Below are 56,837 nucleotides of genomic sequence, written 5' to 3' on the forward strand. Positions count from 1 at the left end.
AACGGGCGGGCCGCGCATGGCGCACGGCCCGCCCGTTTTGCATGTCAGGTATCGGCCGCGTGCGGGGCGGGCTGCTTCCCGCGCCGCATGCCGGTGTTGCGTACGACGATGGTCAATTCAACGTCGTTTCGATGCGCGTGCCGCGCTTGATGAACTGCGTGACCGGCGTCTTCTCGCAGATCTCCGCGAGACGCTGGCGTTGCGCGTCGTCGAGCGGGCCGTCGAGCGTCACGACGCGGCGCACGTATTGCAGCCCTTCGCGATCGGCATGCAGCTCGGTGCGCACGTCGATGCGCGCGTCCGGCCACGACTTGCGCTGCATGTACATGCGCAGCGTCGCGGCCGTGCATTGCGCGAGGCCGGCGAGCACGAACTCGTACGGCGCCGGGCCGAGATCCTGCCCGCCTTCGCGCGGCGCTTCGTCGCCGGTCAGCGCGTGCGTGCCGGCCTGGAGCTGGACGACGTAGTTCGGCGCGTCGGCGGCGAGGGTGGCGGCAGCGTGGATGAGCGGCATGGCAAGACTCCGGTGAGCGGGAAAGAGAGGGCCGCGACGGCGCGCGGCGTACGAGCCGCCAGCATACCGGTTCGGCCGGAATCGCGGGCGCTGGCGCGGGCTCGCAAGCCTGCGTCATTGGCGTGAAGGGCGATCCTGGGCCGCGACGCCGGCGCTGCGCCGCACCAGCGCCGCGACGTGTTCCCGCACCCACTGGTGCGCGCGATCGGTTTCGCGCGATTCGTGCCAGTAAGCGAGCAGCGGAAACGGCTTGAGCCGAAGCGGCAGCGGCTGCACGGCGATCGGCAGCATCGACGTCATGCGCAGCGCATACGTGCGCGGCAGCGTGAGCAGCAGGTCGCCCGACGCGGCGATCTGGCATGCGGCGAAATAGTGCTGGCAGACCATCTGGATGTGACGGAAGCGCCCGTCGTTGCCGAGCAGCACGTCGAGCGACTGCGGCTCGCCGAGCAGCGACACCGCGATATGCCGCGCGGCGAAATAGTCGCCGCGCCGAAGCGTGCCGCTCATCAGCGGATGATCGTGGCGCATCGCGACGACGAGCGAATCGTCGAGCAGGTGCTCGGTCGCGATGCGCGGGCCGGTCTGCACGCGGCGGTCGACGACGAGGTCGAGATTGCCGGATGCGAGTTCGCGTTCGATGTCGTGCACCGCGACGCGGCGACTCACGAACCGCAGGCCCGGCGCTTCGTCGGCGAACGCGGCGACGATCTGCGGCAGCGCGATCGATTCGAGCACGTCGCGAATGCCGACCGCGACGCTCAGGTCGAGAGTTGCCGGATCGAATGCCGACGGGGCGCGCGCGGTGCGCTGCAGGCCGGCCAGATGAAGCTGTACGTCCGCGATGATCGCGCGCGTGCGCTCGGTCGGCACGACGCGGTTGCCCTGGCGCACGAACAGCGGATCGTCGAAATGCGCGCGCAGCCGGTTGAGCGCGTGCGTGACGGCCGGCTGCGTCAGATGCAGGGCGCGGGCGGCCGCGCCGATGCCGCCGTGCACGTAGACGGCGTCGAGCACGCGAAACAGGTTCAGGTCGAGACGATGATCGGTGGCCACGGATGCAGTCGAGGAGGGGCGTGCGCCGATTCTAAAGGATGCGCGAACAACGGACGCGCAGGCGCGCGCTGGCCTGAATCGGCATTGCCGAAAATGCCGTTTCTATCGCACTCGTTCACGACGATCGACGCGATTCGATGCATGTGGATGACGTTCGTCCCGATACGCAACATTGGCCGCATTCGATGCCGGCGCGCCGCATCGGCATGCATACTTCGGCGCGGCCATGTCTTCAGCCGGCGACAGCCTGTAGTAATCCGCCATCATGCTGTCCCGCTCGGCCATTTCGCGCCAAAGACATGACCCGTTCGGCTAAGATGCCGTCGCTTCATATTTCGAGATAGCCGTCCTGTCGCACGAGATCAAACCAAATATAAGCCCGACAGTTCGACGGTATTAGAAGAAGTCGAAACAGTCGGGGGCTTGGCCAGTGGAAGCAGCAGATCAGAGGTGGGTCGTTGTCTATTTGAGTACGGGGTTTTCTTTGGCCCAGGCCGCGCGTCTCGGCGAGGCTTTCAATCTGGCGAATCGCCTGCATGCGTTCAGTGCGGATTACCAGCTGAAGTACGTATCCGAAAGCGGCGGGTTGTTGCAGTCGTCGTCCGGCGTGAAGATCGCTGCCGAGGCGCTCGGCGACGAGCACGGCCGCCGCGCATTCGCGTTCTTTCACCTTCACGGCGATCGCGTGTCGGTCAACTGGGACGATGCGTTGCGGCGTCGGCTGACCGACATTCGCCGGCATGCGCGATGGATCGTCGACGGGATGGATTTGTCGACGCTCGCGGCGGCGCAGCGGCCGCAGGATGCCGGCGCGACGACGACGGGGCGCGCCCGCCGGGCGGCGGCAACGATCGAACGGCAGGGCGACGAAGCCGACGTGCTCGGCACCGTACTCGACATGTTCCGCGCCGATCTCGGCGACAGCGCCGCGCAGGAGATTGCCAGCAACCTGCTGCGGCCGGTCGAACAGCGCTGTACGCAGTCGATGTGGGCGTTTCGCGAGTTGAGCGCGAGCCCGTCGATCCGGATGTCGGTGCAGCAGTTGCGTGCGCAGAGTGCGAACCGCATCTCGATTGCCGACATCGCGCAGGCGGTCGCGATGAGCGAGCGCAATTTCCTGCGGCGCTTCAAGAAGGAAATCGGCGTGACGCCGACCGAGTTCGTGCGGCACGTGCGGCTCGAGCGCGCATGTCACATGCTGATCCACACGACGCTGCCGGCCGACAAGGTCGCGCGGCGCACGGGCTTCGGCAGCGGCGAGCGTCTGGCGAAGCTGTTTCGCCAGCGGCTGCTGATATCGCCGACCGAGTTTCGCGTCGCCGAACGCGAGCGGCTGCTGTCAAACGGTGCCGGGGCGCCCGACGGGATGCCCGACACGCAGCCCGCGCCGCGGCCCGACCGCGCCGACGGCGAGCGGCCGAGCCGGGGCCCGCGCGCCGATGCGCGCGAGAAAACGGGGCGGATGACCGTAAAATCACCGTGTCGCGATCACGATCCCCGGTTCCCATGCCCTTGCTTCCCACTACCGCCACAGCCCCCTTCTGCCCGTCAGAAGTAAAGGGCAGCATCACGATCGACGTCGGCGCGTCGCGCTGGGTGAAGCTCAAGCGCTTCTTCGGCCCGGGCCTGCTGGTCGCGATCGGCTACATGGATCCCGGCAACTGGGCGACCGACATCCAGGCCGGCTCGCAATTCGGTTACTCGTTGCTGTGGGTCGTCGCGTTTTCCAGCCTCGCCGCGATCTTCCTGCAGATGCTGGCGGCGCGGCTCGGCCTCGTCGCGGGCAAGGATCTCGCGCAGGCGAGCTACGACCGATACGGCCGCTTCGGCCGTATCGTGCAATGGGTGACGGCCGAGGTGTCGATCATCGCGTGCGACATCGCCGAAGTGCTCGGCTGCGCGCTGGCGTTCAAGCTGCTGCTGGGCGTGCCGCTCGCGTGGGGGATCGTGCTGACCGCGCTCGACACGGTGATCGTCCTCGGGCTGCAAGGCAAGGGCTTCCGGCAGATCGAGGCGATCGTGCTCGGGCTGATCGCGACGATGGCGTTTTGCTTCGTCGCGCAGGTCGCGATCACGCCGCCCGACTGGCATGCGGTCGCGCTGGGGCTCGTGCCGGGCGATCCGGGCCACGACCGCAAGGATGCGGTCGTGCTCGCGCTCGGCATCGTCGGCGCGACGATCATGCCGCACAACCTGTATCTGCATTCGTCGGTCGTGCAGACGCGGCACGTGGTCGGCGGCGCGCGCGGCCTGGTTCGCGACACGCTCGCGCTGGTGCGCATCGACACGTGCGTGTCGCTGTTCGTCGCGATGCTCGTCAATGCGGCGATCCTGGTCGTCGCGGGCGCCGCGTTTCATGCGACCGGCCAGCACAACGTCACCGACATCGAACAGGCGTACCGGCTCATCACGCCGATCGCGGGCGGCGCGGCCGCGCTGCTGTTCGGCATCGCGCTGCTCGCGTCGGGGCAAAGCTCGACGCTGACCGGCACGATCGCCGGCCAGGTGATCATGGACGGCTTCCTGCATACGAAAATTCCGTGCTACCAGCGCCGGCTGATCACGCGCGGGCTCGCGCTGGTGCCGGCGCTGATCGGCGTGCTGTGGCTCGGCGACGGCTCGGTCGGGCAGTTGCTGGTGTGGAGCCAGGTGCTGCTGAGCCTGCAGTTGCCGTTCGCGATGTGGCCGCTGATCCGCTCGGTCAGCGATCGCAACACGATGGGCGAGCATGCGATCGGCCGCAGGATGCAGGCGGCCGCGTGGGCGCTGTTCGCCGTCATCACCGGCACGAACCTGTTGCTGATTACGGGTGTCGCGGGCTGATACAGCCTGTCACAGGCTGACACAGACGCACGGCGCGCTTGCGTTAAACTGCGGCCTTTCGCTTGTCGTTCGAAGTCCGTCATGTGGAGTGAAATCAGCAACATCGGCGATGCCGCGTTGACCCTGCCGGTCGCGCTGACGTGCGCCGTCTGGCTCGCGCTGTCCAACTGGCGGCTCGCGGTGCGCTGGGTCGCGCTGCTCGCGCTCGGGATGAGCGTCGTCGGGGCCACCAAGATTCTCTACGCAGGGTGCGGAATCGAGCTTCCGCAGTTCGATTTCCGCGTGATCAGCGGGCATACGATGCTGTCGACGTCGGTGTGGACCGTCGCGCTGTCGATGCTGTGGCAGGCGTGTCGTCCGGGGAAGCTGCCGGGTGTGGCGGCGGGCCTCGCGGTCGGCGCGGTGACGGCGGTTGCGCGCGTGTTCGATCATTCGCACACGATTCCCGAAGTCATCGCCGGCTGGCTGCTCGGCGCCCTGGTCGCGCTGGTGTTCCTGCACGCGTACGACCGGGCGCTCAAGCGCGCGTTCTCGCCGCGCATCGCGGCCGTCTGCCTGCTGCTCGTGTCCGGCATCGCATACGGACATCGCGCGCCGTTCCAGCAGATGATCGATACCCACTCTCCGCAGCTCTGCGCATTCGTGCGCGCGTCAGGCGACGGATTCTGACGACGGTTCCCGCCGGGGCACGGGATGCCCCGGTGCCGCATGCGGTTCTCGCACGGCGGCGCTCTTCCTATACTTCAGTCCATTCGTTTCATCGTGTTGCCGGCTTGTGCCGGCGTCCGGTTTCCGTCGAGCCGAGATCCCGGTCGCGCCGCACCGCCGGATCGGCACGGACGCGAGCAGGTCATGAGTTGTGTCTATGACCGGGCATTACGAATATTCATTTCATCGATTGGCGGCATTCGCGTACGCTGACGGTCGTTCGATCGGGGGCCGGCCGCGACGGGCCGCCCGATCCGCCGGTGCGCGTGTCGCTGCCGGCTCGCTATACTCGCGCAACACCGCGCGGCCGCCGGCCGGCGCACGGCAACTGCCGTCGCGGCAGCGGCTCGCAACGACGATTCACGATAGGAGCAGGTCACATGACAGTCGTTTCTTCGCGCCTCGCAGGCAAGTGCGCGTACATCACGGGCGCCGCCGGCGGCCTCGGCCGCGCGATCGCGCGCCGGATGGTCGAGCAGGGCGCGCGCGTGTTCCTGACCGACATCGCCGAAGCAGCGGCGCTCGATGCGTTCGCGCAGGAACTCAACGCGGGGCGCGCGGCGCCGGTCGCGTTCGCGGCGACGCAGGACGTGCGCGATGAAGCGCGCTGGCAGGCGCTGCTGGTGCAGGCGGTCGACGCGCTGGGCGGGCTGTCGGTGCTCGTCAACAACGCGGGCGTCGGGTCGATCGGCTCGCCCGCGCAGATCGAGCTCGACGAGTGGCGGCGCGTGATGGCGATCAACGTCGAGAGCATCGTGCTCGGCTGCAAGCATGCGCTGTCGTATCTGGCCGAGAGCAGCCCCGCTTCGATCATCAACATCTCGTCGGTGGCCGCGTTCAAGGTCGAACCGGACTTCACCGCATACAACGCGTCGAAAGCGGCGGTCGCGTCGCTGACGAAGTCGGTCGCGATCGATTGCGCGCGCCGCGAACTCGACGTGCGCTGCAACTCGATTCACCCGGCGTTCATCCGCACGGGGATCGTCGAGCCGCTGTTCCAGTCGCTCGGCGAACGCGATGCGACGCGCAAGCTCGCACGCGGCATTCCGCTGCGCCGGCTCGGCGACCCGGACGACGTCGCGCATGCGGCCGTGTATCTGGCGTCCGACGAGAGCCGCTTCGTGACGGCCGCCGAACTCGTGATCGACGGCGGCATGTGCGCGGTCTGACGCGCATCGACAACCACAACCGGAGGAGAACATCGTGTCGACACAAGTGAACCGCCAACTGCTGCTGAAGGCGCGCCCGGAAGGGCGCGTCGGCCGCGAACATTTTTCGCTGGTCGATACGCCGGTGCCGGCGCTCGCCGACGGCGACGTGCTCGTGCGCGTGCTGTATCTGTCGATGGACCCGACCAACCGCGTGTGGATGAGCGACGTGCCGCAATACCTGCCGCCCGTCGCGATCGGCGAGGTGATGCGCGCGCTCGGCATCGGGCGCGTGGTCGCGTCGCGCAACGCGGGTTTCGCGGAAGGCGATCTCGTGCAGGGGCTCGTCGGCTGGCAGGACTACGCGGTCGTACCGGCCGACCAGGCCGCGCAGTTCGTGAAACTGCCCGCGCAGTCGGGGCTGCCGCTGCCGACGCTGCTCGGCGCGTGCGGGATGAGCGGCCTGACCGCGTACTACGGGCTGACCGACATCGCGCCGGTGCAGCCCGGCGAGACGCTCGTGGTGTCGGCGGCGGCAGGATCGGTCGGGTCGATCGCCGGCCAGATCGGCAAGATCCACGGCGCGCGCGTCGTGGGCATCGCGGGCGGAGCGGACAAGTGCCGCTACCTGACCGAAACGCTCGGCTTCGACGCGGCCGTCGACTACAAGGCCGACGATTTCCGTCAGCAGCTCAAGGCGGCGACGCCGGACGGCGTGCACGTGAACTTCGAGAACGTCGGCGGCGAAGTGATGCGCGCGGTGCTGTCGCGAATGGTGATCGGCGGGCGCGTCGCGCTGTGCGGCGTGATCTCGAACTACAACAGCGGACGTGCGGCGGACGACGTCGGCGTGCTGATCTCGAAGCGGATCACGATGCGCGGCTTCCTGATCCTCGACTATCGCAAGAGCCGCGAAGCGGTGCAGACGCTCGCGGGGTGGCTGCGCGACGGCCGGCTCAAGGCCGAGGAAACGGTGGCCGACGGCCTCGAAAACGCCCCCGACGTGCTGAACCGCCTGTTCGACGGCGACCATCGCGGCAAGCTCGTGCTGCGCGTCGATCCACACGCGTGAACGGTTGCGGTCGGGTCGCGCGACCTGCGATCGATCGTCGGGAAGGGATGGATTCCGGGCGCGTTTCGCCCGGTGCGGTTTCGGCAAACGGCGGTGTGACGGATGCGTCACGCCGCCGTTTTTTCGTGTGGATCGGGGCGATCGTGCCGGCGCGCGGCGCGGCGTGACGAGCGATGGCCGGGGCGGTGCCGGAAAATGCGACGGGCGCCGTGGCGCCCGTCGTGAACCGCATGCGTCATCCGTGACGGGCCGTGCCCGTTCGTCGCGTCATTCGCCCTGTTCGGAGCGCGCGTAGATGTCCCAGCTCGCCATGAACAGCGCGGCGACGAGCGGCCCGATCACGAAGCCGTTGATCCCGAACAGCGCCATCCCGCCGAGCGTCGAGATCAGCACGACCCAGTCGGGCATCTTGGTGTCCTTGCCGACGAGGATCGGGCGCAGCAGGTTGTCGACGAGGCCGATCACGCCGACGCAGAACGCGACGAGGATCACGCATTTCCAGATCGCGCCGATCGCGAGGAAGTAGAGCGCGGCGGGCACCCACACGAGGCTTGCGCCGATTGCCGGCAGCAGCGACAGGAACGCCATCAGCGCGCCCCACAGCACGACGCCCTCGATTCCGAGGATCCAGAAGATCAGGCCGCCGAGCGCGCCCTGCACGAGCGCGACCGCGATGTTGCCCTTCACGGTCGCGCGCACGACGGTCGTGAACTTCGCGAGCAGCAGGTTCTTGTGCTCTTCGTCGAGCGGCATCGCGCGGCGCACGCGCCGGCCGATCTCGCCGCCGTCGCGCAGCAGGAAGAACACCATGTACAGCATCACGCCGAAGCTCACGACGAACTGGAACGTGTTCTGGCCGATGCTGAGCGCCTGGGTTGCCGCGAACTGGCTGATCTGCGCGGCGCCGTCGGTCAGCTTCTTCTGGATGCCGGGGATGTTGGTCAGCCCGTACTTCTGCAGCAGGTGCTGGATCGACGTCGGCAGCGCGTGAATGATGTCCTGGAAATACTGCGAATAGTTCGGTTGCGCGCTCTTCAGTTCCTGGTACACGTACGCGATTTCCTGTACGAGCGTGGCCGTGACGAACACGAGCGGCAGGATCACGATCAGGATGATCAGCGACATCGTGACGAGCGCGGCGAGGTTGCGCCGCTTGCCGAGGCGCGCGGCGAGCCAGCGCTGCACCGGCTGGAACAGGATCGCGAGAATGGTGCCCCAGAAGACGGCGCCGGAGAACGGCGCGAGAATCCAGCACAGTCCGACGGTGACCGCGAACAGCAGGAAATAGAAGAATTTTTGGTGATCGTGTCCGCTATCCATGGATGGTTCGCGCAGATTGATGCCTAGTTTGATTGAATCTCGTTGCCCCGGGCGCGATCGGCTCGCGAACGTCAACGAGTTCGCGGCGACGCGCGCGGCGGGGCGGCCCGATCGCAGTATGCCCGCAAAGGTGTCGCCATCATAGCCGGGGCGCGCGGCGCACATGAAAACGCCGCGGCCGGAGCCGCGGCGCTGCCGGGAAGCGGACGCGGCGATGCCGCGCCGGATCGTCAGATGTTGAGCTTGGTGACCTTGGTGCCGTTCACCGACAGGTCGCCCATCAGGCCCCCGTTGGTCAGCACCAGTACCTCGACCGGTGCGGTGGCCGTGTTGGAGTCGACCGCGCCGTTCGCGCCGACCTTCACGACCGCGACGGACGCGTCGGCGCCGGCCGACCAGCCTTCGGACTTGCGGAACGAGTCGAGCGCATCCTGCGTCATGAACAGGAACACGATCGCTTTCGATTGCGCGCCGGCCTGCAGGCCGACCGACAGCGACGACGTGTTGTAGTACCCGACGGTGCTGCCGCCGACGCGCAGCGCGCCGTTGCCGGACTGGCCGCCGACGATGAAGCCGGCCTGCAGCACGTTCGGGAACACGAGCACGCCGCGCGATTTCGCGACGAGCTCGCGCGAGCCCGGCACCGTCGAATAGAGGCGCGACAGCGTCGCGTTCACGCTCGCGTCGATCGACTCGCGTTTCGACGCGCTGGCGGATGCGCTCTCGGGTTTGTCAGGTGTGGTGGTGCAGCCGGCAAGTGCAAGGCTGCCGAGCATGACGGCGGCGGCGGCTTTCAGGGCGAGGGACTTCTGCATGGCGATTCTCCTTCGTTGTCGGGTTGATGACGGGCGGGGCGGGCGTGGTGCGGGCGGCCCCGCTCAACGGCGGGAAAGGAGCAGGCCGGCGACGAACGCGAGGCCCGCGACGACGCCCGCGGTCTGCCACGGATTGTCGTGCACGGCTTGTGACACGCGTTCGGCCGAGTCGCGCAGCCGGGCGGCTGCGGAGCCCGATGCGTAATCGAGCGTGCTGCGCGCTTCATCGAGCCGCGCCTGCACGCGCTTGCGCAGCGCAGCGATGTCGCCGTCGCCATCGTTTTTCAGCAGATCTTCGAGTTCGTCGACGAGCCCGCGCAGATCGTCGGTCACGTCCGCATGCAGGTCGCGGGCGGCCGAGCGCGTCGTGCGTCCCACGCGCCGGCCGGTGCGGCGGATGTCGGACAGGCCGCGGTCCAGCTTGTGCTCGATCGAGTCGGTGAGCGCCATGGTGGTTATCCTCCTTCGATTTGATTTACAGGCCAATTTGAAGATAAGACGAATCCCAACAACCAGTGTGATTCACATCATCCAATTGAGTTTCGAGACAAATTTTCAATTCGTCGGCGGGATGCCGTGAAAGCCCCGCCGCACGGGGCGGGGCGGCGGTTGAAAAAATTTCGCGCGTCTGGCGAAGTGGCGCCGGGTCGCATTTGCACGAAGTGAAAGTACGGTAAATATGGCGTCGCCCGAGTGGTCAGGTAAATAGTGCCATTGCACGCGTCGGCTTGATGCAATTGCACTAATCGCCGTGTTCCCGGGCAGCACGGTTCGTGCCCGCGCGGCTCACGCGCCGTCTTCCGCCAGCGCAAGGTCGATGACGATCGGATCGTGATCCGACGAGCGGTATGCATCGGGTGCGTAATACGCGGCCCGTTGCGCCGGCGTTTTGTAATCGGGCACGGCTTGCAACGCAGTCGGCTCATCGGCATTGATGTGCCATGCATGCACGGCCTTCACGCGCGCGGCGAGCGGCGCGGTGGCGAGCGCGTGGTCGAGGTTGCCGGCCTCGCCGCGGAAGACGTAGCTGTACCCGGCATTGCCGAGAAAGCGGGCGACGAGGTTCGCGTAGCCGCGCGACTCGAGCGCGCGCAGCGGATCTTCCTTCGCGTAGCTGTTCAGGTCGCCGATCAACAGGACACCGTCGGCCGCGACGCCGGTCGGCGACGTGGCGAGCCAGTCGGCGACGCGTGCGGCCGCGCGCGTGCGCGTCGCGTTCCAGCAGCCCTGGCCGTCCTGCTGGTCGAGATCCGGGCCGGTCGCGTGCGGACAATTCTTCGATTTCAGGTGGTTGACCGCGACCGTGAACGCGCGTGTTCCGCCGATGCGCCGGAACGTCTGCGCGAGCGGCGGCCGGCTGCGGCCATCGAGCGCGACGGTGGCGGCGCGTCCGACGGGTTCGATCGTCCGGCTGTCGTACAGCAACGCGACCGCGATCGCGTCGCGACCGAGCCGCGCGGTGCCGGGGTCGACCGCGCGCCAGCCGTCGCCGAGCCGGGCCGCGAGCCGCCGCACGGCGCTCGCGGGGCCATGACCGTTGTTCGCGATTTCCATCAGGCCGATCACGTCGGCGCGCAGCGCCCGCAACGCGGCGACGATCTTCGCTTCCTGGCGCGCGAACGCGGCGGGCGTCTTCGCGCCCCGATTGGCCGGATCGCGGAAGCCGCCGTCGCCGCCGCCGTTGAAATAGTTGAATACGTTGAACGATACGACGCGTACGTCGGCCCGCGCATGCCGTGCCGGCGCATCGGCCCGCGGGTTCGACGCGGCGTCGAAGACCGGTGCCGCCGCCGGCACCGGCTGCAGCCGCCACGACCCGTAGCGCTGCTCGAGCACGCCTTCGACACCGCGCACCGTGTAGCCCGAGCGCAGCGTATTGGCGGCGCTCAGCGCGGGCGGCGGATAGCGGACGGTCGCCGGCGTCACGCGACTCGCGCCGTCGTCGAGCACGATGCGGTTGCGGGCATTGGCCGCCGCCTGCGCCGCGGCGTCGGCCGGCGAGGCCACCTGGGTCGGGATTTGCAGGCGGCCGTTGCTGAGCACGATGCTGCCGTAGCGGCCGAGCGCGTAAGTGTCGCTGACCGTCAGCGCTTGCGCGAACCTCACCCGCATGCCTTCGTGCGCGGCAAACACCGACAGCGCGTCGACCGGCAGCGCGAGCGCTGCCGGGGTGACGGTCTGCCCGCGCGCGCAGACGGCCATGTGGCCCGACAGCGCGAACTGCGTGCGGCCGTATTTCTGTTCGACTCTTCCCGTCAGATGCACGAGATCGCCGGGATTCGCTTGCGCGTCCGGTGCATAGACGAACAGGCCTTCGGGCACGCCCGGCCGCTGCCGCCGCTGCGCGTCGGCTTGCTGGACGAAGAATCCGCCGAAGCCGTCGGCGCCGCCGAATGCCGCGGTGACGACCGCTTCGATCGACGTGGTGCGTCCGGCCAGCGGCGAACGGCCGCTGCGATGCCGGAGGTCGGCGATCGCCGTGGTTGCGCCGCCGCAGCCGGCGCTGACCGGCAGTGCGGCGGCGGCGGGCGGGGCGGCACAGACGAGCGATGCGGCGGGCACGAGCGACGGCAGCAGGCGTGACATGGAGCGGTCCACAGGAAGAAAATTCGAAGGTTCGGGAAAGCATGTTGACGGCAAAATCGCGTGCCGCGATCGAAATGGCCGTTCGGCCAGTGCCGGATGGCCAACGATGCCGGCGGGGCCGGCCGCGGCTGTTACGCTCTGCACCTGACCTGCCGTTGCGCATCGTTTTTGCATGCATTCCGAACGCTTCCGCGCACGGCTTCACCAGGAGATCTTCATGGCCTACATGCTGTTGATTGTCGAACCGGCCGGCCAGCGCGCCGAACGCACGCTCGAGGACGGGCAGGCGCTGTATGCGCGGATGGTCGATTTCGCCGAGACGCTGAAAGCGCGCGGCGTGCTGCGCGGCGTCGAGTCGCTGGAGCGCTCCGAGCGCGCGACCCGTGTGCAGGTTCGCGACGGCGAGACGCGCGTCGTCGACGGCCCGTTTGCCGAGGCGAAGGAGATGGTCGGCGGCTTCTTCCTCGTCGACGTCGATACGCGCGACGAAGCGATCGAGATCGCGCGCCAGTGCCCGGCCGCGCAATGGTGCACGGTCGAAGTGCGCGCGGTTGGTCCGTGCTTCCTGTGACGGCCGCTTCTCGGTGTTTACCCTGGTTCGTCGTGCGGAAGGTCGATCCGTCGGCCTGCCGCCCGTCGTCAGGACAAGGCGCCGATGAATGAACGGACGCCCCTTTCCACCGACGACAGGGAGTGAACGATGCGATTCATGATCATGATCCGGGCGAACGCCGTCAGCGAATCCGACGCATTGCCGGACAACCGGCTGGTCGAGGCCATGACCGTCTATCACGAGGAGCTCGCCAGGGCCGGCGTGCTGCTCGATGCGAACGGCCTGCGGCCGAGCGCGCGCGGCTGGCGCGTGCGGTACGCCGGCGGCAAGGGTACGGTAGTCGATGGTCCGTTCGCGGAGACGAAGGAACTGATCGCCGGCTATACGCTGATACAGGTGCGTTCACGCGACGAGGCGCTCGAATGGACGCGGCGCTTTCCCGCGCCGTTCGGCGCGGAGATGGACTGCGAGATCGAGGTGCGCCCGTTGTTCGAACTCGACGACCTCGCGCCCGGCGACGCGGTCGAGCGGTTCCGCGAACTCCATGTCGGCCGCCCCGGCGCCTGATGTCCACCTGAGCACAACCTCACCGGGAGCACCCGACATGCACAAGATGGTCTTCATCAACCTGCCCGTGGCCGACCTGCCGCGCTCGAAGGCGTTTTATCAGGCGCTCGGCTTCGAGATCGTGCCGGCCTATACCAACGATCAGGCCGCCTGCCTGAAGATCAGCGACGCGATCTTCGCGATGCTGCTCGTGCGGCCGTTCTTCCAGACCTTCACCGACAAGACGATCGTCGATCCGGCGACGCACGTGCAGGTGTTGTCGTGCCTGTCGTGCGACAGCCCCGCCGAAGTCGACGAAGTCGTCGCGAAGGCGCGTGCGGCCGGCGGCACCGCGCCGCGTCCGCCGATCGAATACCCGGGCATGTACGGCCACAGCTTCGCCGATCCGGACGGCCACGCATGGGAGCTGATGTACGTGGCGCAGGACGCGGCCGCACCGGGGCCGGCGGCGTGACGCGCGAGGCGACGCATCGTGCGATCGAAGCCGTGTGGCGAATCGAGGCGCCGAAGATCATCGCGCGCGCCGCGCGCGTGGTGCGCGATGTCGGCGTGGCCGAGGAGCTTGCGCAGGACACGCTCGTCGCGGCGCTCGAGCACTGGCCCGTCGACGGCGTGCCCGACAACCCGGCCGCATGGCTGATGACGGCCGTGAAGCGCCGTGCGCTCGACCGGGTCCGGCAGGAGTCGCTGCATGCGGCGAAGCGCGATCAGCTCGGCCATGAAATGGACGCGCTCGAAGCGCACGTCGTCCCCGACATCGCGGATGCGCTCGCCGATGCGCGCGACGACGACATCGGCGACGATCTGCTGCGGCTGATCTTCACGTCGTGCCATCCGGTGCTGTCGACCGACGCGCGCGTCGCGCTGACGTTGCGGCTGCTCGGCGGGCTGACCACGGGCGAGATCGCGCGCGCGTTCCTGTCGCCCGAGCCGACGATCGCGCAGCGCATCGTGCGCGCGAAGCGCACGCTCGCGGCGGCGCGCGTGCCGTTCGAGGTGCCGTCCGTCGACGCGCGGCCCGCACGGCTCGCGTCGGTGCTCGAGGTGATCTACCTGATATTCAACGAAGGCCATGCGGCGACCGCGGGCGACGACTGGACACGCCCGGCGCTGTGCGACGAGGCGTTGCGCCTCGGCCGCGTGCTGGCCGGGCTCGCGCCGGACGAAAGCGAAGTGTTCGGGCTCGTCGCGTTGATGGAACTGCAGGCGTCGCGCATGCATGCGCGCACCGATGCGCAGGGGCGGCCGGTGCTGCTGCTCGACCAGGATCGCGGCCGCTGGGATCCGTTGCTGATCCGGCGCGGCCTCGCGGCACTCGAGCAGGCGACGAAACTCGGAGGCGTGCGCGGGCCGTATGCGCTGCAGGCCGCGCTCGCGGCCTGCCATGCGCGTGCGCGGCACGCGTCGGATACCGACTGGGCGCAGATCGTCGCGCTGTACGACGCACTCGCCGAAGTCGCGCCTTCGCCGGTCGTCGAACTCAATCGCGCGGTGGCGGTAGGCATGGCGTTCGGGCCGGCCGCGGCGCTCGAACTCGTCGACGTGCTGCGCGACGATCCCGCACTCGCGCGCTATCACTGGCTGCCGAGCGTGCGCGGCGACCTGCTCGCGAAGCTCGGCCGCGCGGACGAGGCGAAGGTCGAATTCCGGCGTGCGGCGGAATTGACCCGTAACGAGCGCGAAAGGGAATTGCTGCTCAAGCGTGCGATGGATGCGTGATGCGTCACGTCGTCCCTGCCACGTTGCAGGCCGTGTCGCGCGGAGCCGGCCACCCATCGGCCACCCATCCGCCATTCGCCCGGCCAATCGCCGCGCCATTCCGGCCCACGGATGCCGTATCGTCCCCGGATTCCCGCCGGCCGCTCGCTATCGGCCGCATTGAAAAAGCCTATTGGGGGATGCGAACGCGAGCGCCTAGATTAAAGAGCACGATGCGTGCGCCTTTCGCAAGCGCATCGTTCCCCACATATATCATCGGCCCGGCTTGGCATGCGGCCGCGCCGACTCGAACGGAGGCGCAAATGGCTCAACTCAAGGGCAGCAAAACCGAAGAGAATCTGAAGGCCGCATTCGCGGGCGAGTCGCAGGCGAACCGGCGCTATCTGTATTTCGCTTCGAAGGCCGACGTCGAAGGCCAGAACGACGTCGCCGCGCTGTTCCGCTCGACCGCCGAAGGCGAAACGGGCCACGCGCATGGCCACCTCGAATATCTGGAAGCCGTCGGCGATCCGGCCACGGGTTTGCCGTTCGGCTCGTCGCGGCAGAATCTCGAATCGGCGATCGCCGGCGAAACGCACGAATACACCGACATGTATCCAGGCATGGCGAAGGCCGCGCGCGACGAAGGCTTCGACGAAATCGCGAACTGGTTCGAGACGCTCGCGAAAGCCGAGCGCAGCCACGCGAACCGCTATACGAAGGCGCTGGACGGTCTCGTCGACTGACGCGGGCCCACGCAAGGCCGCATGGCCCGCCGCGGCATGTCGCGCGGCCGGCCGTGCGTCGATCGCCGTCCGCATCGCGCGGGCGGCGCGCCCGCGCGCATGCGCGCCATGCTGGAGCGCCTCATGCCCCACAAGGAAGGCAGTCTCGAAGCCCCGACCCGGCATCCGCTCGACTGGCAGTCCGACGCGTTCTACGATCAGGCCGCGATCGATGCGGAAATGACGCGTGTGTTCGACATCTGCGCCGGATGCCGGCGCTGCGTGTCGCTGTGCGGCGCATTTCCCACGCTGTTCGATCTCGTCGACGACACGCCGATGGGCGACGTCGACGAGGTGTCGAAGGCGGCATTCGGCAAGGTCGTCGACCAGTGCTATCTGTGCGATCTCTGCTACATGACGAAGTGTCCGTACGTGCCGCCGCACGCATGGAACGTCGACTTCCCGCACCTGATGCTGCGCGCGAAGGCCGCGCGCTACCAGCGCGGCGAAGCGACGCTGCGCGACAAGGTGCTGTCGAATACCGATGCGCTCGGCCATCTCGCGGGCATTCCGGTCGTCACGCAGACTGTGAACGCGGTGAATCGCACGCCGCCCGCGCGCCACGCACTCGAAGCGGCGCTCGGCGTCGATCGCAACGCATGGCTGCCCGAGTTCGCGCCGCGCAAGTTCCGGCGCGCCGCGAAACGCTCGGACGGCCCGCCGGTGCGCGACGGCGAGCGCACGCCCGGCAAGGTGGCGATCTACGCGACGTGCTACGTGAACTTCAACGAGCCGGGCATCGGTCACGACCTGCTCGCGATCCTCGCGCACAACGAGATTCCGTACGAGCTCGTCACGCGCGAAGCGTGCTGCGGGATGCCGCTGCTCGAGCAGGGCAACCTCGCGGGCGTCGCCGCGAAGAAGGCCGTGAACCTGCCGGTGCTGGCGCGCTATGCGCGCGAAGGCTATGCGCTGATCGGCGCGATCCCGAGCTGCGTGCTGATGTACAAGAGCGAACTGCCGCTGATGTTCCCCGGCGACGAAGCCGTGCGCGCGGTGGCCGACGCATTCTGGGATCCGTTCGAATACATGATCGCGCGGCACCGCGACGGGCTGCTGAAGACCGATTTCAAGAACGGCCTCGGCACCGTGTCGTATCACGTGCCGTGTCACGCGCGCGTGCAGAACATCGGCCGCAAGACGGCCGACACGCTGTCGCTCGTGCCCGATACGCGCGTCAACGTCGTCGAGCGCTGTTCGGGGCACGCGGGCACGTTCGGCGTGAAGAAGGCATTCCATGCGGACGCGATGCGCATCGGCGCGCCCGTGTTCAAGGCGATGGCCGAGCCGAAACCGGATGTCGTGTCGTCGGACTGCGCGCTCGCCGGCCATCACATCGAGCAGGGCATCGGCGAACACGGGCTGCCGGCCGCGCCGCTCGCGCATCCGCTGACGCTGTTGCGCCGCGCGTACGGCATCTGAATCGATCGCGCCGTGAAGACATCGACGACATTCGAGGACATCCCATGACGCTGACCCGCGACTCGCTGCTGACGCTCGAAGCGTACGCGAAGATCCGCAAGGCCGAACACGCGCGGCTCGTCGCGTACAAGCGCCGCCGCGCGGTGGCGCTCGGCAACCATCTGCGCTTCCTGTTCGAGGACGAGACCACGATCCGCTATCAGATCCAGGAGATGCTGCACATCGAGAAGATCTTCGACGAAGCGGGCATCGACGGCGAACTGGAAGCCTATCTGCCGCTCGTGCCGGACGGCACCAACCTGAAGGCGACGCTGCAGATCGAATACGAGCACGAGGCCGAACGGCGCGCGGCGCTCGCGCGGCTGATCGGCGTCGAGGATCGCGTGTACCTGCGCGTCGACGGGCATCCGGATGGTTATGCGATCGCCGACGAGGATCTCGATCGCGACAACGCGGAGAAGACGTCGGCCGTTCACTTCGTGCGCTTCCAACTGAGCGGACCCGTGCGCGCGGCGCTCAAGGACGGCGCGGCGCTGTCGATCGGCTGCGACCATCCGGCCTATACGGTGCCGCCGCAGCGCATCGATGCGGACGTGCGTGCATCGCTCGTCGGCGATCTGCGCTGACGCGCGGCCGCCTGATCGCCCGCTTGCCCGCCGCTGCCGCCGAGGATGTAACAAACCTGCCCGGACTTGCCTGCCGGAGAACAATGTGCGCTGCCTGCCGCGGCGCTTTCATCATCCGCAGAGAAACAATAAAAAGATTGTGCACGGAGATAATTCAGTTGATCCGTATTCGAACGATTTACCGATCCGTGAATATCTTGTTACGAATTTTTCCCTGATTTACCGAATTCGGGAAGCAATTCGATCGAGTGTTTCAGGAGAGGGTCGGAACACCCGTTGAAGCCTGTTGTAAGGACTCCCGCCACCTCCCGCAAAGCCCCGCCAGACGGGGCTTCCCAGCGCCGGGCATAACGATCGCGTAAAAAAATTCAAGCGTAAATAGATTGCGCATCCATGGCAGGTTGTTTCAGTGAGTAACATTAAGTCATTGTCATATTGAGATAAACCCTGAGGGTGGTATGCTTCGTGCACAAAAATTCCCACATTGGAGTGAGACCGTGATTTGTGCGCCATTGCCGGGAATGGCGGCACCGTGAAAGTGCGGTGCCGCGCCGGCGTGCACAACATTCGGATAACCATAAATGTGCAACCGGGCCGCCCCGTGACGCGATGCGTGACGACGGCGCCGCCAATCGCAGCCCCGGCCTGGCTGCGTGGAGAGATCTACTATGTTCTTCGATGAGCTTAACGATGAAGAGTGGTTTCGTCTTTCAACGCTGATCGCCGATGAACCCATCCGGCTGAACCGTCGCGGCCGTCCACGAGCCGAGCCGCGCGTCGTCGCCAACGCGGTCCTCTGGATCCTGACGACCGGTGAAGCCTGGTCCAAACTGCCCGGACGTTATCCGTCCGGGCCGACGTGCCGCCGCCGCTACGAAGAGTGGCTCGCGAACGGCACGCTGCTGCAGATGATCGACGTGCTGACCCAGTTCAGCGGGCGCACGTTCGCGTACGTTCCGCCGCCGCCCGTGCCGGTCGCGCCGGTATGCCGCGCGGAGCCCGTGCCCGACAACGACCGGCTGCGCGGCGTGTTCTGGCAGAACCCCGAGTCGTGGCAACTGCCGGTCGCGCAGGCGAGCGCGTGGGGCGGCGAAGGGGCGACGCTTGCCGCGATGCCGAGCGACGACGCGGCTGAGTCGTCCGATGCGTCGTTTTCGGTGCCGGGCGCGGCGCCCGCCGGGCTGCGCCACGGGCGTCCGACCGCGGCGAGCTTCGCCGCGGCCGAACCGCAAGTCGACGAATATCGCGGCTATACGATCTGCGGTCTGGCGCAGCCGGTGCAGAACCTGATGTATCGCGCCTGGGCCGAGATCATGCAGGACGACCGGCGCGTCGAGCGCTCGGGCCTGATCGGCCCGCGCTTCACCGATGCCGACGAAGCGGAGCAGTACGCGCTCGACTGGGCGCGTCAGTGGATCGATCGCCATGGTGCGAGCGACGAGCCGGCGCACGCGCCGCAAAGCGAGGTGCTGGCCGGCTTGTCCGTGCTGGCGCGGGCGGAGTCGGACATCAAGCGCTTCATCGCCGAGCGTCACGCGGGTGCGCTGTCCGAGAGCCGCAACGATCCCGTGCAGTCGGATCGCCGCGAGTATGCGTACCGCGTAGGTTGATCGTCATCCGAACGAAAGCGCGCGGGCCGTCGTGTGCCGCGATGCCCGCGCGATCTCCTGGTTGTCTTCCCGTTTCTCCGTCATGCCGGGCGCGCCGTCGATGCGGCGTGCCCGGCATGCGTTGCCGCGTCATTCGCGGCCGTAGGTATCGTCGAAGCGAACGATATCGTCCTCGCCGAGATACGCGCCCGACTGCACCTCGATCAGTTCGAGCGGCATCTTGCCCGGGTTCTCGAGACGATGCGACACGCCGAGCGGGATGTACGTCGATTCGTTTTCGGACAGCAGGAACGTTTCTTCGCCGCGCGTGATGCGTGCGGTGCCGCGCACGACGATCCAGTGTTCGGCGCGGTGGTGGTGCATCTGCAGCGACAGGCGCGCGCCCGGCTTCACGACGATGCGTTTCACCTGGAAGCGTTCGCCCATGTCGACCGAATCGTAATGGCCCCACGGACGATGCACCTTGCGGTGATCGGTGGCTTCCGTGCCGCGTACGGCCTTGATGCGACCGACGATTTTCTTCACGTCCTGCACGCGGGACTTGTCGGCGACGAGCACGGCGTCCGGCGTTTCGACGACGACGAGGTTCTGCGTGCCGACGCACGCGACGAGCCGGCTTTCCGAATGCGCGAAGGTCGACTCGGCGTTTTCGAACAGCACGTTGCCGCGGCCGACGTTGTCGGCGTCGTCCTTTGGCAGGATTTGCCAGATCGCGTCCCACGAACCGACGTCCGACCAGCCGGCATCGAGCGGCACGACGACGCTTTCGCACAGCAGCGGCTGGTTCGCGAGCGGCTCCATCACCGCGTAGTCGATCGAGTTCGACGGCGATGCGGCGAAGGCGTCGCGATCGACGCGGAAGAAGTCGCCGTCCTGCTTGCCCTGCGCGACGGCGCGCTCGCAGGCTGCGTAGATGTCGGGTTCGAGCTGGCGGATCGCGTTCAGCCAGACCGATGCGCGCACGATGAAGATCCCGCTGTTCCACCAGTATTCGCCGGATGCGACGTACTGCTGAGCGAGTTCGAGATGCGGCTTCTCGACGAAGCGATCCAGGCGGCGCACGTCGAGGGCGCCCGTCGCGGCGTCGCGAAGCGGCGCGCCGACGCGGATATAGCCGTAGCCCGTTTCCGCACGGGCCGGCACGATGCCCATCGTCGCGATCTTGCCCTGGGCCGCGCAGTGCACGCCGGCCGCGACGGCCGCGTGAAAGCGCGGCAGGTCGGCCACCGCGTGGTCGGCCGGCATCACGGTCATCACGGCGTCGCCGCCGGTCGCGACGATCCGCAGCGCGGCGAGCGTCAGGGCGGGTGCGGTGTCGCGGCCGAGCGGTTCGAGCATGATCGACGCGGATTTACCGGCGACGCGCAGTTGTTCCGCGGTCGTGAAGCGGTGATCCTCGCCGCACACGATCAGCACGTCGTCGTTCAGCGGGTGGCCGGTCTCGAGATCGTCGAGGCGCAGCGCGGTGGATTGCAGCAGCGAATGATCGCCGAGCAGGCCGATCAGCTGTTTCGGATAGTGTTCGCGCGACATCGGCCACAGGCGCGTGCCCGAACCGCCGGCAAGGATCACCGGCTGCACCGCGACGCGCGTACCGGCGTCGCTTGCGGCGGAAGAAGATTGGCGCGTATCGGCTACCACGGCCGGAGCATTCATGATGACACTCTCCTCGATTGAAGTCAGGCCTGTTTGTAGCATGAAGTAAATCGACAATAAAACCGGGCTTGTTGCACGATATTCGCGGAATACGTATCCGGGAAAATTTTCCGCGATAGCATCGGATGCAAATAAAAAAATAAAAAATAATTCGGTGAGGCGCCCGGGATCGCCTTCCTGCAAAGGGTTGGCGGAATCCGTAAAAATTTCGAAAACTTCCCGATTCATGCTGGATTCGGGAAAACCTGCCGATTTAATTCCAGAATATCGCGGCAAGAATTTCCGATTATTTTTCGAAATACTTGTGCGCTTGAGAGTGGATTTTCTTACCGCTTCAATAGCGTCATGCAACGTTTGAATCGAATGTGCGGCATGGGCTGCACAAGGAGCTGTTCGGCAAACGCCTGTTCAGAGAGGAAGCAGACATGTTGAGCGTGCTGGCGAGAGTCATCGATATCGCGATGGTCGTGACGGGGGCCGTGCTCGCCGCGGCGCTGCACGGCGGCGGCGTCTGGCTCAACGACCTGCAGCGCACGATGGTGCTGTTCGACTGCCTGCTCGTCGTCGTGTGCTTTCCGGCGTTCGGCATCTACCAGTCGTGGCGCGGCAAGCGTCTGGTCGGGCTGATGGGGCGCGTCGCGTTCGCGTGGCTGGTGGTCGAGCTGGCCGGCATCCTGATGAGTTTCAGCTTTCACCAGTCGGGCGAGCTGTCGCGGTTGTGGCTCGGCTACTGGGCCGTCACGACGATGACGCTGCTGGCCGGCTCGAAAGCATGCGTGCATGCGGTGCTGCGCCGGTTGCGTCGCGGCGGCTACAACCTGAAGGCGGTCGCGATCGTCGGCGGCACGCCGGCGGCGCGGCGGCTGATCGCGCAGATGCGGGCGCGGCCGGAAGCGGGCTTCAACCCGGTGTGCGTGTACGACGAAAGCGCGGCGGCGGGCGACGTGGCGCTCGACGACGTGCGTATCGAGCGGCAGTTCGAATCGCTGGTATGGCTCGTGCGCAGCCGCGCGATCCGCGAGCTGTGGCTCACGCTGCCGATCGCGGAAGAGCGCCGGATGCACCAGATCGTGACGGTGTTTCGCCACGACTTCGTGAACATCCGCTTCATCCCGGACGTGCGCAGCCTGTCGTTCTTCAACCAGGAAGTGGTGGAGCTGCTCGGCGTGCCGGCGATCAACCTGGCGGCGTCGCCGATCACCGACGTGCGGATCCTGCCGAAGTTCGTGTTCGACCGGCTGTTCGCACTGGCGGCGCTCACGATGCTGGCGCCGGCGATGCTGCTGATCGCGTGCCTGATCAAGCTGACGTCGCGCGGGCCGGTGTTCTTCCGCCAGAAGCGCAAGGGCATCGACGGGCACGAGTTCGAGATCTACAAGTTCCGCTCGATGAAGGTGCACCAGGAAGTGGCCGGGCAGGTCACGCAGGCGACCAAGAACGACACGCGCGTGACGCCGGTCGGCCGGTTCCTGCGCCGCACGAGCCTCGACGAGCTGCCGCAGTTCATCAACGTGCTGAAGGGCGAAATGTCGGTCGTCGGCCCGCGGCCTCATGCGCTCGCGCACGACGACATCTACAAGGATCTGGTCAAGGGCTACATGTTCCGTTACCGGATCAAGCCGGGCATCACCGGGTGGGCGCAGATCAACGGCTTTCGCGGCGAGACCGACCAGATCGAGAAGATGATGGGCCGCGTGAAGCTCGACCTGTACTACATGCAGAACTGGTCGTTCTGGCTCGACATCAAGATCGTCGTGCTGACGCTGTGGAAAGGCTTCACCGGCAGCAACGCTTACTGAGTCGAGCGCGCCCGGGCCCGCCGCTGCGCCGCGAGGCCGCGCGACGGACATTCCCCCGGGATTCCGGTATTACGAATTTCGAATCATTGGTCAAGAGGTCCGACACATCATGAATCTGACTATCATCGGCAGCGGTTATGTAGGTCTCGTCACCGGCGCCTGTCTCGCCGACATCGGGCACGACGTGTTCTGTCTCGACGTCGACCAGGCGAAGATCGACGTCCTGAACAACGGCGGCGTGCCGATCCACGAGCCGGGCCTCAAGGAAGTCATCGCGCGCAACCGCGCGGCGGGCCGCCTGCGTTTCTCGACCGATGTCGAGGCCGCGGTCGCGCACGGCGACGTGCAGTTCATCGCGGTCGGCACGCCGCCCGACGAGGACGGCTCGGCCGACCTGCAGTACGTGCTCGCGGCGGCGCGCAACATCGGCCGCTCCATGAAGGGTTTCAAGGTGATCGTCGACAAGTCGACGGTGCCGGTCGGCACGGCCGAGCGCGTGCGCGCGGCGGTCGCCGACGAGCTCGCGAAGCGCGGTGAAGGCGACCAGATGTTCTCCGTCGTGTCGAACCCGGAATTCCTGAAGGAAGGCGCGGCGGTCGACGATTTCACGCGGCCGGACCGCATCGTGATCGGCTGCGACGACGACGTGCCGGGCGAGCGCGCGCGCGAACTGATGAAGAAGCTGTACGCGCCGTTCAACCGCAACCACGAACGCACGCTGTACATGGACGTGCGCTCGGCCGAATTCACGAAGTACGCGGCCAACGCGATGCTCGCGACGCGTATCTCGTTCATGAACGAGCTGGCGAACCTCGCCGACCGCTTCGGCGCCGACATCGAGGCCGTGCGCCGCGGGATCGGCTCCGATCCGCGCATCGGCTATCACTTCCTCTATGCGGGCTGCGGCTACGGCGGCTCGTGCTTCCCGAAAGACGTCGAGGCGCTGATCCGCACCGCCGACGAGCACGGCCAGGCGCTGCAGATCCTGCAGGCCGTGTCGGCCGTCAATGCGAACCAGAAGCGCGTGCTGGCCGACAAGATCGTCGCGCGCTTCGGCGAGGACCTGACGGGCCGCACGTTCGGCATCTGGGGCCTCGCGTTCAAGCCGAACACCGACGACATGCGCGAAGCGCCGAGCCGCGAGCTGATCGCCGAGCTGCTGTCGCGCGGCGCGTGTATCGCCGCCTACGATCCGGTCGCGCAGCAGGAAGCGCGCCGCGTGCTCGCGCTCGATCTCGCGGATCACCCGGACTGGCTCGCGCGCCTGACCTTCGTCGACGACGAGGCGCAGGCCGCGCACGATGCCGACGCGCTCGTGATCGTCACCGAATGGAAGGCATTCAAGAGCCCCGATTTCGTCGCGCTCGGCCGGCAGTGGAAGTCGCCGGTGATCTTCGACGGCCGCAACCTGTACGAGCCGGAGACGATGACCGAGCAGGGCATCGAATACCACCCGATCGGCCGGCCCGGCTCGCGCCAGGCCGTCGCCGCCCGCGTGCCGTGCGCCGTGCGCGCGAACGCGTAACCGGCGCGCCTCCGTTACCCGTCACCCGAATCGAGACGCCATGTTCCGGAACATCCTGATCGTCTGTCACGCGAACGTCTGCCGCAGCCCGGCAGCGGAAATGCTGTTCAAGTCGCATGCGGCGTCGCGCGGCGGCCCGCGCGTGACGTTCCACTCGGCCGGCGTCCGTGCGAACGACGGCGACGGCATCGATCCGGTGATGCGGCAATTGCTTGCCGAGCGCGGCGTCGATGCGACGACGCACCGCTCGCGGCGGCTGTCGCGCCGGATCGTGCGCGACGCCGACCTGATTCTCGTCAGCGAGCGCGAACAGATCAAGGCCGTCGAATCGGTCGATCCGTTCGCGCGCGGCAAGGTCCACTTGCTGGGCAAGTGGGAGGACGCCGAAATCGCGGATCCGCATGGCGGCCCCGAGGCCGACTATCGCGAGAGCTACTCATTGATCGAACGCCTGGTTCAAGGATGGCTGCAAAAACTATGCTGAAACGTCCCATGCGCCCGCTGGCGCTCGCCGTCGCAATGACGACATTCCTGTCGGCCTGCGCGACCGCGCCCGGCAACTATCTCGACTCGTCGAACCTGAAGGACGAAGGCCGGCAAGGCCAGGCCGAGACCTATCCGGTTCATTACATCGACGCGAAGCTGGTGATGGATCAGTTGCAGAAGCAGCAGGTCGACCACCCGCTGCCGCCGGGCCGCTATACGGATCCGTCGCAGTACGTGTACCGCGTCGGTCCGCAGGACATCCTCGGCGTCACGGTGTGGGATCACCCCGAGCTGACGACGCCGCAGGGCCAGTCGTTCTCGAGCGGCGGCAATACGACCCAGTCGGTCGCCGGCGCGCTGCAGCAGCCGTATACGACCGCGCTGCCGGGCCAGGCCGATCCGTACGGCCAGACGGTCGCCGCCGACGGCACGATCTTCTTCCCGTTCGTCGGCCGCATTCATGTGGCGGGCAAGACGGTCGCGCAGATCCGTGAACAGATGGCCACCACCCTCGCGCGCTACGTGAAGAATCCGCAGCTCGACGTGCGCGTGCTGTCGTTCCGCAGCCAGAAGGTGCAGGTGACGGGCGAGGTGAAGCAGCCGGGCCCGCTCGCGGTGAGCGACGTGCCGCTGACGCTCGTCGACGCGATCTCGCGCTCGGGCGGCTCGACCAGCGATGCCGACCTGCAGCGCGTGCGGCTCACGCGCGACGGCAAGCTGTACACGCTCGACGCGAACGGCGTGCTCGATCGCGGCGAAGTGAAGCAGAACGTGATGCTGCAGCCGGGCGACATCGTCAACGTGCCGGACCGCAGCGACAGCCGCGTGTTCATCATGGGCGAGGTCAAGACGCCGGTCACCGTGCCGATGCTCAAGGGCAGGCTGACCATCGCCGACGCGCTGACCGCGGGCGGCGGCATCCTCGACACCGATGCGAACCCGCGCAAGATCTACGTGATGCGCGGCATGCGCGACAACCCGACGAAGCCGGAAGTCTTCCGGCTCGACATGACGCAGCCGGATGCGCTGATGCTGTCGAGCCGCTTCCCGCTGCAGCCGCTCGACGTCGTCTACGTCAGCACGGCCAGCTCGGTGCAGTTCAACCGCGTGCTGCAGCAGGTGCTGCCGACGATCCAGACGATCTTCTACATGCGGCAAATCACGCGCTGATAGCCCGCCGGGGCGGCGCCTCCGCCCCGGCACCACTCAAGCGGGAACGAATGGTGAACACGCAAGCGAAACACTCCTACGCGGATCTGACCGCGAAAACCGAGGAAGAGGACGTCGTCCTCGGCCAGCTGCTCCAGGTGATCATGGACGACATCTGGCTGCTGCTCGGCATCGCGGTGACGGTCGTCGCGCTCGCCGGCCTCTACTGCTACGTCGCGAAGCCGGTGTACCAGGCCGACGTGCACGTGCGCGTCGAGGGCAACGACAACACGACGCAGGCGCTCACGCAGACGCAGACGGGCGCGATGATCAACAGCGGTCCGCAGCAGGCGCCGACCGATGCGGAAATCGAGATCATCAAGAGCCGCGGCGTCGTCGCGCCGGTCGTCGATCAGTTCAAGCTGAACTTCTCGGTTGTGCCGAAGACGATGCCGCTGCTCGGCAGCCTCGCCGCGCGCATGGCGACGCCGGGCGACCCGGCGCGGCCGTGGCTCGGCCTGAAGTCCTACGCGTGGGGCGGCGAAGTGGCCGACATCGACACGGTCAACGTCGTGCCGGCGCTCGAAGGCAAGAAGCTGACGCTGACGGCCGGCCCGAACGGCACCTACACGCTGGTCGACGAAAACGGCAACCGGCTGCTGTCGGGCCGCACCGGCGAGTCGGAGCAGGGCGGCGGCGTGACGCTGCTGGTGCAGAAGCTGGTCGCGCGTCCGGGCACGCAGTTCACGGTGGTCCGCTACAACGATCTCGACGCGATCACCGGTTTCCAGTCCGGCATCCAGGTGACCGAGCAGGGCAAGCAGACGGGCGTCGTGCAGATCTCGCTCGAAGGCAAGAATCCGGACCAGACCGCCGCGATCGCGAACGCGCTCGCGCAGTCGTACCTGAACCAGCACGTGATCGCGAAGCAGGCCGAAGCGACCAAGATGCTCGACTTCCTGAAGAGCGAGGAGCCGCGTCTGAAGACCGACCTCGAACGGGCGGAAGCCGCGCTCACGGAATATCAGCGCACGTCCGGCTCGATCAACGCGAGCGACGAGGCGAAGGTCTATCTCGAAGGCAGCGTGCAGTACGAACAGCAGATCGCCGCGCAGCGCCTGCAGCTCGCATCGCTCGCGCAGCGCTTCACCGATTCGCACCCGATGGTGATCGCCGCGAAGCAGCAGCTCGCGGAACTGCAGGCCGAGAAGGACAAGTTCAGCAACCGCTTCCGCAGCCTGCCGGCGACCGAAGTGAAGGCCGTCCAGCTCCAGCGCGACGCGAAGGTCGCCGAGGACATCTACGTGCTGCTGCTGAACCGCGTGCAGGAACTGTCGGTGCAGAAGGCCGGCACGGGCGGCAACATCCACCTCGTCGATTCGGCGCTGCGTCCGGGTGATCCGGTCAAGCCGAAGAAGGTGCTGATCCTGTCGGCCGCCGTGTTCCTCGGGCTGATCCTCGGCACGGGCATCGTGTTCCTGCGCCGCAACCTGTTCCAGGGCATCGAGGATCCGGACCGCGTCGAGCGCGCGTTCAATCTGCCGCTGTACGGGCTCGTGCCGCAAAGCGCCGAGCAGGTGAAGCTCGACGCCGCGGCCGAGAAGGGCGGCGGCCGCGCGCGGCCGATCCTCGCGAGCCTGCGTCCGAAGGACCTGAGCGTCGAGAGCATGCGCAGCCTGCGCACCGCGATGCAGTTCGCGATGATGGATGCGAAGAACCGCGTGATCGTGCTGACCGGCCCGACGCCGGGCATCGGCAAGAGCTTCCTGACGGTCAACCTCGCGGTGCTGCTCGCGCATTCGGGCAAGCGCGTGCTGCTGATCGACGCCGACATGCGCCGCGGGATGCTCGACCGCTATTTCGGCCTCACCGCGCAGCCGGGCCTGTCCGAGCTGCTGAGCGACCAGTCGCCGCTCGAGGAGGCGGTCCGCGAGACGCCGGTGCAGGGCCTGTCGTTCATCTCGGCCGGCACGCGGCCGCCGAACCCGTCGGAGCTGCTGATGTCGACGCGCCTGCCGCAATACCTCGAAGGGCTCGGCAAGCGCTACGACATCGTGCTGATCGATTCGCCGCCGGTGCTGGCGGTGACCGACGCGACCATCATCGGCCGCATGGCCGGCGCGACGTTCCTCGTGCTGCGCTCTGGCATGCATACCGAAGGGGAGATCGCCGACGCGATCAAGCGCCTGCGCACCGCGGGCGTCGATCTGGAAGGCGGGATCTTCAACGGCGTGCCGCCGAAAGCGCGTGGCTACGGTCGCGGCTATGCGGCCGTGCATGAATACCTGAGCGCTTGACCGCATTGCACGACACCGGGCCGGTGCGAGCCGCATCGGCCCGGCCGACTGGAGAACCTCGATGAAAATTTCCGTGCTCGTTCCGACCTATCGGCGTCCCGCCGACCTCGCGCGCTGCCTGCTGGCGCTGCAGCGCCAGCAGCGGCTGCCCGACGAGGTGATCGTCGTCGCGCGCCCGGAGGACGACGCCACGCACGAGCGTCTCGCCGATCCGTCGGTCGGCGGCGCGCTGCCGCTGCGCATCGTGCCGGTCGACGTGCCGGGGCAGGTCGCCGCCCTGAACCAGGGGCTCGACTCGGCGACCGGCGACGTCGTCGCGATCACCGACGACGACGCGGCGCCGCGCGCCGACTGGCTCGCGCGCGTCGAAGCCGCATTCCAGGCCGATCCGCGCGTCGGCGCGGTCGGCGGACGCGACTGGGTTCACGAGAAAGGCCGCGTGCTCGACGCGTCGCGCGAACGCGTCGGCCAGCTCACGCTGTCCGGCAAGATCGTCGGCAACCATCATCTCGGCGTCGGCGGCGCGCGCGAAGTCGACATGCTCAAGGGCGCGAACATGAGCTACCGGCGCGCCGCGATCGAGCGGCTGCGCTTCGACACGCGGCTGCGCGGCGCCGGCGCGCAGGTGCACAACGACATGGGCTTCAGCATGCACGTGCAGCGCGAAGGCTGGAAGCTCGTCTACGACCCGGCGATCGCGGTCGATCATTTTCCGGCCGAACGCTTCGACGACGACCGGCGCGATGCCGCGTCGCTCAACGCGATCAGCAACGGCGCGTACAACCTGCATCTGATCCTGCGCGAGCATCTGCCGCCGCTGCGGCGCGAGATCGCGTGGTGGTGGTGGACGCTGGTCGGTACGCGCGTCTATCCCGGCTTCGCGCACGTGCTGCTGTCGCTGCATACCGGCAGGCGCGAACGGGTGCGCGAGCACTGGCGCGCAGTGCGCCGCGGCGCCCGCGATGCGCGCCGCGCGAACCTTGCCCCCCACCGCGCGGCGATGCCGCCGGTGACGTCTTGAACGGGCCGCGCGCATTGCGCACGGCCACACCCGGAGGGCCTGAAATGGTACGACCCCCACGCTCACTACGTTCACTGCCCCCCGAGGGGGCGGCCAGTCTCCTTGGGGCGGCCCGGCGGAGGCTGACATGACTCCCACGAAGGTTCACGTTCACCTGTTTTACGGCGCCGATCCGCGTACCTACCGGAAAGGCGAGAACATCGGCTGCCTGTACGGTTATCACCACGCGGAATCCGACGAATTCCGGCTCACCTATTCGCAGGACCGGCGCGAGGGCCGCATCGCGAGCCTCGCGCGCCGCGGCCTGAAGGCGGCGCTCGGCTTCGACGTCGTGCACGCATGGCGCAATCGCGCCGCGCTGCTGAATACCGACGTGATCTGGACGCACACCGAGCAGGAACACCTCGCCGCCGCGCTGATCCTGAAGCTGGCCGGCGCGCACGGCAAGCGTCCGCTGCTGCTCGCGCAGAGCGTGTGGCTGTTCGACAAGTGGGGCACCTTCGGCGGCCCGCGCCGCTGGCTGTACCGCAAGCTGCTCGCCCGCGCCGACGCGCTGACCACGCTCGCCCGCGACAACGCCGAGCTGTGCCGCCGCTATCTCGGGCGCGATGCGGAGTTCGTGTACTACGGCCTGAACACGCAGGATTTCCCGCTCACCGACCCGCAACGGTGGCAGCCGAACCGGCCGCTGCGGATCGCGGCGATCGGCAACGACCGCGATCGCGACTGGCGCACCTTCCTCGCCGCGTTCGGCGGCGACGCGCGCTACGACGTGCGGCTCGCGACGCGCCGTCGCGTGCCGCGCGAGTGGCATGCGCCGAACGTGCGGATCGGCTCGGCGTCGGGGCTCGCGAAGCAGCACGAGTTGTACGCATGGGCCGACGTGATCGTCGTGCCGCTGCGGCCGAACTTCCACGCGTCGGGCATCACCGTGATGCTCGAGGCGGCGGCCGTCGGCAAGCCGATGATCGTGTCCGACGTCGGCGGGCTCAGCGACTACTTCCCGCACGACACGGCCGCGTACGTGCCGCCGTTCGACGCGCAGGCGATGCGCCAGGCTGCCGACCGCCTCGTGGCCGACCCGGCTGCCGCGCTCGAATGCGCGCGCGCCGCGGCGCAATGCCTGCGCGAGCGCGACCTGACCACGCAGGCGTTTGCCGAACAGCATGTGCGGATCACGCGCGACATGCTGCGCCGGCGTCGCACGCCGGCCGCCGCGGGCCTGGCGATGCCGCTTGCGGATTCGCGCCCTTCGTCGCGGTGAGTACGGATCGATGAGTACGATTGCCGCCGAACGCGCGCCGTCGCGCACCCGCAGCTGGTTTGCCGAGCCGAAGCACTGGGCCGGGCAGGCCGGGCTGTGGACGCTGACCGCCGCGCTGATCGCCATTCACCAGGGCAGGATACTGACGCTCGCGTTTCCGGTGCTGGCCATCGCGGTCGGCCTCTGGCTCTATTTCAAGAGCCCGGCGCGCTACGTCGGCTTCATGTGGTGGGTGTGGTTCCTGAGCCCCGAGGTGCGGCGCCTGGCCGACTGGTCGAAGGGCGCCTTCACGCCGACGAGCCTGATCCAGGTCGCGCCGCTCGCGGTGACGATGATCGCCGGCCTCGGGCTGTTGCGGCACTACCGCGTGCTCGCGCAGCGGCGCGGGATTCCGGTGCTGTTGATCCTCTTCGGGCTCACGTATGCGTATCTCGTCGGGATCGTGTCGAGCGGCGTGATGGCCGCGACCTACGACCTCGCGAACTGGGTGTACCCGGTGCTGATCGGCTTTCACATCATGGTCAACTCGCGCGACTACCCCGAGTACCGCGACGTGCTGCTGTCCACCTTCATGTGGGGCATGCTCGTGATGGGCGTGTACGGCGTCGTGCAGTACTTCGTGATGCCGCAGTGGGACGTGCTGTGGATGGTCGGTTCCGACATGGGCTCGCAGGGCGAGCCGGTGCCGTACGGCGTGCGCGTGTTCAGCACGATGAACTCGTCCGGGCCGTTCGCGTTTGCGATCATGGGCGCGCTGGTGTTCGTGTTCGCGGCGCCGCAGAAGGTCCGCTGGTTCGCCGGCGCGGCGGGCTTCGTGTCGTTCGCGCTGTGTCTCGTGCGCTCGACGTGGGGCGGCTGGGTGATCGCGCTCGCGATCCAGCTCGTGCAGTCGAGCAACCGCGTGCGGATGCGGATCCTCATCAGCGGCGTCGTGCTGGTCGGACTATGCGTGCCGCTCCTGACCGTCGGGCCGGTGGCCGACCGGCTCGGCCAGCGTCTCGAATCGATCACGAACCTGAAGGACGACCGCAGCTACGACGACCGCAACAAGTTCTACGCGACGTTCGCGCAAACGGCGTTCACCGACGTCGCCGGCGAAGGGATGGGCGCGACCGGCGCGTCGACCAAGCTGTCGAGCGACAGCGGCGAGCTCGGCAAGTACGGCAGTTTCGACAGCGGCGTGATGAACGTGCCGTTCGTGCTCGGCTGGCCCGGCACGCTGCTGTATCTCGCGGGCGTCGTGATGCTGTTCGGCCGCACGCTGCGCGCGGCGTTCAAGCTGCGCCAAGACAAGTTCGTCGGCGCGTGCCTGAGCCTGTGCCTGTCGACCTTCGCGATGCTCGTGTTCACGAACTCGCTGATCGGCACGGGCGGCCTGCTGATGTTCACGGCCATTTTTTCCATACTATCCGCGGCGCACTGGCAGAAGGCGCAGCGCCTGCCGGCCGCCGCGCGTTCACCGGGAGGCGACCATTGAGGATCGCGATCGTCACGCACGTCGTGCGTCATAACGACGGGCAGGGCCGCGTCAATTACGAAATCGCGCGCGCGGCGCTGGCCGAAAACTACGAGGTCACGCTGGTCGCGTCGCACGTCGCGCCGGAGTTGCTGGCCGACCCGCGCGTGCGCTGGGTGCCGGTGAAGGCCGGGCGTTTCTGGCCGTCGAATCTCGTCAAGCAGCAGGTGTTCGCGCTGAAGAGCGCGTGGTGGCTGCGCGCGCATCGCGGCGAATACGACGTGCTGCACGTGAACGGCTTCATCTCGTGGATCCGCGCCGACGTGAATACCGCGCACTTCGTGCACGGCGGCTGGTTCAAGAGCCCGTATTACCCGTTCGGACTGACGAAGGGCGTGTGGTCGGCCTACCAGTACGTCTATACGCGCGTGAACACTGCGCTGGAGCGCTGGGCATACCGCCGCTCGCGCGCGATTACCGCGGTGTCGCAGAAGGTCGCCGACGAGATCGCCGGGCTCGGTATCGACAGCCGCAAGATCAGCGTGATCTACAACGGCGTCGACGGCAGCGCGTTCGCGGGCGCGCAGGCCGACCGCGCGGCGTTCGAGTTGCCCGGCGACGCGTTCCTGCTGCTGTTCGTCGGCGACCTGCGCACGCCGCGCAAGAACCTCGGCACCGTGTTGAAGGCGCTGACCCGGCTGCCGGCGAACGTCCATCTCGCGGTGGCCGGCTATCTGCCCGGCAGCCCGTATCCGGAAGAGGCGCGCGCGCTCGGCATCGCGTCGCGCGTGCATTTCCTCGGGCTCGTGAAGAACATGCCGACGCTGATGCGCTCGGTCGACGCGTACGTGTTCCCTTCGCGCTACGAAGCGATGAGCCTGTCGCTGCTGGAGGCGATGGCGGCCGGGCTGCCGGTCGTCACCGCGCGCACCGCGGGCGGCGCGGAAATCATCACGCGCGACTGCGGGATCGTGCTGGAGGACCCGGACGATCCGGACGCGCTCGCGCAGGCGATCGGCTCGCTTGCAGCGTCGCGCGACACCTGCCGCGCGATGGGCGACGCGGCCCGCGAATTGATGACCCGTTTCGGCTGGGCCCACATGGGCGCCCAGTACGTCGCGCTTTACCGGCGCATCGGCCAACCCTCGCAGCCGTCCGCTTTCGAGCGGGTCGAGCATGCGGTCACGCAGGAGCAATCGTGATGTCTTCTTCTTCCCGGCCGATCAAATCGTTGCAAATCGGCATGCACTGGTTTCCCGAACGCGCGGGCGGCCTCGACCGGATGTACTACTCGCTCGTCGGCGCGCTGCCGGGTGCGGGTGTCGAAGTGCGCGGGCTCGTCGCCGGCTCGCCGAAGGTCGCCGACGACACGGGCGGCGCGATCCAGGGCTTCGGTCCCGCGTCGCAGCCGCTCGCGCGCCGGATGCTCGCCGCGCGCCGCGCGTTGCGCGATGAAATCCGCAGCGACCGGCCGGACGTGATTTCGTCGCACTTCGCGCTCTATACGTTCCCCGGCCTCGACGTGACGCGCGGGATTCCGCAGGTGTCGCACTTCCAGGGGCCGTGGGCCGACGAAAGCCAGGTCGAGGGCGCGGCATCGCTCGGGCAGCGCGCGAAACGCTATCTCGAACAGGCCGTCTATACGCGCTCGTCGCGGCTGATCGTGCTGTCGCAGGCGTTCGGCCAGATCCTGACGAACCGCTACGGGATCGATCCGTCGCGCGTGCGCGTGATTCCCGGCTGCGTCGATACCGCGCAGTTCGACACGCCGCTCACGCCGGGCGAGGCGCGCCACAAGCTGCAATTGCCGCAGGACCGGCCGATCGTGCTGGCCGTGCGCCGGCTCGTGCGGCGCATGGGGCTGGAGGATCTGGTCGACGCGATCGGCATGGTCAAGCGCCGCCATCCCGACGTGCTGCTGCTGATCGCGGGGAAGGGCAAGCTCGCCGAGGAACTGCAGCAACGCATCGACGCGGCCGGGCTGCAGGACAACGTGAAGCTGCTCGGCTTCGTGCCCGACCAGCATCTCGCGGCGCTGTACCGCGCGGCCACCGTCAGCGTCGTGCCGACGGTCGCGCTCGAGGGCTTCGGGCTGATCACGGTCGAGTCGCTCGCGTCCGGCACGCCGGTGCTGGTCACGCCGGTCGGCGGGCTGCCCGAGGCGGTCGCCGGGCTGTCCGACGATCTCGTGTTGCCGTCCACCGGCGCCGACGCGATCGCCGAAGGGCTCGGCGCCGCGCTGTCGGGCGCGATCAAGCTGCCGGACGAAGCCGCATGCAAGCGCTATGCGCGCGATCACTTCGACAATGCGGTGATCGCGCGCCGCGTCGCCGGCGTGTACGACGAGGCGATCCGGATGGCGGGTTGAACGAGCGCGGCGCGTGAGTGCGCGCCGTCGTTGTCGTCGTCGTCGCGAAGCAGGAACCGGTGCGCACACGTGTGCGTCCGGTTCGCAGGCCGGCCGTCCGATTCGGGCGAGCCGGCCTTTTGCCGTTCGGCGCCGGGCGTGCCGTCATCCGCGCGCCGTCGCCGGCACGTGCCGCGTCCGGGCGCGCGTCGCGGCCCATACGACGAACGCGATCGCGCTGACCGCCGCGCCAAGCCCGCAGACGCCGGTCCATCCGGCGTGCGCATACATCATCGTCGACGCGATCGCGCCGAGTCCGCTACCGATCGAATAGAACAGCATGTAGCAGCCGACGAGCCGTGCATGCGCATCGGGCCGCGCGCCGAGGATCATGCTCTGGTTCACGACGTGGACGGCTTGTCCGCCTACGTCGAGCAGCACGATGCCGATCACCAGCAGCGCGATCGACGTGCCGCCGAACGCCAGCGGCAGCCACGAGAACGCGAGCAGCGCGAGTGCGGCGCCGGTCGTCGCTTCGCCGAGCCCGCGATCCGCGAGCCGGCCCGCGCGTGCCGCTGCTGCCGCGCCCAGCGCGCCGACGAGCCCGAATGCGCCGATTTGCGTATGCGACATCGAATGCGGTGGGGCGCTCAGCGGCAGCACGAGCGCGCTCCAGAAGATGCTGAACGCGGCGAACATCAGCAGCGCGATCGCGCCGCGCACGCGCAGCACGCGCTCGGTGCGCAACAGCGTCACCATCGAACCCAGCAGCGCCGCGTAGCCGATGCGTTCGCGCGGCGCTTCGGTATCGGGCAGCAGCCGTGACAGTGCGACGAGCATCGCGATCGCGAGCGCGCCCGACACGAGATAGACCGCGCGCCATCCGGCGACGTCGGTGACGACACCCGCCAATGAACGCGCGGCCAGCAGGCCGATCACGACGCCGCCCTGCGCGGCGCCCACCACGCGCCCGCGTTCGCCGGCGCCGGCCAGTGCGGCCGAGCAGGCGATCAGTCCCTGCGTCATCGCGGTGCCGAGCAGCCCGACCGCCACCATGCCCGCGAGCAGCGCGATGCGGGTCGACGATGCGGCCACGCCGATGCACGCCGCCGTCAACAGCAACAGCTGAACGGCGATCAGGCGTTTGCGGTTCAGCAGATCGCCGAGCGGCACGACGAACAGCAGCGCGAGTGCGCAGCCGAGCTGCGTCGCGGTGATGACGCCGCCGACTGCCGCCTGCGATACGCCGAAGTCGCGTGCGATCGAATCCAGAAGCGGTTGCGCGTAGTACACGTTGGCGACGCTCGCCGCGCAGCAGACGGCGAGCAGCGCGACCAGCGCCGCGGACGCGCGCGCGCCGTCGGCCGGACGATCCGCGTGCGGTGCCGCGTTCGCCGCGACGGGGCCTGAATGGCAGGACGATTCCATGGGTTTTTCCTCGCACTATCTGGTTGCAATTTGAAACCAGTGTGAGTGTAGGAAAAGTAGTTTTAAAATGCAACCTGTGAAGCGGCGGGCGACGGGCCCGCGCATGGACGGCCGGCGCCTGCGCAGGCGGCCGGTGCGACAGTGGAGAGGAACATGGCCAGGCAGAGAAGTCTTGCGGATTCGCCGTGCCCGGTGGCGCGGGCGACCGATATCGTCGGCGATCGCTGGGCGTTGCTGATCGTGCGCGATGCGTTCGACGGCGTGCGCCGGTTCGGCGATTTCCGCGCGAGCCTCGGTGTCGCGAGCAACATCCTGTCGGACCGGCTGCGGATGCTGGTGGATGCCGGCGTATTCGACGTGGTGCCCGCGTCGGATGGCAGCGCGTATCAGGAGTACGCGCTGACGAAGAAGGGCGAGGGGCTGTTCCCGATCATCGTGATGCTGCGCCAGTGGGGCGAGGCGAACCTGTTCGCGCGCGGCGAGCCGCATTCGGTGCTGGTGGACCGCAAGACGGGCCGCGCGATCCGCAAGCTCGCGCTGCGGCACGACGACGGCCGGCCGGTGAAGGCGGCGGAGACGGTGGTGCGCAAGGTTGCTGACTAGGGCTGGCCCGCTAACGGGCTTGCGCACGCGTCGCCTTGGCGGGCTGCCTCTCGGGGCGTATGCAGGGAGAGATGCGGCGCAATAGCCGTCGCTGTTGCAACGGTGAACGACGCCGCCAGGCGGGCGGAAAGGCACATTCCCCCATTTGGAAAAATTCACGCGTGGCGCTGGCCATCAGAAGGGCACGTTATCAGCGCAAACAGGTGCTGGGCGGCTGCCACGCGCGATCATCTTGCCCGGTTGCGTATCGGCGGAGGGTACGACACGCAACAGTTCAGGCGATTCCGGCGACGCGTGATCGTTCCGCTCAATCGGCTGCCGACACCACCTGGCGCGCACCTGCCGCACCGCGATGCGCATCCGGCCGCACCAGCGTCGCGATCAGCGCGGCCGCGATCAGCAGCACGACCGACACGGCGGTTTCGATATGCAGGCCGTCGACGGCCTGCCACGCGCTGCCGCCACCCGCGAGCGCGCCGAACGCGGCCACGCCCATCGCACCGCCGGCCTGGCGCGCGGTGTTCAGCACCGCCGACGCGATGCCCGCGCGTTCATGTCCGACCGATGCGAGCACGGCCGTCGTCATTGCCGGCACCGCGAAGCCCATGCCGGTCGGAATCAGCAGGAATGGCACCAGCAGCAGCGGCAGCGGCAGCGGCGTCGACGCATCGATGAAATGCAGCGATCCGTAACCGATGGCGGCGACGAGTGCGCCGGCGAGCATCGGCATGCGCGGGCCGTGGCGGGCAACTACACGGCCGCTCGCCAGGTTTGCCAACAGGAAACCGCCCGTCAGCGGCAGGAACGCGAGCCCTGCCTGCAGCGCCGATTCGCCGCGCACGCGCTGCAGGTACAGCGCGAGCACGAACACCGTGCCGTAATACGTGAGATTCACGCAGATCCCGAACAGCACGGCCGCGCTGAACGTGCGGCGGCGGAACAGCGACAGCGGCAGCATCGGCGTTGCCGTGCGCGATTCCACAGCGACGAACGCGAGCGCGGCCAGCGCCGCGAGCGCGAAGCCGCCGCCGACGATCGGATGCGTGAAACCGAGCGGCCGCCATTCGATCACGGCACCCGTCAGCGCGGTCAGCATCGCGATCGCGATGAACTGGCCGCGCAGGTCGAGCGCTCGCACGGAACGCACCGGTACTTCCGGTGCTACCGCGGCGCGCGGGCACCCATGCGAACGCGGCGGCAAGCCCTGCCGCGCACAGCGGCAGGTTCACGAGAAAGATGCCGCGCCAGCCCCACGCCGCGATCAGCAGGCCGCCGATGACCGGGCCGGCCGCGATCGAGATCGAGCCCGCAGCCGTCCACCAGCCGACGGCGCGTGCACGCAGGCGTGGATCGTGCCGGCATGCATCGTTGAGCAGTGCGAGCGAATTCGGCAGCATCGCCGCCGCGCCGACGCCCTGCAGCGCGCGGGCCGCGATCAGCAGCGCGGGCGCGACGGCGGCGCCGCAGGCGAGCGATGCGAGCGCGAACAGCACGAGGCCCGCGACATACATTCGGCGCGCGCCGAAGCGATCGCCGAGTGCGCCGCCCGACAGCATCAGCACCGCGAACGCGAGCGTATAGGCGTCGACGACCCACTGCAGGCCGGCGACCGGCAGATGCAGGTCGGCGGCCAGATGCGCGAGCGCGATGTTGACGATCGTCACGTCGAGCTGCGTGACGACGAAGCCGATGCTGACGGTCGCGACGATGCGGGCGAGCGCGGACGGAAAGGCTGAGGTGGGAGGTGTCGTGTCCATGTACGCATCGTAGGTCGCGACGGACACGCGATGCTTCAGGCCGGCGTGAAGCGTCGATACACGGGCAGGCGAGGGGCCGGACGGCACGCGCGGCGATTAACATGGCAGCGGCGGCTTGCGGTGAAGGCAGCTGCAAACATCTCCGTTCAATACATTACTCCGGATGACCTCATCGAACCTGACAACGCGCGAAGCGCAGATCGACGAATACGCCGACATCGCGAGACTGCTGCGGCAGCTCGGCTACGACGCGCCGCCCGCGATGATGCGCAGCAAGCTGGCCGCGCTGTTGCCGAGCGCGGCCGACCGGATCGTGGTTGCCGTGATGGACGGCCGGATAGTCGGCTGCATCAGCCTGCATGCGCTGCCGCTGTTTCACACGGACGGCAATCTCGGGCGTATTACCAGCCTGATCGTCGATGAAGGCTGTCGCGGGCTCGGCGTCGGCCGTGCGCTGATGGCTGCGGCGCAGCGCTGGTTCGAGCAGGCGCGGTGCGTGAAGCTGGAGGTGACGAGCGGCGACCATCGGCCCGATGCGCACCGTTTTTACGCGCGGCATGGCTTTGCGCGCGACGGGCAGCGGCTCTCGAAAACGGTCGGATCGTAGCGCGACCCGGCACGCCGCAATCGGCCCCGGGCCGGAACGGGCGTTGCCCGGCCGCTCAGTGCCGTTCGCCGCGCCAGCGCCCGGGCGCGACGCCGAAGCGTTTCGTGAATGCGTGCGTGAAGGTGCTCTGATCGGCGAAGCCGACCATGCCGGCGACGTCGACGAGCGGATGACGGCCGTCGGCGAGCAGCACCACGGCCGTGTCGAGCCGCAGCCGCTGCAGGTAGCGATGCGGCGTTTCGCCGAACGCGTCGACGAACAACTGGTGAAAGCGGCGCATGCCATAGCCGCAGTGCGCGGCGAGATCGGCGATGCGCAGCGGCTCCGCGAGCCGTGCGCGCAGCCAGCGGTCGATACGCGCGAAATCGAGGCCCGTGGCGGGTGCGGCAACGCCGGCGTCGCCGAGCAATGCGTCGCACAGCCGCGCGGCCGCCTGCCACTGGAAACGGTGCGCCCGCGGCGCGTCGCCGGCCGGGCCGTCGAGTTGCGCGGCGGTTGCCGCGACCTGCGCGACCAGCGAGGTCAGCGCCGGATCGATCGCCACGGCGCGCGCGCTGTCGAACAGCCGCTGCGGCACCGCGAGCGACGCGGCGGGGAGATCCAGCACGAGCTGGCGATTGTCGCCGAGGCCCGCGTAATCGTGGCGCGAGCCGGCCGGAATCAGCCAGGCCGCGTGCCGGTCGATGCGCTGGCCGACGCCGTCCACCGCCATCACCATCGCGCCGTCGACACCGAGCACGACCTGATGAAAGTCGTGCACGTCCGACGCTTCGCACGTGTCGTAGCGGCGCAGCGCGATGGCGGGAGACGGGATGCGTTGCATCGGCGGGACGTCGGCCGGCGGCGTCGTCAGACGTCGAGCAGTTCGACTTCGAACACGAGCGTCGCGTTCGGCGGAATCACGCCGCCTGCGCCGCGCGGGCCGTAGCCGAGTTGCGGCGGGATCGTCAGGCGACGCACGCCGCCGACCTTCATGCCCTGCACGCCTTCGTCCCAGCCCTTGATGACCATACCGCCGCCGAGCACGAACGCGAACGGGTCGTTGCGGTCCTTGCTCGAGTCGAATTTCTGACCGTCGGTCAGCCAGCCCGTGTAGTGAACGCTGACGGTCTTGCCGGCTTGCGCTTCCGCGCCGGTGCCTTCGGTCAGGTCTTCGATTTTGAGGCCCGATGCGGTCGTGGTGACAGACATGACTTCTCCTGAAAAGGGGTTGGGTAAAACCGCTATTGTAGGCGAGCGCGCAGGGGGCCGCCGCACGCGGCGAGGGCCCGGCGGCAGGCCCGTCGAGACGGTGCGCGGTGTGATGCCCGAAACGCGAATGGAACGCGCGTTTGAATTTTCCGCGAGCCGGATAAACGCGGTTGCACCGCGCGCGTCGCTCGCGTGTATGAATCGGTGCTACCTGGCCGGTCGGCGGCGCGCCACGTGCCGCCGTAAAAATCGCTGAAATGCCCGTGGGGCGGGGCTGCCCCGCCGATCGCGAGTCGTAGCGGCGACGTTCAGTGGCGGCCCGCGAACCGACCCGTGCGTTCGAATTTCCGCATCACCGGACGACGTTCGCACGCCGTTTTCCGGGCGCTTTCGACCGTGCCCCGTTTGGAAGCGCGCATCTACCGCGCGGCTTGCGCGCGTTGCCGGCCGCGGCCTATCGTTACATCTGTCGATGTCAGGATTTCGGCGCCGCGCGATGCGGCGCCCGGGCCCGCGCCGGCACGGCCGCAACGGATGCCGGGCCGCCCGAAAACAAGGAGAACGACCAACATGAAGTCAGCCGCTTCCGCCACCGCAGCCGAGGTGATGCCGGTGCGCCGCGACCTGCGCTTCGACCTGCCGGTCGAACGCGCGAAGGACTGGCATGGGCTCGGCCCGCACGTGACCCATTTCTTCAACGCGCTGTCGCTGCTGTTTCCGGCCGGCGAACGCTTTTTCATGGATTCGGTGCGCAACTATCGCGACCGGATCGACGATCCCGTGCTGAAGCGGCAGGTGCTCGGCTTCATCGGCCAGGAAGCGATGCACACGCGCGAGCACGTCGAATACAACGAGCTGATGCAGGCCAACCGGCTGCCCGCGCGCAAGCTGGACAAGCGCGTGTGGGCGGTGCTCGGCGTCATGAAGCGCGTGCTGCCGCGATCGGTGCAGCTGGCGCATACCGTCGCGGCCGAACATTACACGGCGATGCTCGCGGACTGGCTTCTGCGCGACCCGACGCGTCTCGACGGTTCGGTCGAAGGCTACCGGCAGATGTGGATCTGGCACGCGCTCGAGGAAACCGAGCACAAGGCCGTGTCCTACGACGTGTGGAATGCCGTGATGAAGCCGGGCGCGGGGCGCTATCTGATCCGCGTCGGCGTGTATCTGCTGACGACGCTGACGTTCTGGCCGACCGTATTCCTGATGCACGTGACGCTGTTGTGGCGCGATCGTCGTGCCGGGCATCACGTGCGCGGCATGCTGCGTGTGCTCGCGTTCCTGTACGGGCCGCGGCGCGGGCTGTTTCCGCGCATCGCGGGCGAATGGCTGAGCTTCCTGCGGCCCGGTTTCCACCCGTGGGACCATGACAACCGCCATCATCTCGCGCGTGTCGAGGCGCTCGTCGCCGCGTATGGCGACCACGATCACGCACCGGCCGGCCGCGGCCGCGCGAACGCGCTCGCGCCGCTCGCATCGGGACGCTGACGTAGCCGCCCGCACCCCCCGTGGCGCGTGTTGCGTTCATGCATCAACGCGCTTCTTCTGACGATTGACCGACATCAAGCGGCAGCGGGTGCGCGAGCGGGCGGCCGCGCGCTTTCGCCGGTCGCATGGCTACCCGCCACCGGGCCGATTCCAGGTGCCCGACCGCCCGCGCGAGCCGGTGCGCCAGTGCCGGCGCGGCTTTGCGCGTTCGGCGCCGATCCGATCCCGCGTCGCGCCCGTCGCGCCACCGGGATAACACCCATCTAGCCGCGCGTCGGCGGCATCGATATACCGTCATGAAAGGATTCGCCCGGGCGCGCGATTATGGCGCGGGGGGATTTTATTCAAACGGAAATGCGGCCAATATGTCGGTTCGATCGAGGTCCGTCGTACGCGGCGGCGAGCCGGCGCACGATACCAACGCCAAGCGGGGAACAACGATGGTTGCAAGGTCACCCGACGCAAACGGGACGGCGGCGCCCGAGATGCCGTTCGTGTCCGTCACCGCTCCCGAGGCCGGACGCAAGCTGTTCGTGATCATGCGTTCGCCGGACGAGTCGCTGCTGGCGCAACTGCGCGAGCTTGGCTGGGAGATCGCGGTCGCGAAGACGGCGGGCGCCGCGCAGAACATGACGTCCGGCGTGAGCGTCGCCGCCGGGCTCATCGATTTCACGGGCTTCACATCGCGCGACTATCCCGCACTGAAAGCGTGCCTGAGCCAGCCGGCGATCGGCTGGATCTCCATCGCGCAGGCCGGCAACATGATCGGCACGGCCGTGCGCGAACTGATCCGCAGCTACTGTTTCGACTACGTGACGCTGCCGTTGCCGAATGAATGGATTTCGCACGTGCTCGGTCACGCGCGCGGGATGGCGGCGCTCGATCGCGTCGACGGGGCGGCGTACGCGGCGTCGATCGGCGAGCACGGGATGATCGGCAACTGCGAAGCGATGCAGCAGTTGTTCAGCACGATCCGCAAGGTCGCGAAGACCGATGCGAGCGTGTTCATCTCCGGCGAATCGGGCACCGGCAAGGAACTCACCGCGCTCGCGATCCACGAGCGTTCGGGGCGCGGCAAGGGGCCGTTCGTCGCGATCAACTGCGGCGCGATTCCGCATCACCTGCTGCAGTCGGAACTGTTCGGCTACGAGCGCGGCGCATTCACCGGCGCGAACCAGCGGCGCGCGGGCCGGATCGAATCCGCGAACGGCGGCACGCTGTTTCTCGACGAAATCGGCGACATGCCGGTCGAAAGCCAGGCGAGCCTGCTGCGTTTCCTGCAGGAAGGGAAAATCGAGCGGCTCGGCGGCCAGGAGTCGATTCCGGTCGACGTGCGGATCATCTCGGCGACGCACGTCGATCTCGACGGCGCGGTCGAAGCCGGACGTTTCCGCGCGGACCTCTATCACCGGCTCTGCGTGCTGCGCATTCACGAGCCGCCGCTGCGCGCGCGCGGCAAGGACATCGATATCCTCGCGCATTACGTGCTGCAAAAGTACAAGGCCGACAGCGGCCGCAAGATCAGCGGCTTCACGTCCGCGGCGCTCGATGCGATGCGCCGTTACGAGTGGCCGGGCAACGTGCGCGAGCTGATCAACCGCGTGCGCCGCGCGATCGTGATGGCCGAGAGCCGGCTGCTGACGCCGCACGATCTCGGGCTCGACACGCCGGGCGAAGCGGAGCCGGTGACGCTCGAACAGGCGCGCTCGCTTGCCGAGCGCACCGCGATCGAAAACGCGCTGCTGCGCAACGATCACCGGATCAACAAGGCCGCCGCCGAACTCGGCATTTCGCGCGTCACGCTGTACCGGATGATGATCGAGCACGGGCTCAACGATCACGACAACAACGGCGACAACGGCGGGAAGGACGGCGCGCCGTCCGGCGACGAGGACCATCAACGGGTGGGCTGACCCGCGGCCGCGCAGCGTGCGCGGCCGGCCCGCGCGCGGGTGCCCGCACCGGTGTAAAGGACGTGAAACGTTTCGCGTCGGCGCACGCGCGAATCCGGGCGGCAAATGCGGGCAGAAGGGGGGCGTGCGCGCCGGGAAAATTTTCCGCATCGTCCGTGTGCCTTGTCCCGCAAGGCGTTGCCGCTGCACGGCTGACGCCGCTTGCGCAGCGCATGTTTCAGTTTCGCAACTTCCTGGGCGTTCCGCCCGTTCCGGTTCCATTCCCGTCCGATGAAACCCTTGTGCTGACGGCCTCGCGCGAAGCTGGCCCGGTCCTTGCGGATAGGAGCGTGCGAAAGTCGACGACGTGGCGTCCGGCCGGTTCGGCAGCGAAGCATGCGAGGGCCGGCAAGGACGCAGTCCGCGGGGATGCACGGCGGCGCGGGGCAACACGGCCGCGTTCCGCCCGGCACGGACCGTCGTCGGCGGATCGTCGGAGCACCGGCGTCGTCCGGTTGCCGTACCAAGCAGCAGACCGAAACGGGGTAGAAAAATGAACGATCGCCACACGCCGCGGCCGGCAGGCCGCGATCGCAGTGATTCGACGCATCGCCGGTCGACCGCGCGCCTTGCAGCCGGCCGGCATGCTTCGACGGGCCATCTCTCCGCGCCCGGTGCGAGGCGGATCCGGTTGATTCCCGGTCATCCGCGCCGGCTCGGCGCTTTCCCGCCAGCCAACACGATCCGCAAGGGCATGTGTACCCGGGCACCGGTTCCCCGGCGCCCGGTCTTCGCGTATTGACGCGTCACCGGCGGTTGCATGCGGAGCAATCCATTCGCAATCCGAAGGATGTGTGTTTGCGCGCTGTCGCGCTGCGGACGACGAAGCCGGTGCGTTGCCGCCCGGCGAGCAAGCGGCAACGCGGTCCGGCCGCGCACGACGGGCATCGCGCCCGGCCGCACGCGCCGCCGCTTCAGCTGCCGTAGATGTCGAAGTCGAAGTACTTCGACGCGAGCCGCTTGTACGTACCGTCCTTGACCATGTCGTGGATCGCGCGATCGATCTTCGCCTTCAGGTCCGTGTCTTCCTTGCGCAGCCCGATGCCGGCACCGATGCCGAGCACCTTCTCGTCGACGAGCTCGGGCCCGATGAACTGATAGCCCGCGCCGCGCGGCGACTTCAGGAACCCGATCTCGGCCTGCACCTCGTCCTGCAGCGCGGCGTCGAGGCGGCCCGACGTGAGATCGGCGTACACGCCGTCCTGGTTCTGGTACGACACGACGTTCGCGCCTTGCTTCGCCCAGTACGCCTTCGCATACGCTTCCTGCGTCGTGCCCTGCTCGACGCCGATCGACTTGCCCTTCAGCGATTCGGGCGTCGGCAGCAGCGGCGAGCCTTTCTTCACGACGAGCCGCGTCGGCTGGTTGTAGATCTTCGTCGTGAAGCCGATCTGCTCCGCGCGCTGCGGCGTGATCGACATCGACGACAGCACCGCGTCGAACTTCTTCGCCTTCAGCGCCGGGATCATCCCGTCGAAGTCGTTCTCGAGCCACACGCACTTCGCCTTCAGCCGCGCGCAGATCTCGTTGCCGAGGTCGATGTCGAAGCCGACGAGCTTGCCGTCGGGCGCCTTCGATTCGAACGGCGCATAGCTGGCGTCGGTGCCGAAGCGCAGCGTGGTCCAGTCCTTCGCGGCGGCGGGGCCTGCGGATACCGCGAGCAGGGCGATCGAAGCGGCGGCAATCAGTCTCTTCATGGTGCGTTCCTTGGCGTGGTCGTTCCGGTTCCGGGTGACCCGGTTGGAGCGGACGGGCGTCGCGTGCCGGCGCTGTCCGTCCGGCCATTAACGCAGAAAATAAAATTGCAGTCCAGAATGGACAAAAAATATCGATTCATCGGATGCAATGACCGGACGGAAGGTGCCGACCCTTGCAAAAATACGAAAATGGACTAATCTTGTTAGTAAATTCGTTTCGAGACTAACGATCATGTCACAACCCGCGTTCGATCCGCATTCCGCCCCGCGGCAGGCTTCGGTCGCACACATGTCGGCGGCCGGCCTGCGCGCGTTTTTCAACATCGCGCGCGACTGGGAGCTGACGATCGACGAGCAGATCGTGCTGCTCGGCTCGCCCGGCCGCTCGACGTTCTTCAAGTGGAAGGCCTCGCCCGAATCGGCGCGCCTGCCGCGCGATACGCTCGAGCGGCTATCGCTGCTGCTCGGCATCTACAAGGCGCTGCAGATCCTGCTGCCGCAGCCGTCGGCAGCCGACACGTGGGTCAAGCGTCCCAACGACGCGGCACCGTTCGGCGGCAAGCGGGCGCTCGACCGGATGCTGGCCGGCAACGTCGGCGACCTGGTCGCCGTGCGTCAATATCTCGACGCGATGCGGGGTGGCTGGGCGTGACGATGCCGACCGAAACGCAACACTGGCCCACGACCGTCGTCGACTGGGCACCTGCCTATCGTGTGATTCCTACCCGCTTTCCCGCCATCAACCTGTTCGACCGCGTTGCGTCGGCCGACGATTTCGACGCGCTCTATGCGCTCGAATCGCTGACCAACGACCGCATTCGCCACGAAGTCGGCACGCTCGACCTCGTGCCGCCGGCCGAGCGCCGCTACGGCCAGGGCTGGGGGCCGATCATGGCCGCGTTCACGCACCTGAATCCGCAGGGCAGCCGCTTTTCCGACGGCAGCTACGGCGTGTTCTACTGCGCGCGTTCGCGCGATACGGCGATCGCCGAAACGCGGTATCACAGCGGGCTGTTCCTGGCCGCGACGAAAGAGGCGCCGATGCGTCAGCAGATGCGGCTCTACACGGTGTTCGCGCAAGGCGACGTGGCCGACGTGCGCACGTGGCCGCAACGCAGCCCCGGCCTGCTCGATCCGCTCGACTACAGCGCGGGTCAGGCGCTCGGCCGCGCGGTGCGCCATGCCGGCGGCGCGGGGATCGTCTATCCGTCGGTGCGCGACCCGCGCGGCGAATGTCTCGCGGCGTTTCGCACGTCGCTGCTGCGCGACTGTCATCACGCGGCTTATCTCGAATACAACTGGAACGGCTCCGCGGTCGATGCGGTGTTCGAGCTGAATCAGGTCGGGTAGGCGGCGTGCCCGCTGCCGGCGCCGACGGCTTCAGGGCAGCGGCAGGTCGCCCGCATGGCGCGCGCGCGCGTCGGCCTGCGTGAGCGACCACGTATCGCCGGTGCGCGGTTCGACGATCGTCAGGCGTCCGGACGGTGCGAATGCCCCCGTATCGATGAACCATTGCGCGCCGATGCGCTGCGGTGCGCGCACGGGCGTGTGGCCGGTGCAGGTCAGCGACAGCCCGGCTTGCCGGGCCGGATCGACGAGCCCCTGGACGAGATCGCGCCCCCAGATCAGCCGCTCGCGCACGTCGTGCGAATAGCTGCCCGTATCGAGCTCGGCGTCCGGGCCGAGGAACTCCGCATGCAGCACGTTGAAGCGCGCGGCGCCGTCGCCGATCACGCGCACAAGCGGCAGCGTGTCCACACGTGCCGCATGCGCGTGCAGCCGCTCCGGCGGCAGGTCGGCGCCCCAGTCGCCGCCGATCCCGCGCCACGCGTCGGGCGGCAGCTTGCCGCGCGATACGAGGCTCAGCACCTCTTCGTGATTGCCGCGCACGACGTGGCACCACGGGCGGTCGAGCAGATCGAGCGCCGTTTCCGACGCGGGGCCGCGGTCGACGAGATCGCCGACCGAAAACAACCGGTCGCGCGCCGGATCGAAGCGCACGTCGTGCAGCAGCGCGCGCAGCACATCCACGCAGCCGTGCAGGTCGCCGACGACGAAGTCGCGGCCGGCCGTGTTCGCGGGATGGTGGCAGAGGGAGGCAGTCATCCCGATATCTTAGGCGCTCGTACCCATCGCAACGTCATGCAGGAATGGCGATAATCGGGGCGGTACCCGCCGGCATGGCGTTGCGGGCAGTTTGCGCGCCGGCCGAACCCTTTCCATCCGCTTTCGGAATGACACGATGACGTTTTATCCGCAGGTATTGCGCAACCGGCCGCGCATGGTCTCGGCCTTCGTCGCGGGCGTGCTGTGTGCGGTGTTGCTGCCGTTTTCGCTGCGTCCGGCCGCACGTGCGCTGATCGGCTGGGATTGCGCGATCTGGCTGTATCTTGCGTTGATGTGGGGACGCATGATTACCGCGCATCATTACAAGGTGCGCGAAGTCGCGATCCGCGAGGACGAAAGCGCGACGACGGTGCTGACCGTCGTATGCGCGGCGACGGTCGCGAGCGTCGCCGCGATCGCGATCGAGCTCGCCACCGCGAAGAGCGTCGGTTTCCGCATGGGGCTCGGTCATTACGCGATCACCGGCGCGACGCTGTTCGGCGCATGGTTCCTGATCCCGACGATCTTCACGCTGCACTACGCGCGGCTCTATTACGGCTCGCCGAGCAACGACCGCGCGCTGCGCTTTCCGGATCGCAACCTCGAACCCGACTACTGGGATTTCCTGTATTTCGCGTTCACGCTCGCGGTCGCGTCGCAGACGGCCGACGTGTCGCTTGCCAACCGCTCCGCGCGCCGCTCGGTGCTCGCGCAGTCGATCCTGTCGTTCTACTTCAACATGGCCGTGCTCGGGCTGTCGATCAACGTCGCGGCGGGTTTGCTGAGCTGATGCGGCTTACTTGAGCAGTTCGTACGGGCCGCCGCGCTCGAGCGCGCGACGGTAGGCCGGGCGCGCGTGGATCGTTTCGAGAAAGCGCGCGATCGCGGGATGCTTGCCGCCGTCGCCGCGCGCCATTGCGGCTTCGAGCGGGAAGCTCATCTGGATGTCGGCCGCGCTGAAACCGTCGCCGACGAACCAGCCCGTGCGTTTCAGCGTGTCGTCGAGATAGCCGAGATGCAGCGCGATCTGCGGATCGACGAAGCTCGATTGCAGCGTCGCGGCGATCTTGCGTGCGATGGGCCGTGCGAAGAACGGCATCGGCGCATGCGCGATCCGCAACGCGACCAGTTTCAGCAGCAACGGCGGCATCGCCGAACCTTCCGCATAGTGCAGCCAGTACGTGTACTTGTGCCGCTCGGGCGTACCGGGCGGCGGCGCGAGACGTCCGTTCCCGTAGCGCTCGACCAGATACTCGATGATCGCGCCCGACTCCGCGTACGTGCGGCCGTCGTCGGTGACGACCGGCGACTTGCCGAGCGGGTGGATCGCACGCAGCGCGGGCGGCGCGAGCATCGTCTTCGGATCGCGCTCGTAGCGCACGATCTCGTACGGCACATCCAGTTCTTCGAGCAGCCAGAGCACGCGCTGCGAACGCGAGTTGTTCAGGTGGTGGACGGTCAGCATGTCGAGGCCGGAAGAGGGGCGGGAACGACATCATACCGAGCGCGAACCACGGCACGCACGCAGGGACGAACGTGCGATGGCGTCGCCACGATTCAACGCGCGCGAGGCGTGCCGCTTCGTCATTCGTTCGCTCGGGCGCCGCGCCGCACCGCGATCCACGCACCCCAGAACAGGCTCGAAAAAAAGCGCAGCGGCGCATCGAAGCCCGCATCGCGCAGCAACGCGAAGACGGCTTCCTCGGCAGCCGGCGGATCGGCGCCCTGCAGGATCTTCGCGAGTTGCGCGCGCACGGCGTCGGGCGAGGCGCCCTTCATGCGCCAGCGCTGCTGCCATGCATCGAGCAGGCGAGGGTGGTCCGCATAGCGGCGGTAGTTGCCCGCGATCACGAGCGGTGCGCCGGGCTTCAGGCGCCGTGCGATCGCGTCCAGCAGCGCGGCCTTCGCATCGTCGCCGGGCACGTGGTGCAGCACGCCGATCAGCGTCGCGCCGTCGAAGGCCGGCGCGTCGGGCAGCGTATCGACGCCGGCCTCGACGAATTGCGTGCGCGCGCCGAAACCGGCGGCTTCGACGTTCGCACGCGCGAGCGCCAGCATCGGCGCGGACGGATCGGCCGCCGTGAATTGCCAGCCCGGCTCGAGCGCGGCGGGCACGCAGATTTCCTGTCCGGTGCCGCCCGCGCCCACCACGAGGAGCCGCGCATCGGCCGCCGCGATCGACGACGCGAGCATGCACGCGGCGAGTTCGTGACACGCGTCGTAGCCGGCAAGCGCGATGCGGGATTGTTCGGCGTATTCGTGCGCGCGTGCCGGATCGAATTTCGCGGCGCTGGCGGGGAGCGACATGGCGGATTCCTCGGGTCGGAGCGCGGACGGCATGCCCACGCATCGACCCGAGCGTAAGCGCGGGCCGGCGACGCAACAAGGCGAGCGGCCATTCCGGTATGCGGACTACCCGACTCGGCGCCGGTCGCGCGCAGCGGGTGGCGGGGTCGATTCGCATTTAAAAATGACGGGAACCGGTGCGTCACCGTTGCCAAACCGGCGCATACTTTTTTCTCTCCCCCCTGCCTGGCCGTCGCATGCCGGGCCCCGATGCGCCGCGCTGCCCGCGCGGCCATGCCGCTCGGCACGCACGAGGAGCGCATGATGTCCGATTGTTCGCACGATCCGTATGCGCAGCACTACATTCACTGCCTGCCGTCCGGCGCGCAGCCCTGCGGCACGCTCTGCGCGACGCCGCGCACGCATTTCCGCGTGTGGGCGCCGGGCAGCACGCAGGTCCAGCTCGAACTCGATACCGGCAACGGCCCGACGCTCGTCCCGATGGCGGCGGCCGGCCCGAACTGGTTCGAAGTCTTCGTCGAATGCGGTGCCGGTGCGCGTTACCGTTACCGGCTCGACGACGCCGTGTCGATTCCCGACCCCGCGTCGCGCTCGCAGCCCGATGGACTCAATGGCGCGAGCGAGGTCATCGATCCGCGCGCGTTCATGTGGCGCAACACGTTCTGGCATGGGCGTCCGTGGGAAGACATCGCGCTTTACGCGATTCGTCCGCACGCGGTGGGCGGCTTCGACGGCGTGCGCCGCCGGCTGCCGGCGCTCGCGCGCCTGGGCGTGACCGCGCTCGAATTGCTCGCGTCGCCGCACGACAGCCTGCCGTTCGCGCCGCTCGCGGCCGAGGGCGGCCCCGACGCGCTGAAGGCGCTGATCGACGAAGCGCACGGCCATGGCCTCGGCGTGATCCTGGAGCTCGATTACGCGCGCTTCGGCAGCGGCACCGACGCGCTGCGTCACTATGCGGCGCCGTTCTTCCATATGCGCGACGATCCGCTGCAGCCGCCGCCGCTCGCACTCGATCATCCGGAGGTGTGCGACTTCTTCTGCGACAACGCGCTGTACTGGATCGACGAATACCGCTGCGACGGGCTGCGGCTGCGCGAAGCCGACCGGATCGGCGCGTCGTGGCTGCGCGAGATCGCCGACCGTGTGCGCGCGGCCGTGCCGGCCGACCGGTTCATCCATCTCGTGCTCGGCAGCGAACGCCATCCGGTGCATCTCGCCGATACCCATTTCGATGCGCAGTGGAACGGGTGCGGCGAACGCGCGCTGCATCGGCTGACCGGCCGCGACGGGGCGGCCCACGAAGGCATTTCCACGCATCAGTCGATCCACACGCTCGCGCGCGCGCTGACCGCGACCGGCACCGCGTTCCAGCCGGCCACGCCGGGCGATGGCGCCTGCGCGAATGAAGGGTTGTCGCTGACGTCGCTGGTGCTGTCCGACGGCGCATGGCGCGAGAGCGAGCACGGCAAGCACGGCGATCATGATCCCGATCCAGGCCTCGCGGCGCTCGCCCTGTCGCTGCTCACGCCGCAGATTCCGCTGATCTTCGACGAAACCGCACGCGACGCCGATCGTGCGCATTTCGTGCAGTCGGCGCTCGCGGTGCGCGCGAAGCTGATCTCGCCGCGGCTGTCCGATTGCCGGCCGCAGGACGCGCATACGCTGAAGGCCGGCGGCGACGGCGATGCCGACGCGTTGCTCGCATCGTGGCGGCTTGCCGATGAAGAGACGCTGACCCTCGCGTTGAACCTGTCGCCGGACGCGGTGCCGTTCGACGCGCCGCGCGGGCAGGTCGTGTTCGAGACGCCGGCCCGCGCACGCGACCGCGTCGATGAAGGGGTGTTGCCGCCGTATTCGCTCGTCGCGTGGCTGACGGGCGACGTGAACCGCTATGCACTCACGCACGACGTGCGCCGGATCGACGACGGCGCATGGCGCGCCATGCGCCCGGACCTGAACGCGTGACGTGTGCAAGGTCGGGCGCTGGCGCGCCCGGCCGTCTCTACCAGAAGCTTCGAATGCCTGCGACGCCGTGAGCGCCGTGCCGGCGCGCGTCGTCGAGATGCGCGCGCGTCATCCCGCCGAGCGCATAGACGGGCATCGTGGCCTGCGCGGCCAATTCGGCGAACCGGGTCCAGCCGAGCGTCGGCGCGCCGGGGTGGCTGAGCGTCGGCAACACGGGCGACAGCGTGACGAAATCCGCGCCGACGCGCGCGGCCAGCGAGAGATCGTCGGCGGCATGGCAGGCGGCCGACACACGGCGCGCGGCCGGCAACGGCCGTCGTGCGGCGGCGCGCAGCGCGACGCCGTCGAGGTGCCATCCGGCGCCTTCCAGCCGCATCACGCCGGCTGCATCGATCGGGCCGTTGAGCATCAGTTGCGCACCGGCCGCGTCGCAGCGCGCGAGCGCATCGGCGGCCAGCCGTGCGAACGCGGCCGCATCGAACGATTTCACGCGCAACTGCACGAGCGTTTCGCCGCGCGCGAGCACGGCCGACAAGCGATCGAGGAACGCGCGGCAATCGGCCGCCGCCGGCGATGCCGGCTCGGGCGTGATCACGCAGCAGTGCGGCAGCATCGCGTTCATCGCGCGCGGTGCGCGGAAGCCGTCATTCGTCGGCTTCCTTCGCGGCCTTCGGATAGACGCGCACCAGCACGATGCGCGGCCCGTTCATCTTCTTCACGACGACGTCGAAGCGGTCGAACGACACGCGCTGCCCTTCGGTCGGCAGATCGCTCAGCGCCTGGATCACCAGGCCGCCGACCGATTCCGCACGCCCTTCGTCGATGTCGATGCCGAGCGCCTGCTCGAGCGACACGACGGGCAGGCTGCCCTTGCCCATCAGCGTGCCGTCGTCGAGGCGGCTCCAGTCGGCGTCGCCCTGGCGGAACTCGTCGTGAATCTGGCCGACCAGCGCGCCGAGCAGGTTGTCGAGCGTCAGAAAGCCGATCGGCTTCGCGCCCTTGTTGCCGACCAGCGCGAAGTGCGGCGCACCCTTGCGGAAGCGGCGGAACAGCTCCAGCGCCGGCGTATCGGGCTTCACGTACTGCACCGGACGCACGTAGTCCGACAAGTCCTCGAGCGCCGCGCCGGCGTGACGCGCGAGCAGCAGGTCCTTCAGGTGGATCAGCCCGCTCACCTGCTCGCGCGACGCATTCTCGAACAGCGGATAGCGGCTGAAGCGGTGCCGCGCGACGATCTCCATGTTGTCGGGCAGCGGCAGGTCGCGCCGCAGGCCGATCATTTCATGAGCGGGCCGCATCAGGTCCGACACCGTCATCGACGAAAAGTCGAGCGAATGCGCGAGCGTGTTCCACTCGTCGTTGGTGTACGTGCCGCGTGCCGGCTGCGCCGCGTTGCCGGCCGCGCTGCGGCGGCTGCGCAGGATCAGCTTCAGCTCGTCGGTCGAGTAGTGCGCGTCGCCGCCGTGGTCGGCCGACAGCCCCGCGAGCCGCAGCACCGCGTTGGCGCTGCTGTTGAGCACCCAGATCGCCGGATACATCGCCCAGTAGAACGCATAGAGCGGCAGCGCGACCCACAGGCCGACCTTCTCCGACTGGCGGATCGCCATCGATTTCGGTGCCAGTTCGCCGACCACGATGTGCAGGAACGAGATCAGCGAGAACGCGAACACGAGCGAGACCAGGTGCACGATGCGTTCGGACTGCACGCCGATCAGGTCGAGCAGCGGGCCGATCAGTTGTGCGAACGCCGGCTCGCCGACCCAGCCGAGGCCGAGCGAGGCGAGCGTGATGCCGAGCTGACACGCGGAAAGATACGCGTCCAGCCGGCCGTGGACGAGGGCGAGGATGCGACCGCGCAGGCCGTGCTTGCGGGCGAGTGTTTTGACGCGCGTGGCGCGCAGTTTGACGAGGCCGAATTCGGCTGCGACGAAAAACCCGTTCAGGGCCACCAGGAACAACGCGCCGATGAGCGCGAAGATCTGTAACAAAGAATCGCTCCAGTCATGACAGGCTCATCAGTATAGAGCCGGAAAGGAAAATGTAATGTGTCGGGCGGCCGATTGCTTACACCGGCGCCTCGCAGGGGATGGCGAGCGTGAGGGTGACGGTCGCGCGGTCGGCGAACGGGTCGTGCGTGAACGTGCCGCCGTGCGCGAGCGCGACGCGCTGACACAGCGCGAGCGTCCATGCGACCCGCTTCGCGTCGCGCGTGCGCAGCATCTCGCGGCGCGCGAACGATTCGAATACGTGCGGCAGCGCCGGATCGGCGAGCGCATCGGCATCGACGCCGCAGGTGACGCGTGCGACACACTGCGCGCCGTCGCGCGTGCAGGCGAACGCCACGCGCGAGCCGGCGGCGCTGGCCTCGACGGCGCTCGTCAGCATGGTCCACAGTGCCTGTGCAACGCGCTGGCGATCGGCCGACAGCGCCGGCTCGCCGTCGGGCAGCGTCGCATCGATGCCCACTTGCCGCGCGTCGGCGAGCGCGAAGCGCGCCAGCGCGAGCGTGTCGTCGAGCAGCGGGCGCAGCGCGAACGGCTGCGGCGCGATCGTGAGCGTGCGGGTTCCCGCGCGCGGCGCGTCGAGCACGTCGTCGATCAGCGCGACTTGCTGGTCGATCCCCGCGCGGATGCCGGCAAGCGCGCGCTGCTGGTTCGGGTCGCTGCCGGCGAGCTGGCGCTCGAGCACGTACGCCCAGCTGTGCATGGCGTTCAGCGGGCTGCGCAGGTCGTGCGATGCGGTGGAAAGCGCCTGGTCGCGCAGGAACAGCGCCGCCTGGGCGGCATAGTGCGCTGCGCGTTCGCGCAGCAGGTCGGCGGCGGGATCGACGGAAAGGGGCGTCACGGAGCAGGCCTGTCGGAAGCGGTTGGCATGATGAACCTACGAACCGCCATTATAGGGACAGCGGCGCGCATCACGCCGGCAGCGCGTCCTCGTCCTTCTTCCGTGCGTCGCCGTTCGGCAGCAACTGGCAGGCGAGCAGGCCGGCCAGCATCAGCGCACAGCCGACCAGCGCACGCAGCGTCAGCGTCTCGCCGAGCGCGGCCCAGCCCGCGACGGCCGCGAACACGCCCTCCATGCTGAAGATCACGGCCGCGTGCGCGGGCGCCGCGTCGCGCTGCGCGACGACCTGCAGCGTATAGCCGACGCCCACCGACAGCAGCCCGCCGTACAGCAGCGTCGGCAGTGCGTCGTGCAGCATCGCGACGCTGACCGGCTCGACGACGAGGCCGACCGCGAGGCACAGCACGCCGCACGCGACGAACTGCAGGAACGCGAGCACGAGCGGGTCGTGACGCCGCGCGAAATGGCCGACGGCCATCACGTGCGCGGCGATGATGACGGCACCCACGAGCTGGAACCAGTCGCCGTAGAGCACCGAGAAATGTTCGTCGATGCTGAGGAAATACAGGCCGATCGCCGCGAGCAGCGCGCCGAACCAGGTGCCGGCGCCGATCCGGTGACGGACGAACACGCCCATCAGCGGCACGATCACGACGTACAGCGAGCTGATGAAGCCCGCGTTCGCCACGCGCGTGTATTGCAGGCCGAACTGCTGCAGCGAGATCGCCACGGCGAGCAGCCCGCCGAGCCAGAGGCCCGGCAGCAGCAGCGCCGGCGCGCGGCGAATCGCCGCGAACTGCGCGCGCGACGCGGTGTTGAACGTCAGCAGCGGAATCAGCACCAGCGCGCCGAGCAGGAAGCGCAGCCCCGTAAACAGGAACGGGCCGATCACGTCGAGGCTCAGTCGCTGCGCGACGAAAGCCGAACCCCAGATCGCGGCGGCGACGAGCATCAGCAGGTTGGCGCGGAAGTGCTTGCGGGATTCGGGCTTCATTGGAATTCTTCAGGGGATTGCGGGCGGCGAACCGTCTAGTTTACGCCGAGATTGCAAGGCTGTCGGAAAACCTTCGGAGCGCGGCTGCCGCCCGGGCGTCGCGTACCCGCGAATACAGCACGACCTGCGAATGCGGTAGCGGCGGTAAGCCGAATTTCGCGCCGACGTCGACCAGCATGCGCGGTGCGACGCGCCGGGCCAGCGGACAGACCGCGAGCCCGGCGGCGGCGGCGGCCGTGACCGCCGCGATGCCGCCGCCCGTGAAACGCTCGCGCCACGGCCGCCCCGCGTGGTCGAGCGCGCGCAGCGCGGCGGCACGCACGCCGCACGGGCCGGCCAGCACCGCGAGCGGCAGCGGCTCGCCGGCGCGCGGCGCCCAGTCGGGCGCGGCGAGCCATGCGAGCGGCTCGGTAAACAGCAGCGTGCCGTCGTCGCGCGGCGGATCCTCGCCGGGTTCGTGCCGGACGATCACCGCATCGAGCCGCCGCTCGTCGTATTGCACGAGCAGGTTCGACGACGTTCCCAGATGCATTTCGAGCGACAGCCCCGGATCCTGCCGGTGCAGGCTGGTCAGTACGGCCGGCAGGTCCGGCACCGCGACGTGTTCGCTGACACCGAGCGACAGGCGATGCGTGCCGGTGGAAATCGTGCCGAGCGCGTGATCGTGCGCGTCGAGCAGCGCGCGCGCGGCCGGCAGGAAGTTCTCGCCGTCGGCCGCGAGCTTGACGACGCGCGGCGTACGCGCGAGCAGCGGCTTGCCGAGGTGGGTTTCCAGCCGCTTCAGTTTCAGGCTGACGGCCGACTGCGTCGTGCCGAGCGCGTCGGCGGCGCGCGTGAAGCTGGCGAGATCGGCCACCAGCACGAACGCGCGAACCGCATCGAGGTCGAGGACTTTCATTTCGAATGTAAATGAATGAAATATTGATCGATGACTGTTCATTATAGTTAAGCGCGCCTAACCTGATGTGGCGTTCTCGTTTTTTCAACGTCACCGAAAGGAGCAGCACCATGCCATTCACCCGTATCGCAGTGCGCGAAGGCAAACCGGCCGCCTATCGCGCGGCGCTCGTCGACGGCGTGCATCGCGCGCTGATGCACACGTTCAACGTGCCCGAGGACGACATCTTCATGGTCGTGACCGAGCATTCGGCCGAGAACTTCGTATTCGGCCGCCATTACCTCGATATCGAACGCAGCGACGATCTCGTGATGATCCAGATCACCGCGAACAACACGCGCACGCTCGAGCAGAAACAGGCGCTGTACCGGACGATCGCGGAAAACCTCGCGCGGCAGCCCGGCGTGCGGCAGCAGGACGTCTTCATCAGCCTCGTCGAGGTGCTGAAGGAGGACTGGTCGTTCGGCAACGGCATCGCGCAATACGTCGTTTGATGCATGACAGGGCGACAGGGGCCGGATCGTCGCCCGCGCGTTTTCGCGCCGTGTACTATGGAAGCTGCTTCACGGACGACGCCGGCACCGGGCATGCGCCGGCGATTCTTCATGTGCAGGAGTCTCCATGTCGCGTGTGCTGGAAATCGTGTTGTGCCTGTCGTTGGAAGGTTGGCCGGTCAAGGCGGGAAGCCGGGCCCGAG

The 56,837-nt window shown here is 68.1% G+C and carries 52 protein-coding genes and 1 pseudogene (1 of these 53 running past the window's edge); 33 read left to right on the forward strand and 20 right to left on the reverse strand.

The window, feature by feature from the left end; translation table 11 throughout:
- Nucleotides 1-112 precede the first annotated feature (112 nt).
- Both DCN14_RS04245 and DCN14_RS04250 read right to left on the reverse strand, forming a co-directional pair.
- A complete protein-coding gene (locus DCN14_RS04245) occupies nt 113-514 on the reverse strand; it encodes an OsmC family protein (RefSeq protein ID WP_096505567.1) in 402 nt (133 codons plus the stop codon).
- Nucleotides 515-628: 114 nt separating this feature from the next.
- Nucleotides 629-1,570 carry a LysR family transcriptional regulator gene (locus DCN14_RS04250; RefSeq protein WP_096505565.1) on the reverse strand — a complete coding sequence of 314 codons (942 nt, stop codon included), beginning with the start codon at nt 1,568-1,570 and terminating at the stop codon, nt 629-631.
- 484 nt (nt 1,571-2,054) lie between these two features.
- On the opposite strand from DCN14_RS04250, the gene DCN14_RS04255 reads away from it, so the two are divergent.
- From DCN14_RS04255 to DCN14_RS04275, 5 genes are all read left to right on the forward strand, one after another.
- Entirely contained in the window at nt 2,055-3,128 is a 1,074-nt protein-coding gene (locus tag DCN14_RS04255) for a helix-turn-helix domain-containing protein (protein ID WP_096505563.1), read from the forward strand.
- Complete coding sequence (locus DCN14_RS04260) at nt 3,077-4,393, forward strand: Nramp family divalent metal transporter (RefSeq protein WP_096505561.1); 1,317 nt, start codon at nt 3,077-3,079, stop codon at nt 4,391-4,393. Before DCN14_RS04255 ends, DCN14_RS04260 begins: the two co-directional genes overlap by 52 nt.
- An 81-nt stretch (nt 4,394-4,474) precedes the next feature.
- Nucleotides 4,475-5,062, forward strand: coding sequence for a phosphatase PAP2 family protein (locus DCN14_RS04265; protein WP_096505559.1), 588 nt, complete (start codon nt 4,475-4,477; stop codon nt 5,060-5,062).
- Nucleotides 5,063-5,481: 419 nt separating this feature from the next.
- A complete protein-coding gene (locus tag DCN14_RS04270) occupies nt 5,482-6,270 on the forward strand; it encodes an SDR family oxidoreductase (protein WP_096505557.1) in 789 nt (262 codons plus the stop codon).
- Between the two features lie 34 nt (nt 6,271-6,304).
- Nucleotides 6,305-7,321, forward strand: coding sequence for an NADP-dependent oxidoreductase (locus tag DCN14_RS04275; protein WP_096505555.1), 1,017 nt, complete (start codon nt 6,305-6,307; stop codon nt 7,319-7,321).
- Between the two features lie 267 nt (nt 7,322-7,588).
- Here the strand turns inward: DCN14_RS04275 and DCN14_RS04280 are convergent, their stop codons facing one another.
- The 4 genes from DCN14_RS04280 to DCN14_RS04295 all read right to left on the reverse strand — a co-directional run bounded on the left by DCN14_RS04280 (nt 7,589) and on the right by DCN14_RS04295 (nt 12,042).
- Nucleotides 7,589-8,641, reverse strand: coding sequence for an AI-2E family transporter (locus DCN14_RS04280; protein WP_096505553.1), 1,053 nt, complete (start codon nt 8,639-8,641; stop codon nt 7,589-7,591).
- A 230-nt stretch (nt 8,642-8,871) separates the two neighbouring features.
- Nucleotides 8,872-9,456, reverse strand: a complete 585-nt coding sequence (locus tag DCN14_RS04285) for a YSC84-related protein (RefSeq protein ID WP_096505551.1) — start codon at nt 9,454-9,456, stop codon at nt 8,872-8,874.
- Nucleotides 9,457-9,519: 63 nt separating this feature from the next.
- Nucleotides 9,520-9,906 (reverse strand): DUF883 family protein, encoded by a 387-nt coding sequence (locus DCN14_RS04290; RefSeq protein ID WP_096505549.1) that lies wholly within the window; start codon nt 9,904-9,906, stop codon nt 9,520-9,522.
- 336 nt (nt 9,907-10,242) lie between these two features.
- Nucleotides 10,243-12,042 (reverse strand): ExeM/NucH family extracellular endonuclease, encoded by a 1,800-nt coding sequence (locus DCN14_RS04295; protein WP_096505547.1) that lies wholly within the window; start codon nt 12,040-12,042, stop codon nt 10,243-10,245.
- A gap of 217 nt (nt 12,043-12,259) precedes the next feature.
- On the opposite strand from DCN14_RS04295, the gene DCN14_RS04300 reads away from it, so the two are divergent.
- From DCN14_RS04300 to DCN14_RS04340, 8 genes are all read left to right on the forward strand, one after another.
- Nucleotides 12,260-12,613, forward strand: coding sequence for a YciI family protein (locus tag DCN14_RS04300; protein WP_096505545.1), 354 nt, complete (start codon nt 12,260-12,262; stop codon nt 12,611-12,613).
- A gap of 129 nt (nt 12,614-12,742) precedes the next feature.
- Complete coding sequence (locus DCN14_RS04305; RefSeq protein WP_096505543.1) at nt 12,743-13,162, forward strand: YciI family protein; 420 nt, start codon at nt 12,743-12,745, stop codon at nt 13,160-13,162.
- 37 nt (nt 13,163-13,199) lie between these two features.
- On the forward strand, nt 13,200-13,616 hold the full coding sequence (locus tag DCN14_RS04310) for a VOC family protein (RefSeq protein ID WP_096505541.1): 417 nt from the start codon (nt 13,200-13,202) through the stop codon (nt 13,614-13,616).
- Nucleotides 13,613-14,881 (forward strand): RNA polymerase sigma factor, encoded by a 1,269-nt coding sequence (locus DCN14_RS04315; RefSeq protein WP_096505539.1) that lies wholly within the window; start codon nt 13,613-13,615, stop codon nt 14,879-14,881. The genes DCN14_RS04310 and DCN14_RS04315 overlap by 4 nt, the downstream gene beginning before the upstream one ends.
- A gap of 302 nt (nt 14,882-15,183) precedes the next feature.
- A complete protein-coding gene (locus DCN14_RS04320) occupies nt 15,184-15,606 on the forward strand; it encodes a rubrerythrin family protein (protein ID WP_096505537.1) in 423 nt (140 codons plus the stop codon).
- A gap of 123 nt (nt 15,607-15,729) precedes the next feature.
- Nucleotides 15,730-17,067, forward strand: coding sequence for a heterodisulfide reductase-related iron-sulfur binding cluster (locus DCN14_RS04325; RefSeq protein WP_096505793.1), 1,338 nt, complete (start codon nt 15,730-15,732; stop codon nt 17,065-17,067).
- Between the two features lie 44 nt (nt 17,068-17,111).
- Entirely contained in the window at nt 17,112-17,693 is a 582-nt protein-coding gene (locus DCN14_RS04330; protein ID WP_096505534.1) for a DUF3501 family protein, read from the forward strand.
- Between the two features lie 668 nt (nt 17,694-18,361).
- Nucleotides 18,362-19,303 (forward strand): transposase, encoded by a 942-nt coding sequence (locus DCN14_RS04340; RefSeq protein WP_096505532.1) that lies wholly within the window; start codon nt 18,362-18,364, stop codon nt 19,301-19,303.
- A 129-nt stretch (nt 19,304-19,432) separates the two neighbouring features.
- Here DCN14_RS04340 and DCN14_RS04345 read toward each other — a convergent pair whose 3' ends face one another.
- A complete protein-coding gene (locus DCN14_RS04345; protein WP_096505530.1) occupies nt 19,433-20,959 on the reverse strand; it encodes a mannose-1-phosphate guanylyltransferase/mannose-6-phosphate isomerase in 1,527 nt (508 codons plus the stop codon).
- Nucleotides 20,960-21,384: 425 nt separating this feature from the next.
- Between DCN14_RS04345 and DCN14_RS04350 the strand changes: the two genes are divergently transcribed.
- From DCN14_RS04350 to DCN14_RS04395, 10 genes are all read left to right on the forward strand, one after another.
- Complete coding sequence (locus DCN14_RS04350) at nt 21,385-22,758, forward strand: undecaprenyl-phosphate glucose phosphotransferase (protein ID WP_096505791.1); 1,374 nt, start codon at nt 21,385-21,387, stop codon at nt 22,756-22,758.
- Between the two features lie 109 nt (nt 22,759-22,867).
- Nucleotides 22,868-24,283 carry a UDP-glucose/GDP-mannose dehydrogenase family protein gene (locus DCN14_RS04355; protein ID WP_096505528.1) on the forward strand — a complete coding sequence of 472 codons (1,416 nt, stop codon included), beginning with the start codon at nt 22,868-22,870 and terminating at the stop codon, nt 24,281-24,283.
- A gap of 40 nt (nt 24,284-24,323) precedes the next feature.
- Nucleotides 24,324-24,767 carry a low molecular weight protein-tyrosine-phosphatase gene (locus DCN14_RS04360; RefSeq protein ID WP_057924068.1) on the forward strand — a complete coding sequence of 148 codons (444 nt, stop codon included), beginning with the start codon at nt 24,324-24,326 and terminating at the stop codon, nt 24,765-24,767.
- Nucleotides 24,761-25,939: a polysaccharide biosynthesis/export family protein gene (locus DCN14_RS04365; protein WP_096505526.1), complete on the forward strand. Its 1,179-nt coding sequence runs from the start codon at nt 24,761-24,763 to the stop codon at nt 25,937-25,939. Before DCN14_RS04360 ends, DCN14_RS04365 begins: the two co-directional genes overlap by 7 nt.
- A gap of 50 nt (nt 25,940-25,989) precedes the next feature.
- Nucleotides 25,990-28,215 (forward strand): polysaccharide biosynthesis tyrosine autokinase, encoded by a 2,226-nt coding sequence (locus DCN14_RS04370; protein ID WP_096505524.1) that lies wholly within the window; start codon nt 25,990-25,992, stop codon nt 28,213-28,215.
- A 61-nt stretch (nt 28,216-28,276) separates the two neighbouring features.
- Nucleotides 28,277-29,236, forward strand: coding sequence for a glycosyltransferase family 2 protein (locus DCN14_RS04375; RefSeq protein ID WP_096505522.1), 960 nt, complete (start codon nt 28,277-28,279; stop codon nt 29,234-29,236).
- A gap of 127 nt (nt 29,237-29,363) precedes the next feature.
- Nucleotides 29,364-30,500: a glycosyltransferase family 4 protein gene (locus tag DCN14_RS04380; RefSeq protein ID WP_096505520.1), complete on the forward strand. Its 1,137-nt coding sequence runs from the start codon at nt 29,364-29,366 to the stop codon at nt 30,498-30,500.
- A gap of 10 nt (nt 30,501-30,510) precedes the next feature.
- Nucleotides 30,511-31,977: a glucose-6-phosphate isomerase gene (locus DCN14_RS04385; RefSeq protein WP_096505518.1), complete on the forward strand. Its 1,467-nt coding sequence runs from the start codon at nt 30,511-30,513 to the stop codon at nt 31,975-31,977.
- Nucleotides 31,974-33,158, forward strand: a complete 1,185-nt coding sequence (locus DCN14_RS04390; protein ID WP_096505516.1) for a glycosyltransferase family 4 protein — start codon at nt 31,974-31,976, stop codon at nt 33,156-33,158. Before DCN14_RS04385 ends, DCN14_RS04390 begins: the two co-directional genes overlap by 4 nt.
- On the forward strand, nt 33,158-34,324 hold the full coding sequence (locus DCN14_RS04395) for a glycosyltransferase family 4 protein (RefSeq protein WP_096505514.1): 1,167 nt from the start codon (nt 33,158-33,160) through the stop codon (nt 34,322-34,324). Before DCN14_RS04390 ends, DCN14_RS04395 begins: the two co-directional genes overlap by 1 nt.
- Nucleotides 34,325-34,468: 144 nt before the next feature.
- On the opposite strand, the gene DCN14_RS04400 is transcribed toward DCN14_RS04395, so the two are convergent.
- A complete protein-coding gene (locus DCN14_RS04400; protein WP_096505512.1) occupies nt 34,469-35,731 on the reverse strand; it encodes an MFS transporter in 1,263 nt (420 codons plus the stop codon).
- 153 nt (nt 35,732-35,884) lie between these two features.
- Here DCN14_RS04400 and DCN14_RS04405 point away from each other — a divergent pair, with 153 nt between their 5' ends.
- Nucleotides 35,885-36,334: a helix-turn-helix domain-containing protein gene (locus DCN14_RS04405; protein WP_096505510.1), complete on the forward strand. Its 450-nt coding sequence runs from the start codon at nt 35,885-35,887 to the stop codon at nt 36,332-36,334.
- Nucleotides 36,335-36,641: 307 nt separating this feature from the next.
- Here DCN14_RS04405 and DCN14_RS04410 read toward each other — a convergent pair.
- Nucleotides 36,642-38,091: pseudogene (locus tag DCN14_RS04410) on the reverse strand (MFS transporter).
- Between the two features lie 163 nt (nt 38,092-38,254).
- Between DCN14_RS04410 and DCN14_RS04415 the strand changes: the two are divergent.
- Nucleotides 38,255-38,698 (forward strand): GNAT family N-acetyltransferase, encoded by a 444-nt coding sequence (locus DCN14_RS04415; protein WP_096505508.1) that lies wholly within the window; start codon nt 38,255-38,257, stop codon nt 38,696-38,698.
- A 55-nt stretch (nt 38,699-38,753) separates the two neighbouring features.
- Here DCN14_RS04415 and DCN14_RS04420 read toward each other — a convergent pair whose 3' ends face one another.
- Together DCN14_RS04420 and DCN14_RS04425 are read right to left on the reverse strand one after the other, a co-directional pair.
- Nucleotides 38,754-39,521 (reverse strand): AraC family transcriptional regulator, encoded by a 768-nt coding sequence (locus tag DCN14_RS04420; RefSeq protein WP_096505506.1) that lies wholly within the window; start codon nt 39,519-39,521, stop codon nt 38,754-38,756.
- Between the two features lie 26 nt (nt 39,522-39,547).
- The gene (locus tag DCN14_RS04425; protein ID WP_059466723.1) at nt 39,548-39,889 is read right to left on the reverse strand and encodes an FKBP-type peptidyl-prolyl cis-trans isomerase; all 342 of its coding nucleotides are present in this window, start codon (nt 39,887-39,889) and stop codon (nt 39,548-39,550) included.
- Nucleotides 39,890-40,459: 570 nt separating this feature from the next.
- On the opposite strand from DCN14_RS04425, the gene DCN14_RS04430 reads away from it, so the two are divergent.
- Nucleotides 40,460-41,377 (forward strand): metal-dependent hydrolase, encoded by a 918-nt coding sequence (locus tag DCN14_RS04430; protein ID WP_096505504.1) that lies wholly within the window; start codon nt 40,460-40,462, stop codon nt 41,375-41,377.
- A gap of 440 nt (nt 41,378-41,817) precedes the next feature.
- Entirely contained in the window at nt 41,818-43,290 is a 1,473-nt protein-coding gene (locus tag DCN14_RS04435; protein WP_096505502.1) for a sigma-54 dependent transcriptional regulator, read from the forward strand.
- A gap of 953 nt (nt 43,291-44,243) precedes the next feature.
- Here the strand turns inward: DCN14_RS04435 and DCN14_RS04450 are convergent.
- Nucleotides 44,244-45,026, reverse strand: a complete 783-nt coding sequence (locus tag DCN14_RS04450; RefSeq protein ID WP_096505497.1) for an ABC transporter substrate-binding protein — start codon at nt 45,024-45,026, stop codon at nt 44,244-44,246.
- A gap of 232 nt (nt 45,027-45,258) precedes the next feature.
- Here DCN14_RS04450 and DCN14_RS04455 point away from each other — a divergent pair, with 232 nt between their 5' ends.
- Nucleotides 45,259-45,678: an MbcA/ParS/Xre antitoxin family protein gene (locus tag DCN14_RS04455; protein ID WP_096505495.1), complete on the forward strand. Its 420-nt coding sequence runs from the start codon at nt 45,259-45,261 to the stop codon at nt 45,676-45,678.
- Between the two features lie 2 nt (nt 45,679-45,680).
- A complete protein-coding gene (locus DCN14_RS04460; protein WP_096505493.1) occupies nt 45,681-46,376 on the forward strand; it encodes an RES family NAD+ phosphorylase in 696 nt (231 codons plus the stop codon).
- Nucleotides 46,377-46,406: 30 nt separating this feature from the next.
- On the opposite strand, the gene DCN14_RS04465 is transcribed toward DCN14_RS04460, so the two are convergent.
- The gene (locus DCN14_RS04465; protein ID WP_096505491.1) at nt 46,407-47,132 is read right to left on the reverse strand and encodes a metallophosphoesterase; all 726 of its coding nucleotides are present in this window, start codon (nt 47,130-47,132) and stop codon (nt 46,407-46,409) included.
- A 136-nt stretch (nt 47,133-47,268) separates the two neighbouring features.
- On the opposite strand from DCN14_RS04465, the gene DCN14_RS04470 reads away from it, so the two are divergent.
- Nucleotides 47,269-47,922, forward strand: coding sequence for a DUF1345 domain-containing protein (locus tag DCN14_RS04470; protein WP_096505489.1), 654 nt, complete (start codon nt 47,269-47,271; stop codon nt 47,920-47,922).
- Between the two features lie 6 nt (nt 47,923-47,928).
- Here the strand turns inward: DCN14_RS04470 and DCN14_RS04475 are convergent, their stop codons facing one another.
- Nucleotides 47,929-48,597 (reverse strand): glutathione S-transferase, encoded by a 669-nt coding sequence (locus tag DCN14_RS04475; RefSeq protein ID WP_096505487.1) that lies wholly within the window; start codon nt 48,595-48,597, stop codon nt 47,929-47,931.
- A 119-nt stretch (nt 48,598-48,716) separates the two neighbouring features.
- Nucleotides 48,717-49,439, reverse strand: coding sequence for a class I SAM-dependent methyltransferase (locus DCN14_RS04480; RefSeq protein WP_096505485.1), 723 nt, complete (start codon nt 49,437-49,439; stop codon nt 48,717-48,719).
- Nucleotides 49,440-49,742: 303 nt separating this feature from the next.
- Here DCN14_RS04480 and DCN14_RS04485 point away from each other — a divergent pair, with 303 nt between their 5' ends.
- Nucleotides 49,743-51,404 (forward strand): DUF3459 domain-containing protein, encoded by a 1,662-nt coding sequence (locus DCN14_RS04485; protein WP_096505789.1) that lies wholly within the window; start codon nt 49,743-49,745, stop codon nt 51,402-51,404.
- Between the two features lie 37 nt (nt 51,405-51,441).
- Here DCN14_RS04485 and DCN14_RS04490 read toward each other — a convergent pair whose 3' ends face one another.
- The 5 genes from DCN14_RS04490 to DCN14_RS04510 all read right to left on the reverse strand — a co-directional run bounded on the left by DCN14_RS04490 (nt 51,442) and on the right by DCN14_RS04510 (nt 56,140).
- On the reverse strand, nt 51,442-52,026 hold the full coding sequence (locus DCN14_RS04490; protein ID WP_096505483.1) for a thiamine phosphate synthase: 585 nt from the start codon (nt 52,024-52,026) through the stop codon (nt 51,442-51,444).
- A gap of 22 nt (nt 52,027-52,048) precedes the next feature.
- On the reverse strand, nt 52,049-53,392 hold the full coding sequence (locus DCN14_RS04495) for a hemolysin family protein (RefSeq protein WP_096505481.1): 1,344 nt from the start codon (nt 53,390-53,392) through the stop codon (nt 52,049-52,051).
- 76 nt (nt 53,393-53,468) lie between these two features.
- Complete coding sequence (locus DCN14_RS04500) at nt 53,469-54,248, reverse strand: HAMP domain-containing sensor histidine kinase (protein WP_096505479.1); 780 nt, start codon at nt 54,246-54,248, stop codon at nt 53,469-53,471.
- A 70-nt stretch (nt 54,249-54,318) separates the two neighbouring features.
- Complete coding sequence (locus DCN14_RS04505) at nt 54,319-55,242, reverse strand: DMT family transporter (protein WP_096505477.1); 924 nt, start codon at nt 55,240-55,242, stop codon at nt 54,319-54,321.
- Between the two features lie 40 nt (nt 55,243-55,282).
- On the reverse strand, nt 55,283-56,140 hold the full coding sequence (locus tag DCN14_RS04510; protein ID WP_115531364.1) for a LysR substrate-binding domain-containing protein: 858 nt from the start codon (nt 56,138-56,140) through the stop codon (nt 55,283-55,285).
- Between the two features lie 110 nt (nt 56,141-56,250).
- Here DCN14_RS04510 and DCN14_RS04515 point away from each other — a divergent pair, with 110 nt between their 5' ends.
- Both DCN14_RS04515 and DCN14_RS04520 read left to right on the forward strand, forming a co-directional pair.
- Entirely contained in the window at nt 56,251-56,634 is a 384-nt protein-coding gene (locus DCN14_RS04515; RefSeq protein ID WP_057924044.1) for a tautomerase family protein, read from the forward strand.
- A 127-nt stretch (nt 56,635-56,761) separates the two neighbouring features.
- Nucleotides 56,762-56,837: the beginning of a CHAD domain-containing protein gene (locus DCN14_RS04520; RefSeq protein ID WP_096504123.1), read on the forward strand. 1,553 nt of this gene lie beyond the right edge of the window; 76 of the gene's 1,629 nt are visible here — the first part of the coding sequence; the start codon lies at nt 56,762-56,764; the stop codon falls past the right edge of the window.

It is taken from the genome of Burkholderia sp. IDO3, assembly GCF_003366075.1.
GTDB classification, from domain to species: Bacteria; Pseudomonadota; Gammaproteobacteria; order Burkholderiales; family Burkholderiaceae; genus Burkholderia; species Burkholderia anthina.

Excerpts from the sequence above, each read along its gene's own strand:
- DCN14_RS04370 (WP_096505524.1), top strand. The coding sequence starts at position 25,990 with ATGGTGAACACGCAAGCGAAACACTCCTACGCGGATCTGACCGCGAAA.
- DCN14_RS04435 (WP_096505502.1), top strand. The coding sequence starts at position 41,818 with ATGGTTGCAAGGTCACCCGACGCAAACGGGACGGCGGCGCCCGAGATG.
- DCN14_RS04455 (WP_096505495.1), top strand. The coding sequence starts at position 45,259 with ATGTCACAACCCGCGTTCGATCCGCATTCCGCCCCGCGGCAGGCTTCG.
- DCN14_RS04310 (WP_096505541.1), top strand. The coding sequence starts at position 13,200 with ATGCACAAGATGGTCTTCATCAACCTGCCCGTGGCCGACCTGCCGCGC.
- DCN14_RS04415 (WP_096505508.1), top strand. The coding sequence starts at position 38,255 with ATGACCTCATCGAACCTGACAACGCGCGAAGCGCAGATCGACGAATAC.
- DCN14_RS04375 (WP_096505522.1), top strand. The coding sequence starts at position 28,277 with ATGAAAATTTCCGTGCTCGTTCCGACCTATCGGCGTCCCGCCGACCTC.
- DCN14_RS04280 (WP_096505553.1), bottom strand. The coding sequence starts at position 8,641 with ATGGATAGCGGACACGATCACCAAAAATTCTTCTATTTCCTGCTGTTC.
- DCN14_RS04515 (WP_057924044.1), top strand. The coding sequence starts at position 56,251 with ATGCCATTCACCCGTATCGCAGTGCGCGAAGGCAAACCGGCCGCCTAT.
- DCN14_RS04265 (WP_096505559.1), top strand. The coding sequence starts at position 4,475 with ATGTGGAGTGAAATCAGCAACATCGGCGATGCCGCGTTGACCCTGCCG.
- DCN14_RS04340 (WP_096505532.1), top strand. The coding sequence starts at position 18,362 with ATGTTCTTCGATGAGCTTAACGATGAAGAGTGGTTTCGTCTTTCAACG.
- DCN14_RS04385 (WP_096505518.1), top strand. The coding sequence starts at position 30,511 with ATGAGTACGATTGCCGCCGAACGCGCGCCGTCGCGCACCCGCAGCTGG.
- DCN14_RS04355 (WP_096505528.1), top strand. The coding sequence starts at position 22,868 with ATGAATCTGACTATCATCGGCAGCGGTTATGTAGGTCTCGTCACCGGC.
- DCN14_RS04430 (WP_096505504.1), top strand. The coding sequence starts at position 40,460 with ATGAAGTCAGCCGCTTCCGCCACCGCAGCCGAGGTGATGCCGGTGCGC.
- DCN14_RS04475 (WP_096505487.1), bottom strand. The coding sequence starts at position 48,597 with ATGCTGACCGTCCACCACCTGAACAACTCGCGTTCGCAGCGCGTGCTC.
- DCN14_RS04345 (WP_096505530.1), bottom strand. The coding sequence starts at position 20,959 with ATGAATGCTCCGGCCGTGGTAGCCGATACGCGCCAATCTTCTTCCGCC.
- DCN14_RS04405 (WP_096505510.1), top strand. The coding sequence starts at position 35,885 with ATGGCCAGGCAGAGAAGTCTTGCGGATTCGCCGTGCCCGGTGGCGCGG.
- DCN14_RS04400 (WP_096505512.1), bottom strand. The coding sequence starts at position 35,731 with ATGGAATCGTCCTGCCATTCAGGCCCCGTCGCGGCGAACGCGGCACCG.
- DCN14_RS04450 (WP_096505497.1), bottom strand. The coding sequence starts at position 45,026 with ATGAAGAGACTGATTGCCGCCGCTTCGATCGCCCTGCTCGCGGTATCC.
- DCN14_RS04320 (WP_096505537.1), top strand. The coding sequence starts at position 15,184 with ATGGCTCAACTCAAGGGCAGCAAAACCGAAGAGAATCTGAAGGCCGCA.
- DCN14_RS04480 (WP_096505485.1), bottom strand. The coding sequence starts at position 49,439 with ATGTCGCTCCCCGCCAGCGCCGCGAAATTCGATCCGGCACGCGCGCAC.
- DCN14_RS04305 (WP_096505543.1), top strand. The coding sequence starts at position 12,743 with ATGCGATTCATGATCATGATCCGGGCGAACGCCGTCAGCGAATCCGAC.
- DCN14_RS04425 (WP_059466723.1), bottom strand. The coding sequence starts at position 39,889 with ATGTCTGTCACCACGACCGCATCGGGCCTCAAAATCGAAGACCTGACC.
- DCN14_RS04365 (WP_096505526.1), top strand. The coding sequence starts at position 24,761 with ATGCTGAAACGTCCCATGCGCCCGCTGGCGCTCGCCGTCGCAATGACG.
- DCN14_RS04470 (WP_096505489.1), top strand. The coding sequence starts at position 47,269 with ATGACGTTTTATCCGCAGGTATTGCGCAACCGGCCGCGCATGGTCTCG.
- DCN14_RS04420 (WP_096505506.1), bottom strand. The coding sequence starts at position 39,521 with ATGCAACGCATCCCGTCTCCCGCCATCGCGCTGCGCCGCTACGACACG.
- DCN14_RS04330 (WP_096505534.1), top strand. The coding sequence starts at position 17,112 with ATGACGCTGACCCGCGACTCGCTGCTGACGCTCGAAGCGTACGCGAAG.
- DCN14_RS04245 (WP_096505567.1), bottom strand. The coding sequence starts at position 514 with ATGCCGCTCATCCACGCTGCCGCCACCCTCGCCGCCGACGCGCCGAAC.
- DCN14_RS04260 (WP_096505561.1), top strand. The coding sequence starts at position 3,077 with ATGCCCTTGCTTCCCACTACCGCCACAGCCCCCTTCTGCCCGTCAGAA.
- DCN14_RS04465 (WP_096505491.1), bottom strand. The coding sequence starts at position 47,132 with ATGACTGCCTCCCTCTGCCACCATCCCGCGAACACGGCCGGCCGCGAC.
- DCN14_RS04350 (WP_096505791.1), top strand. The coding sequence starts at position 21,385 with ATGTTGAGCGTGCTGGCGAGAGTCATCGATATCGCGATGGTCGTGACG.
- DCN14_RS04295 (WP_096505547.1), bottom strand. The coding sequence starts at position 12,042 with ATGTCACGCCTGCTGCCGTCGCTCGTGCCCGCCGCATCGCTCGTCTGT.
- DCN14_RS04360 (WP_057924068.1), top strand. The coding sequence starts at position 24,324 with ATGTTCCGGAACATCCTGATCGTCTGTCACGCGAACGTCTGCCGCAGC.
- DCN14_RS04380 (WP_096505520.1), top strand. The coding sequence starts at position 29,364 with ATGACTCCCACGAAGGTTCACGTTCACCTGTTTTACGGCGCCGATCCG.
- DCN14_RS04290 (WP_096505549.1), bottom strand. The coding sequence starts at position 9,906 with ATGGCGCTCACCGACTCGATCGAGCACAAGCTGGACCGCGGCCTGTCC.
- DCN14_RS04510 (WP_115531364.1), bottom strand. The coding sequence starts at position 56,140 with ATGAAAGTCCTCGACCTCGATGCGGTTCGCGCGTTCGTGCTGGTGGCC.
- DCN14_RS04490 (WP_096505483.1), bottom strand. The coding sequence starts at position 52,026 with ATGAACGCGATGCTGCCGCACTGCTGCGTGATCACGCCCGAGCCGGCA.
- DCN14_RS04270 (WP_096505557.1), top strand. The coding sequence starts at position 5,482 with ATGACAGTCGTTTCTTCGCGCCTCGCAGGCAAGTGCGCGTACATCACG.
- DCN14_RS04285 (WP_096505551.1), bottom strand. The coding sequence starts at position 9,456 with ATGCAGAAGTCCCTCGCCCTGAAAGCCGCCGCCGCCGTCATGCTCGGC.
- DCN14_RS04485 (WP_096505789.1), top strand. The coding sequence starts at position 49,743 with ATGTCCGATTGTTCGCACGATCCGTATGCGCAGCACTACATTCACTGC.
- DCN14_RS04395 (WP_096505514.1), top strand. The coding sequence starts at position 33,158 with ATGTCTTCTTCTTCCCGGCCGATCAAATCGTTGCAAATCGGCATGCAC.
- DCN14_RS04300 (WP_096505545.1), top strand. The coding sequence starts at position 12,260 with ATGGCCTACATGCTGTTGATTGTCGAACCGGCCGGCCAGCGCGCCGAA.
- DCN14_RS04505 (WP_096505477.1), bottom strand. The coding sequence starts at position 55,242 with ATGAAGCCCGAATCCCGCAAGCACTTCCGCGCCAACCTGCTGATGCTC.
- DCN14_RS04460 (WP_096505493.1), top strand. The coding sequence starts at position 45,681 with ATGCCGACCGAAACGCAACACTGGCCCACGACCGTCGTCGACTGGGCA.
- DCN14_RS04325 (WP_096505793.1), top strand. The coding sequence starts at position 15,730 with ATGCCCCACAAGGAAGGCAGTCTCGAAGCCCCGACCCGGCATCCGCTC.